Below are 55,968 nucleotides of genomic sequence, written 5' to 3'. Positions count from 1 at the left end.
GCGCGGTCGCAGCCATGCGGGCAGGGCGCGCGCTCGGTACCCAATAAGGCAGGCAAACGCCGAACCAGTTCGCCGCCATTGCTGGAATTGCCCTGCAGGGTGGCAATGATGGTTGAGATGTCGACAGCGCCGTGGTCCGGGTGCCAGCTGTCGTAATCGGTGACCATGGCAACCGAGGCATAACAAAGCTCGGCCTCGCGGGCGAGTTTGGCTTCGGGCATGTTGGTCATGCCAATCACATCACAGCCCCAGCTTTCGCGGTACATTTTGGATTCTGCCAGTGACGAAAACTGGGGCCCCTCCATCACCAGATAGGTGCCACCGCGATGCACATTGATGCCAGCGTCTTTGGCAGCGGCTTCGCAGGCATTGCCCAGACGTGGGCAGGTTGGGTGGGCGACGCTGACATGGGCGACACATCCGGTGCCAAAAAAGCTTTTGTCGCGCGCAAAGGTACGGTCGATGAATTGGTCGACGATGACAAAATCGCCGGGAGCCATTTCCTCGCGGAAGGAGCCGCAGGCCGAGACTGAAATCACATCCGTCACACCCAGACGTTTCAACGCGTCGATGTTGGCGCGATAGGGAACCTCGGTTGGAGAGTGCACATGACCACGACCATGCCGGGGCAAGAACGCCATTTTGATACCGTCTAGCGTGCCGGTCAGGATCTGGTCCGATGGATCGCCCCATGGGGAGTCTACGGTCACCCACTCAGCGTTTTGCAATCCGTCAATCTCATACAGGCCCGAGCCTCCGATCACGCCTATCATTGTGTCTGTCACGTCATTCTCTCCCAGTTCGAATTGGCACGGTGTGGTGTCGTTGGGCTGTGCCGATTTGGCAAGACTTAGTCACGACGAATAATCCCGGTGATGGCTGCCGCGCCCAAAGCGGTGACAATCCAGCCCGCAGTGGTGAAAATCCAGCTAAGCCACCACAAGTGCCGTCCCCAGGGACCGCGTTCGGTTGATGGGGCCCAGGCATCTGTCTGGCCAAGGTTCACCAAAGGGATAACCAGATCTGCGGCATAGGCTGGGGCATTGAAAGTTTCCCAATCTTTTCCCGGAACCATGCTAGACCAATCGCGGGCGGGGTGTAACGAGGTTTCAGCGATCCACATCCATTCCTTTGACACCAGGACTGGTCCCGAATTGGGCGTCATGCTGCCTTCGTCCCAGGCCCATTGGGCCGGAACCATTGCAGCGGCTATCAGAAAGACCAACACCCAGAGACTGCGAAACGGGTGGTGGCCATAGCCAACGGTCAGGCGCAGCAGGAGGTCTCCTACGGCCAAGACTAACCGCTTCAGATCTCGCCAGATTTTCTTGAGCCTCGTTTTGACGCTGCCATCGGGGACAACCACCATGTGCTGGCGCTCAAATTTGCGCACCAGTTGTTCGCGACGGGCCAATACACGACGTGCGTCTGTGTCGTGGCCCAGATCACGAAACACTTGCGCAAGTTGGGCAAAGGGCTGCGGGTGAATGTAGCCATTCCAAACGCTGCCCTGTTCCAGCCAGGCAATGCGTTTGCTGGCTCGGGTCGAGGAGCCGGAGAAGCGTTCGTAGGTGAAACCATCCAGAAACAATTGTCCCTGAGGCGGCCAGCCAGAGACGTCGTCTGCCAAGTCACCCACCTTGGCTGAGCTTAGATCCACAGAGCCAGCTGTGATGGCGACATTGCGCCAGAAAAAGCCTTGCTTGACCTTGAGCCGGTGGCCGTCAAAGGCATCGCGGTCCGGCGCATGGATCTGCGCGCCAGACATGTCGAGCTGCCCACCGATAGTGGCACCGTTAAGCTCAATTGATCCACTGACGCGCGCGTCACGTAAAAAAACATCACCACGTACTGTGGCGCCCTCACCGTTGAAAGCTTCGGGGTCTGGTGCATCAAATTGTGCGCCAGACATGTCGAGCTGCCCGCCGATAGTCGCTCCGCTTAAGTCAATCGATCCGGTGATGCGCGCCTCACGTAGAAAAACATCGCCATGTACTGTGGCGCCTAGGATGTTAAGCTGAGAAATGGCAGATCCGTCGAGGTCTAATCTCTCGAACCGGGTTTGCTCTGCTAGAATGCCCCGTTCTATCCGACTGTACAGCAGCCCCAGAGCGCCTTTGGTTGTGGCAAAACTTAGTTCTAGCGAGCCACAGATGCGTGCACCCCTCAAGAAAATCCCTATCTCGTGCACAGGACAATCAGGACAGCCGCCCAATGCCAAATAGCGAATAACCTCGGCCCGCACTGTTCTAGAGGGCTGCTCATCGTCTGGCTCGGGGCGCTCTCCGTCTCCCAAAACGCATGTGGTGCCTGATTTGCAGGCCTCGATTAGCTTTTGCTCGGCTGGTGTCAGCCAGTCCTGGCCGCCGCGGTCTTGGATGTCTTGCCAGGTTTTGATCATTCATTCCGTTCCCTTAACTGCCGGGCACTCTATCGAAAGTTGTGGGGATGGAAAGCCTGCGCGTTGCAAAAGCCTTGCTAGTTGATCCCGAGCAACGGGCACAAGGGTTTGGATTTAGGGCTGTTTTCTGTTCGGTGAGGACAAATTTGGGGCCTCGGCCATCATCTTGCGAAAGGTGGGGCATTCGGCGTGGCTGGGCGCGGAGCAGTCGGCGACATGGCGGAGGGCACGCACCAGAACCTTGAGCCTGCGGATGTGCTGTTCCACCTCATCCGCCTTGGCGTGCAGGCTTGGGCGGTCGATCTCAAACTGGCCGTTGTCCTGAAAGATTGCGCCGATTTCATCCAGAGAAAACCCGGCGGATTGCCCCATCGAGATCAGGGCCAGCCGTTCCAATACGGTCTCGTCATACTGCCGACGCAAGCCTTTGCGGCTGTCCGGTAGGATCAGTCCCAGTTTCTCGTAATACCGCAGCGCCGAGGGGCTGAAACCCGAGCGCTGCGACACTTCGGCAATATCGAGAGATTTCATGTTGACCTCAAGCTGGCTTCAAGTTGCAGACATGCCTTTGTTTGGTCCTCAGGTCAATGAAAGGTGATGAAATGAGCTTGAGTTTTGAGATCTTGGTGAAGGTCGTTGTGATTGGGATCGGCGCAACAGTGATATTGGATGGGTTTGCATGGCTGCGGGCCAAGCTGACTGGTCAGCCCGTTATGAACTGGGTTATGGTTGGGCGTTGGGTGGGGCATATGGCTAAGGGCACCTTTGTTCTGAGCAAGCCTGCCGAAGCCGCTTCGATACCCGGTGAAAAGGCTCTGGGGTGGGGGTTCCACTATATCGTCGGTGTTGGATTGGCTGCGACTTTGACGCTGTTGGTTGGCGCGACTTGGATTGAACAGCCTCGGCTGGATTGGGCCATCGGATTTGGCGCCACTACCGTGATCTTACCTTGGGTGTTCATGCAACCGGGATTGGGGCTGGGTATCGCTGCCCGATTGGCACCTGCGCCGTGGAAAGCCCGTCGACAGAGCCTGACCACACATGTGGTGTTCGGGCTTGGTCTCTACCTGAGTGCTGTGGCATTGCAGAGTGTGTTTTAGGAAAGCAATACCAGCCTTGGGCGAAAGCCTTGTGTGGTAGCCACTTTTCCGCTAACGGCAGGCAGAGAACACCAATCCCCGATGACAGGTATTTTTCATGAGACGCGCCGCCATGGCCCTGCTGGCCAATCACATTTCCCCGCCGAACCTTAGTATCATGCAGGACGAGGGCTGGTCTGTGGCCCGTGTTCGGACCGAGATCCTGTCTGGTTTGACCGTTGCCCTGGCGCTGGTGCCCGAGGCGGTGGCCTTTGCCTTTGTGGCGGGTGTGAACCCACTGGTTGGCCTCTATGCGGCCTTTATGGTGGGGTTGATCACGGCGCTGTTTGGGGGGCGGCCGGGGATGATTTCCGGTGCCACTGGTGCGCTGGCGGTTGTGATGGTTGCGCTGGTTGCCCAGCATGGCGTGGAATACCTGTTTGCCACTGTTGTGCTGATGGGGATCTTGCAAATTTTTGCGGGTGTGATGCACTGGGGCAAGTTCATTCGACTGGTGCCACATCCGGTGATGCTGGGCTTTGTGAATGGTCTGGCGATTGTGATTTTCCTGGCCCAGATGACCCAGTTTAAAGTGCCTGGGACGGGTGGCGAGGAATGGCTGTCTGGCCTGTCGCTGTTTCTGATGTTGGGGCTGGTTGGCCTGACCATGGTAATTATCTGGGGTACCCCCAAGATTACCTCGCTGATCCCTGCGCCTCTGGCTGGGATTGGTATCGTGGCTGCTGTGGTGATCATTTTTGGTCTGGATGTGCCCCGTGTTGGTGACATGGCGTCAATCCAGGGTGGCTTCCCTGCGTTCCACAATCCCTTTGGCGAGGGTCTGGGCCTGTACGGCACGGCGCTGGCTCCGTTTAATTTTGAGACTCTGCAGATCATCCTGCCCTATGCGTTGATCCTGGCGGCGATTGGTCTGATTGAGAGCTTGCTGACATTGAACTTGGTAGGTGAAATCATCGGCAAGCGTGGCGGAACCAGCCAGGAGTGTATGGCCCAGGGGGCTTCAAATGTTGTCACTGGGTTCTTTGGCGGTATGGGCGGATGTGCGATGATTGGTCAGTCGATGATCAATGTGAATTCAGGTGGCCGTACCCGGATTGCTGGCCTTGCTGCGGCGCTGTTCCTGCTGTTGTTCATCGTGTGGGCGTCGAGCCTGATTGAGCAAATTCCACTGGCTGCGCTGGTGGGTGTGATGTTCATGGTGGTGATCGGCACTTTTGCCTGGAACTCGCTTAAGATTTTGCGGAAGGTTCCGCCGACAGATGCTTTTGTGATTGTTCTGGTGACAGTTGTCACCGTGATGACCGACCTGGCGATTGCGGTTGTGGTTGGCGTGATTGTCTCGGCGCTGGCCTATGCCTGGAACAACGCGCGTCGTATTCACGCCAATGTGCGGGATTCTGAAAGCGACAAAGGGGCGCGGGTTTATGAGATCGAAGGCCCGTTGTTCTTTGGTTCGACCGATGGCTTTACCGAGTTGTTTGATGTTGAAAACGATGCTGACCGAGTGATTGTAGACTTTGCCCGCAGCCGTGTTGTTGACCAATCGGCGTTGCAGGCGATTGAGGCGCTGGCTGGTAAGTATGAGGCCGCTGGTAAAACCCTGACCCTGCGCCACCTGAGCCGGGACTGCCATCAGTTGCTGACCAAGGCTGGACACTTGATGATCGATAGTGATGACGACCCTGAATATCAGGTTGCGGTGGACTATTCGGTCAAGACCGGGATCCTAGGCGGGCACTAAGCCCTAACAAAGCGGAGTGCGCCCGAGGGCGCATACTGGATTGTTTGATTGTAAATTGAGGAGAGGTCGATCTGGTATTCAGGTCGGCCTTTCTGTTTGTAAGTGTTAAGAGGCTTGGGTCTCACCAAAACAGCGATCTGCTGTTTCAGATCTGCCATCACCTGAGCCTTGGCTGCCATCTCGCCCCCCCCCACACCAAGAGAAATAACCGTCTCCCTGCAAGGGCGGGGCCCCTCGGCGATTTCTCTTGGCCCGGCGCAACCGAGCTGGCGCTGCGGATTCAGGTGACGGCGGCTCCGAAACAGCGATCTTTAGATTAGGCTCGTGAGGTCTCCAGCTTGGAGTGCGGGCCTGGCGGCGGCGATGCGATCAGCGGACCAGTGCCACCACTGCAAGTCTAGCAGTTGATCAATCTGGTCTTGTGCGAACCGAAAACTTGCGACTGTGCCGGGATTGCCGGTGACCACGGCATAAGGCGGGACCTTGCCGCGCACCACTGCGCCTGCGCCGATGATGGTACCATCTCCGATGTGCGCGCCGGGTAGGATCAGGGCGCCATAGCCGAACCAGACGTCGTGGCCGATGACTGTATCGCGGGTGTCAGGCTGAAAGCCTGTCATTTGTTTGGGGTCAAACACAGGAAATGGATAACAAGTTAGCCCATTCATGGCGTGGTTGGCGCTGGCGCTGATAAAACGGACGCCATGGGCAATCTGACAGTAGCGGCCGATTTGCAGTGTTTCCTGTGACATTGGAAACAGGTAGGGGGCCAGATGGTTGGCCCAGCCGTCCAGTGGTGGTGGATCAAAGTCTGAAGCATAGGTGTAATCCCCAACCTGAAATTTGGGGTGATCTACAACATTGCGCAGAAAAACGGTGCCAAGGTGGGGCTGGCCATCAGGCAAGACGATAGGGTGGACGCTGTTGGCGTCGAGCATGGAGTAAGGCATGAGGCCTCCTGTACTGGAAAATGTGGGGATTTTCGTATGTTACAGGTGCTGGTCCATCATACCCTCCATTTTGGACAATTTCACTTCGAGTTCTTACCAATTGCCCAAGTCATCGGTACAGTGGACCAATTGGCGGATACCCCCAAGGACCAATTGGCGGATACCCCCAAAGAGTTTCCCTGTAGTATCAGAAAACAGTGGAGCGGAGAAACAAGTTCATGACCGTGTACTTCGATTATCTGTCGTCCTTCGAAGTGATGCTTATGGTCTACAAGGGGCGCAGCACCAACCAGCAGCAACTTAGGTTATTTCAGCAGATTTCTGAAGAGTTTGGAGTGGGGCCATTCACAAACTGTATTTCGGATCTGTCTGAGCTTACCTCAACTGAAATGACCGCAACTGACATGTTCTCTCAAAGTTCGATGGTCAAGACAGCGCTGGAAGCACGTTCGGTGCCGATTAAACAGGCGTTGTTTTCTCCTACAGAAATTTCATATGGAATCTCGAGAATGTACATGGGCTTTGCTGATTTTTCGCCGATGTTGAAAATCCGTATTTTTGACGATTTGCAGGCGGCAGCCGAATGGGTTGGGGTCCCAGGGCAAGCTGAAACTCTATTTGTCGAACGCGATTGGCATGTTGTTCACGACTGATGCGAACAGTCTCTCCGGTATAGCTCGGGGCTGCGGGTGCACTGAAATACTAGCAATCTGGCCTCTATCTTCATTGCCGAAATTATGACACCTTTTCTGCATTGATCTGATCAGGAGTTTCCCATGAATGCATTTCGTTTCGCCGCTGTTCTGTCCCTGTTGGCTGCACCGGTATTGGCTGACGAGGTTTGGACAAGTGACATGGGGCAAATTGTGTATGAGGCAGAGGAGGGGGGTGCTGCCATCTTCTCTTTTACCAACGTTGATGCTTATCCTGCTAAATTGATTATTCCTGGGTTGGCTGGGAACTACTCTGATCGCAGCAGTCACGCGGCATATTGGATCGGTCAGGGCGCAGGTACTTGCACGGCGTTTATGTCACACGGTAGCGAGCCTGCAAGCAGCCAGTGGGGGCGGGCCCACGTGGTGTTTGACAGCCCCGAATTCCCTACTTCGGTGACTGTCATCCTTGGATTTTGTCTGGACGAACCGAATATCGTAATCCGTGGGGAATAGATTGCTCGTTTAGGTCTCGCCTGGTCGGGTCAGACTGAACACCTCGCGAACCACCGAGTAATCGCGATAGCCCAGTCGGGCCAGCGGTTGAAAGGTAGTGACATCGAACGCGCCGTCGATCAGGCAATCGTCACGCATGTGGACGCCAACCACCTCACCAAAGACCACACAGTTGGCCTCGCCGGGAAGGCCGACCACCTTGGTCAGCTCGCACTCCAAAGCCGCTGGCGCACCGGCAACACGGGCGCAGGGGATTAGGCTACATTCTGCTGTGTCTAGACCCGCATAGGCAAATTCGTCCACTTCACGGGGCAGGGCGGCTGAGGAGGCATTCATGGCGTCGCGCATGGCGTATTCGACGATATTGACGCAGAACACACCGGTCTCAACAATGTTGGCAACGCTGTCCTTGGTGCCTTCTTGGTCGGGCTTGGCGCTGGTCGAGGCAAACATCACCTGTGGTGGTTCATAGGCAACGGCATTGAAAAACGAGTAGGGCGCGAGATTGTTGACACCGTCAGCGGAGCGAGAGGAGATCCAGCCGATGGGGCGCGGGGTGACGATGGCGTTAAACGGGTTATGCGGCAATCCGTGGCCATCTTCGGGGCGATAGAACATGCGTGTCTCCAAATGTTTGCCCAAGGCTTAGACCCGTGCTAGGGCGATTGCCAGTCTGAGTTTGGGAGGCCACGCGCCGTGATCGAGCTGAAAGCGGAACAGCCGCAGGACCGCTGGGAAGTGGAAGCGCTGTATGACCTGTGTTTTGCGCCGGGGCGTGAGGCGCTGTCGTCGTACCGTTTGCGCGATGATGTTCCCCCGGTTTTGGGACTAAGCCAGGTGGCGCGGGATGAAATGGGCATTCTTGCGGGCGCAATCCGGTTTTGGCCGGTGCATGTTGGGCCGGTGGATGCGCTTTTGCTGGGGCCGGTTGCGGTTCATCCAACACACCAGGGGGAGGGTTTGGGGGGCGCGCTGATCCGTGATTCCCTTGCCCAAGCAGAAGGTAGCGGCTGGGCCCGCGTGTTGTTGGTAGGGGATGCGCCTTATTACCAGCGGTTTGGGTTTGAGCGCCTGGAGGGTGTGGAAATGCCGCCGCCTACTAACCCGGATCGGGTGTTGGGTCTGTCGTTCCAACAGGGGGCTTGGGATGGGGTTTGCGGCAAGGTGCGTCGCTGGCAGGGTTGAAATCTGGTATGAGATGACCAATCTATTGTGGAATAGAGGAGGCTATTTTGACCGAGATATTGTCGCCCGCGCGAGGGCTAAACCCAGAGCAAACCGAAGCCGAACTTGATGCGCTGGCCGAGCGGTACCGCAATGCTGCGGGCATAGGTGTGCAACTTCTGAACATGGTGGGGGGCAAGGCTGAAAGCCTGTTGGATCACCTACCGGAGCAAGTGCGAACTGGGTTGAGCGGCGCCACCGAGCAAGCTTTGAAACTGGCCATGGAGGCCGCAACCAAATCACGCCGCGCAGTCCCGGACAAGAGTGCCAAGACCAACCGGATGGTCAGCGCAGCGATGGGGGCCGCAGGTGGTGTTGGTGGATTACCCGGGGCACTGGTTGAGCTGCCTGCAACCACCGCCTTTTTGCTGCGCAGCATTCAGGGTGTTGCAGCTGAACATGGGTTCGATCCTGAAGCGGAGAGTGTCACCTTTGACTGTATTCGGGTGTTTTCTGCAGCTGGGCCGCTAGCACATGACGATGGGGCGGATCTGGGCTTTTTGTCGCTGAGACTAAGCTTGTCGGGAGGGGCCTTACAGAAACTGATTGCTCAGGTGGCACCAAAGTTGGGTATCGTTATGGGGCAAAAACTGGCTGCGCAGGCCGTACCTGTGTTGGGCGCGGTTGCGGGGGCTTCAACCAACTACGTGTTTTCTGGATACTATCAAAAAATGGCGCAGGTGCATTTTGGGCTTCGCAGACTGGCCATTGATGCGGATGTTCCACATCAGGATCTGGTGCAGCAACTTCAGGTGCGGCTGCAGCCTGCAGTCTCCAAGGGATGAGGCCCGAAGGGACCACGTTTCATGACCCTGATATGCGGATAAACAGGTGTCATCATTGTTTTACATGTAAATACTGCTGTTCGAGTGTATGTTAGGGGCGGTCATAGGGGCATAACACCATGATTACCCAGCTTCCGATCACCACAAATGCCGCAAACAAACGGGATGTGCGCAGTCAGTTTGCAGCTCTTTGCTATCGTGTTAGCAAAAAGGGGAAGGTCAAAATTCTGCTGGTGACATCGCGTGGATCCGGGCGATGGGTACTACCAAAAGGTTGGCCAATAGATGGCCGCACACCGGCGGATTCGGCGGCACAGGAAGCCTGGGAAGAGGCGGGTGTCCAAGGCGAGGCCTTGAACCAGTGTCTTGGACTGTATTCCTATCAAAAGTGGCTGGGACGGGACGCGCCACTGGCGATTATGGTGATGGTTTACCCGGTTGCTGTCAGCGATTTGGCTGAAGAGTTTCCTGAAAGGGGGCAAAGATCTCGCCAATGGTTTTCATCGCGTAAGGCCGCCGACATGGTGCAAGAACCAGAGTTGGCTCGTATCTTGCAAGAGTTTCACCCAGATGTTCTACGGGTACATAGCGCATAACACTTGATCTTGTATCAGCGAGCGCTTTAATCAGAGGCGCGAAACGAGAGCATGAAATGATACAGTACGCCCTGAAATGTGCCGATGGCCACACCTTTGACAGCTGGTTTCAGTCTGCTGCCGCGTTTGACAAACTGGCGGCTGCCAGTCTGGTCTCTTGCGCTGTTTGTGGTACCGGTGATGTTGAAAAGGCGATCATGACGCCACGCGTTCGACCAGGTCGCAAAGCCGTATCCGGGCGAGGAGAGCCCGAAGCTCCATCACAGGAAGCTAAGACACCATCCGGCGATACTGGGGTGCCAGCTGAGGTGCCGCAACAGCAGTCTGATCAGACTGTTCCGTCAGGCCCTATGACGGGGGCACTCAGCATGCCCAGCACCGAGACCGAGAAGGCCATGGCTGAGTTGCGTCGCAAGGTAGAAGACAATTCGGACTATGTCGGCAAGGATTTTGTCACCGAGGCACGGGCAATGCATGAAGGTGATGCGCCCGGGCGTGCCATCTATGGCGAGGCCCGGTTGGACGAGGCCAAAGAGCTAATCGAAGAAGGGGTGCCGGTTTTGCCGTTGCCTTTTTTGCCCAATCGCAAGACCAACTGAAGACAACGATTACAAGGTAGTTTGGCGGTATGCATGTTGTTGTTACAGGAGCCAGCCGTGGCATCGGCCGCGAAATGGTAACCCAGTTTCGGGTTGCCGGGCATGACGTCACGGCGACGGCACGCGACCACTCGACCGACACCCGGCTGAATGTCTCGGACCCAGGTCAGCAGGCACGATTTGCGGCACAGATGAAGGATCAACCGGTTGATTTGCTGGTGTGCAATGCGGGTGTCTATTTGGACAAGGGCATGGCCCTGGAAGACTACACAGCCGAGGTTTGGGCCACATCACTGGCAACCAATGTGACCGGCGTGTTCATGACGGTACAGGCCCTGTTGCCCAATTTGCGTATGGCTGCAGAGCCAAAGATCGCGATTATCTCATCGCAGATGGCCAGTCATGCGTTGGCGCCTGGCGGCAGCTATGCCTATCGCGCCTCAAAGGCAGCAGCGTTGAATATCGGCCGCAACCTGGCGGTTGATTTGGCTCCGGAAGGAATTGCTGTGGGCATTTATCACCCAGGCTGGGTTCGCACAGATATGGGCGGCGAGCAGGGGGAAATTTCAGTGCAGGAATCGGCGACTGGTTTGTTGAATGAATTTGATGTGTTGAACATTGCCACCACGGGCTGCTTTCACACCTGGGATGGCCGCATCCACGCATTTTGATCGGCACCAATGGTGCGTGCAAGCACACACCCTACACATATCATGGACGTAGAAACAAATATGCCGAGCCCGGGGGCTCGGCGTATCTTGCATTTTGGTCTTCTATCAGTTCCAGCAGCTGACTAGCACTGTCATGCCATTTACCAACCGGTTCATTGCTGTATTGTGCAAAGGACCTGCATCAGTGGTGTGATCGCTGGCACTTACACCCGCTTGGGTCAGAGCCTGCCGGATTGCATCCGCATTGGCGGCAAAACTAACACCTTGCGGCAATTGTTGAGATCCGATCTGTTGCGGCAACAACATGCCCAGAACTGCGCCCGAGCCATCTAGAACCGGACCACCCGCATCACCAGGTTGTGTTGCCAGATCCAAGCGTGCGATCCCGGCATCCCCACTTAGGTCTTTGACATCTGCCAGGGTTCCCCAAGTCAAACTAGGGGCACCTAGAACGCCTTCGTAGGAAAAACCAGAAACAGCGATTTCGGACTGCAGACGCGGCGCGCTGGTGGTGAGCTCGGCTACGGCCATGGGCGCAAGAGGTGTCTCGGGGCGCAGAACAGCCAAACCATTGGCGGTGTCGTTGCTGAGAAGAGTTGCGGCATAGTCGTGATCCAGCGTGATCCGGGCGCAGTTTCCAACCACATCCGAGGTGGTCAATACGGCACCTTCGCCATCCACATAAAAACCAGTGCGCGAGATGCGCGGCTTGCGGATTTGTAGACCGGAGAGCAGATCAACGTTTTGCTGGGCATCACCACCGGCTGCTGGGTCCAGAACACCGTCGATGCGAGTGAAACTTGTGCGCATTTCAGTTAAGACACGTGTGCGACGGTCTTCGTCGCCAGCGGGCCAGATAAGTGTGAAGCCCTTTATCTCACCATTATTCAGGCTTGCCTGGGTGAAGGAGACGATGCCATTGCCGCGACCTTCGATGGTAAAGCTGCTGTTACCACGTTCCCGCGGGCCAACCAGAGGTACAATTTCCAGGGTTTGCAAGATGTCATAAAGACCAAACAGAGTGCGCTTGTCGCCCGGCTGCGAGATCAGCAGCAGTCGTGCGCCTAAATTGCCTTTGCTATCGTAGTGGGCAAACGGGGGCTCAAAGTGGGCAAATGCAACTTCACCAGCGGGGATCTGCATCGAAATGCCTGCATCGGTATTGGTCATCTCGGCCATGCCCACCGAAATCAGCGGTGCATTGTATTCGTCCATCAGTGCCTTGCGCTGCAATGTGGTCAAGATCCCGGTGAGCTCATAGCCGTTGGCGGCTTGCCAGTCGCGCATAGAGCCACGCGTGCCGCGGCCAAAAGACCCATCAATGGCGGCGTTGTAAAAACCGGCGGCTTTCAGGGCGATCTGCAGGGCTTTACGCTCATCTTTGGTTAGCGCGCGCTCGCTACGTTTGGCCTGGGCTGGGGTTTCGTCGGCGGGTGCCGGAGTAGGGGCGACCTCAGTTGTTTCAGCTTGGACTGTTTCGGGCTGAATGGTTGCTGGCAGCGTTGTCACCGGAGTGCTGGCGGCGCCACCTGCAGCTGGCCAGAACGGCTGTCGCAGATTGCGGCCAAATGCGATGAAGCTGTCACGGGGGATCTGACCCTGGCTGCGGTACACCTGAAGAGCACGTTCGGCATCGGCGCGGGTGTAAGGGCCGAGCAGCACGCCGTACCATCCGCCACCCAGTGCAAATCCGTTGACGTCTGGCAATTGCGAGGACAAGCCCAATGCACGCTCCTTGGCCGCGTTCAAAGAAGGATGCGCTGCGACCTGAATCCAAACCGAGTCAGGAGAGACCTGCTGAGCTGTTGCCGTACCTGGCAAAGTTGTAGCCAGCGCCATCAGCGCAAGCATCATCGAAGCAAAGAAGGTTCTCATTGCAGTTCCTTTATCCCTGGGGAGTCAAATTTTGCGCAATTAAACATTTTAGAGCTTCAAAGGGAATGCCTGATACGGGGGGGAATTCGTGTCTTGAAGCTTCATTTTATGCTGGAAACAACTTTTGTCAGAGATTTCGGCGTTTTTTCACTTCTGTGCATGATCACGCCACATGTGTCGTTGACCCTGACCGGGGGCTTGCATAGGAAAGACAGCGCATTTGCAGCCCCAACAGGGAAGAAGACATGACCCAGACCAATGGCGCCCCGCGCTCGTTCCAAGAGATCATCCTGCGGCTTCAGAGCTATTGGGCCGGCAAAGGCTGCGCGATGCTGCAGCCCTATGACATGGAAGTTGGGGCAGGGACATTCCACCCAGCAACCACGCTGCGCTCATTGGGATCAAAGCCCTGGGCCGCTGCCTATGTGCAGCCGTCGCGCCGCCCGACCGATGGGCGCTATGGTGAGAACCCCAACCGGTTGCAGCACTTCTATCAGTACCAGGTGCTGATCAAGCCAAGCCCGCCCAATCTGCAGGAGCTGTATCTGGGCTCACTTGCTGCCATTGGCATCAATATGGACATGCATGACATCCGCTTTGTCGAGGATGACTGGGAAAGCCCAACACTGGGGGCCTGGGGGCTGGGCTGGGAGGTTTGGTGTGATGGGATGGAAGTCAGCCAGTTTACCTACTTCCAACAGGTTGGCGGCCATGACTGCACCCCGGTCTCGGGTGAGCTGACATATGGTCTGGAGCGTCTGGCGATGTATGTGCTGGGGATCGACCATGTGATGGACATGCCATTTAACGACCCCGATGCACCTATCGCGCTAAAGTATGGCGATATTTACAAGCAGGCCGAGGAAGACTACGCGCGCTGGAACTTTGACGTGGCCAACACCGATGTGTTGCTAAAGCAGTTCGAAGAGGCAGAGGCGGAATGTCAAGCAATTCTGGACTTGCCACACGAAGACCCCAAGACGGGCAAGCGCATTCTGATGGTGCATCCGGCCTATGACCAGTGCATCAAAGCCAGCCATTTGTTCAATCTGCTGGATGCGCGCGGCGTGATCTCGGTGACTGAGCGTCAGGCCTATATCGGCCGGGTGCGGGCGCTGGCCAAGCAATGCTCTGACGCTTTTGTACAGACAGAGGCGGGCGGCTGGGCAGCGTGACAGCACTGTTCATGCAATTTCACACTTTCAAGAAACAACTTGAAAGTGGTGTGAATCCTAAAACGGGGAATTGGCGTCCGGTACGTCAAACAATCATGGCGCGAGGCCATTTCGTCTACGATAAGGGGCAAGATTTCTGGGATACAGACCAGAGCTTGCTCAAGGCGGATGGATTTGTGTGTCTTGATATTGCTTTCCTTGGTGAAGCCAATACTGGACCGGATGAATACTGTAGCTGGCCGAAAGACAACTTGTTCTGGCTGACACCACTTGGTGATGATGGCTTCGAATACTCCGTCGAACTGCCTACTTCTTACATGACTTGGTTCTTAGAGGTTATGAAAGAGTGCGAGACCGAGGGTACGTTTTTGATCTCGCATGCGGTGACGAAAGATCAGGAAGAGCATAGTGAGTCTCGTGGAGTGCGACGGTCAATGTCGGCTGGAAATTTTTTAATGCGCTCTTATGAGCAGCGGATTCAAGGTGAGTGAACTTGAAGCGGTACGTAGAAGCTACGATGAGGAACGAAGTATAATGGGTAAGTTTCTGGCCATCCTTCTTGTTGTGTGCGCAGTGGGCGCTGGCGGCGGAATGTACTATCTGCAGGTTTATGGCTACTACGAAGAGGTTGTGCCGAACCCCGGTCACGATGTCGTTCTTGTGCTTCAGGATAGTGAAAAAGGGGTGGCAATCGACTATGCCGATTTTCAGGCCATTGATGCCAGCAGCTCTCCCATCCGCTATCGGGCCTGTTTCACAAGCTCGCTGAGTCGTGAAGAATTAGCACAGACCTACACGGTTTCCGATCATCACCAGCCCCGCATCGCGCCGGGATGGTTCGACTGCTTTGATGCCCAAACTATTGGTGCGGCACTTGAGGCTGGTACCGCCACGGCCTTCCTTTCTATTAAAAACATCTCGTATGGCGTGGACCGCGTTGTTGCGGTGACTGACGAGGGTCAAGGCTTTGTCTGGCATGAGCTGAACAATTGCGGCAAAAAGGCTTATGACGGAACCGTGGTAGGAGAAGCCTGCCCAGAACGACCAGAGGCAGGCCAGTAATTCAGGTCCGCGAACGCAGCGGAGTTATATATGAGCACAGCAATTGTCATCCCTGAATTCATTTCCGTAACCCTTGGGTTTGCGGTGTTCCTGATTGGGGCGCGTCTGAATGCGCGGTTCGAGGTTTTGCGCCGCTTCAACATTCCTGAACCGGTATCGGGCGGCCTGCTGGCCTCGTTGGTGGTGCTGGCGATTTTTATGGCGTCGGGCCGTGTGGTCGAGTTTGAGATGGCGAGCCGAGACTTCTTTTTGGTTCTGTTCTTTGCTGGTATCGGCCTCAACGCCCGTCTGAGTGATTTGATTGCTGGTGGTAAACCGCTGGCGATCCTGCTGGTGCTGACGTTGATGACCATCATTGCGCAAAACGTGATCGGTGCCGCGGGGGCGACCCTGTTTGGCTACCCTGCGCAGGCAGGGGTCTTGTTTGGGTCCGCTTCTCTGATTGGCGGTCATGGGACTGCAATCGCCTGGGCCCCGGATGTGGCCGAGGCAACAGGACTGTCCGGCGCTACAGAATTGGGTGTTGCCGTTGCGACCCTGGGCTTGGTGCTGGCAGCGCTTGTCGGCGGCCCGGTGGCGCGGATACTGATCACACGCAACAATTTGGCACCGTCGCGCCCGGATGACGGCGCGACCATTGGGCTGCCAGACGAAGACATCGCCCCTCCTGCACAGATCGACCACCTCAGCCTGATGCGGGTGTTTTTGTTTCTGAACTTCGCAATTATCTTGGGCTACATCGGTTCTGAATTGATCGAGGCTGCCGGGCTGAAATTGCCGCTATTTGTGCCTTGTCTGATCGCGGGCATCCTGATTGCCAACCTGCGGGAATGGTTGCGTCCCAATGCGCCAGCGGTGGCACGTACCCCGGCTTTGGCGCTGGTATCCGAGTTTTCGCTGGGTGCCTTTCTGGCCATGTCACTGATGGCGTTGCAGCTGTGGACCATCGCTGAGCTTGGCCTGGCGATTGCCGTGATCATGACCGCCCAGACCGCCTTTGCGGTTGCCTTTGTGCTTTACGTGTTGTTCCCGCTGCTGGGCAGTGGCTATCGCGCCGCGGTTCTGGCCGCCGGTTTTGGTGGCTTTGCGCTGGGTGCCACCCCCACGGCCATTGCTAATATGACCGCTGTCACCAAACGCTATGGCCCATCGCCTATTGCCTTTGTGGTGCTGCCCCTTGTATCCGCCTTCTTTGTAGACATCGCCAACGCCATCGTCATCCAGATGATTGTGAATTTCTGAGGACCCCCAGATGCCCGACCTGCTGATTGAACTGTTTTCCGAGGAAATCCCCGCCCGCATGCAGCGCCGCGCGGGTGAGGATCTGAAAAAGCGGGTGACCGATGGTCTGGTCGAGGCTGGTCTGACCTATGCGGGTGCTCACGCGCTGACCACACCACGCCGCCTGACTTTGGCGATTGATGGCCTGCTGGCTGAAAGCCCAACCGTGCGTGAAGAGCGCAAGGGCCCCAAGGTTGGCGCGCCTGATAAGGCGATCGAAGGCTTCCTGCGCGGTGCGGGCCTGAACCGTGACCAGCTTGAGGAACGCGATACCCCCAAGGGTGCGGTCTATTTCGCCACCATTGAAAAGCCCGGTCGCCCGGCGGCTGAGATTATTGCCGAAGTACTGGAAGCCACCATTCGCAACTTCCCATGGCCCAAGTCCATGCGCTGGGGTGCTGGGAGCCTGAAATGGGTGCGCCCGTTGCATTCGATCCTGTGCCTGCTGTCGGATGAAGCCGGTGCTGAAGTTGTGCCGCTGGATATCGACGGCATTAAATCGGGCAACACCACCCAAGGCCACCGTTTCATGGCACCGGGCGAGATCACGATTTCTGGCTTTGATGACTACGCTGCCAAGCTAAAGCGCGCCAATGTTGTGCTGGACCCGGCTGAACGTGCCGATGCGATCTGGCAGGATGCCACCAACCAGGCCTTTGCCAATGGGTTGGAAGTGGTCGAAGACAAGGGCCTGCTGGCTGAGGTTGCTGGTCTGGTCGAATGGCCGGTTGTGCTGTTGGGCGCGATTGATGATGAATTCCTGAGCCTGCCAGCCGAGGTGCTGCAGACCTCGATGAAAGAACACCAGAAGTTCTTCTCGGTCCGCAACCCCAAGACGGGGCGTATTGAAAAGTTCATCACCGTTGCCAACCGTGAGACCGCCGACAATGGCGCGACCATTCTAGCGGGCAACCAAAAGGTGCTGAGCGCCCGTCTGGCCGATGCGAAATTCTTCTGGGAGAACGACCTGCGCGTTGCCAAAGGGGGCATGGAGATCTGGACCGAGGCGCTGTCTAACGTCACCTTCCACAACAAGCTGGGCACGCAGGCGGACCGCATTTCCCGTATCGCCGCGCTGGCGCGAGAAATAGCACCAGTGGTTGGCGCTGATGCTGATCTGGCCGAGCAGGCCGCCAAAGTGGCCAAGGCTGATCTTTCCTCGGAAATGGTCTATGAATTCCCCGAGCTGCAGGGCTTGATGGGCCGCTACTACGCCGAGGCCGCAGGCCTGCCACAGGAAGTGGCTAATGCCTGTGAAAACCACTATTCGCCCCTGGGCCCATCCGACGATGTGCCGAGCGAGCCTGTTTCGGTAGCGGTGGCGCTGGCGGATAAACTGGACACGCTGACCGGATTCTGGGCGATTGATGAAAAGCCGACCGGGTCGAAGGACCCGTTTGCGCTGCGTCGTGCTGCGCTGGGTGTTATTCGGTTGGTGTTGGAGAATGATGTTCAGGCCAGTTTGGCCGGGCGCACCGGAATTTTTGCGGTTCCTTTTACGATGTATGCTATGCAGCTTCACATGAAGGGGTTCGATGATAAAATTTCTGACCTACTCTCCTTCTTCCATGATCGCCTCAAGGTCTTCTTGCGCGATCAGGGTATTCGCCATGATGTGATCGACGCCTGTATCGCCATGGAGGGCAATGATGATCTGGCCCTGCTGGTCAAACGCGCCCGCGCGCTTGAGGATTTCATGAAGTCCGAAGACGGCACCAACCTGCTGCAGGGCTTCAAACGCGCCAACAACATCCTGACCCAGGCCGAGGAAAAGGATGGGGTGGAGTATTCATACGGTGGCGATGTGAAATTTGCCGAAGATGCAACCGAAGTGGCCCTGTTCGAAGCGCTTGCCGCAAACGAGGGGGCGATCTCTTCGGCCATCGAAGCCGAAGATTTCGCGGCTGCCATGGGCAGTATGGCCGCTTTGCGCGCACCGGTTGATGCGTTCTTTGAGGCGGTGCAGGTGAACTCGGACAACGAAGTGGTGCGCCGCAATCGTTTGAACCTGCTGCACCAGATCCGCAAGATCTGTGGTCAGGTCGCGGATCTTACTCGTATCGAGGGGTGAGGGCCGTCCAGGAAACCATATGGGGTATGGTTTCAGGCCCGAACGGGCGGAGCCCCGGACTGACTGCCGTATTTGAGTGGCTTCGTGGGAGGCCGCTTTTTCTTGAATGGGCAGCGCCTGACCTTGAGGTCTTGTAAACCCGTCAGAACTTGATGTCCGAAGCCAACCAATGTGTAGGGTGTGTGCTTCCACGCACCACTGAGCCCTTGCACCATGTCTGCATCGCATTATGCTGCAGGGCAAATGAGAGGTGCTGCAGTGCAGAAAGATATGCCAGAGATCCCGTTTGCCGCGTTGATCACGCCAAAGGCGCCAATCGCCGCCAACAGCCACGGTGGGCGGGCGAAGTGCCTGCAACGTTTGGTACGGCTGGATCTGCCGGTGCCACGTACGGTGGCACTGTCTTTTGACGCGGTGCATGGCATCGCTGAAGGGCGGATACCGGACTTGCAGGCTGTGCTGGGCGAGTTTTCTGAACAGGCGTTGCTCTGTGTGCGCCCCTCGTCAGAGGATCCGGATTGGGGTGGTCCTGGTGCCATTCTGAACGTTGGTATGAATGACGCCCGTTATGTCGATCTATGTGACAGCCTGGGCCAACAGGCGGCGACGGCTCTATATCTGCGATTTGTGCAGTCTTATGCGGTGCATGTCGCCCGTCTGGATCCGGATGTTTTTGACGAGGTTTCAGACGAAGGCCCCGAAGCGCTGAGCCGGATTTTGCAGGCTTATGAGGCGGAGACGGATGAGCACTTTCCGCAGGATCGTGGCGAACAGTTAGCGGCGGTTTTGCGTTCAATGGCCCGCGCTTGGGAGGGCACCTCAGCCCGATTGCTGCGACAGGCCAAAGGCGCGCCAGTAGATGCTGGGCTGGGCCTGGTGGTGCAGGAAATGGTTCCGGGATTGGGCCAGGGGGAATGCGGTTCAGGCGTGTTGCAACTGATCAATTCGCAAACCGGCCAGCCTCAGATTATCGGTCGGTATCTAAGCCAGTCTCAGGGGCGGGATGCGCTTGGCGCTGGGGCGGCGGCGCTCTATTTGGAAAAAGACCCACGCGGGGCATCCCTGGAAGATGTTGCACCAGAGGCCTTTGCAAGTTTGAAACTGCATGCGGCCCTGATGCGAGAGCGCCTGCGCGAGGCGATGCAGGTCGAGTTTGTTATTGAGAACGGTCATGTGCACATACTCGACGGCGTGCGGGTTGCGCGGTCAGCCCGCGCGGCGGTACGTATTGCGGTGGCTTTAGCCGAAGATGGCATCATCCCCCCACAAGAAGCGGTGATGCGGATTGATGCACATTCGTTGAATGAACTGCTACACCGGCAGGTTGACCCAAATGCCGAGCGTGACGTGATAGGCACCGGAATCGCCGCCAGTCCAGGTGCGGCAAGTGGCCGTTTGGTGTTTACCGCCGCCGAAGCCCAGGCCAGTGCGGCGCGGCGCGAGCCCTGCATTCTAGTGCGCAGGGAAACCTCACCCGAGGATATTCGCGGCATGCACGCAGCCGCCGCTGTGTTGACCCAAAAAGGCGGCATGACCAGCCATGCGGCGGTGATCGGTCGTGGTTTGGGGCTGCCTTGCATTGTGGGGGCTTCGTCGCTGAAATTCCTGACCAAGGAAAAGCAACTGATTGCTGCTGAAGGGCAGGTGTTCAACGCAGGCGATGTTGTAACCATCGACGGCAGTTCTGGGCAAATCCTAGCGGGCCAGCCTGCGATGCTCGAGGCGGCTTTGGATGATGCGTTCCAGACCCTGATGGGTTGGGCGGATGACGCACGTGATATCGGGATCCGGGCCAATGCCGATACTCCGGCTGATGCACAGGCTGCGCGCAATTTCGATGCGCAGGGCATTGGCCTATGTCGAACCGAGCATATGTTTTTTGAGCCGGGACGTCTGACGGTGATGCGCGAGATGATTTTTGCCGAAACCTCGTCGGGGCGGGCGGCCGTGCTAGAGCGCCTGTTGCCGATGCAGCGCGGCGATTTTTGCGAATTGTTTCGTATCATGGCGGGCATGCCGGTTTGCATCCGTTTGTTTGACCCACCACTGCACGAGTTTCTTCCCACCACCAAGACTGGGCAGCGTGAACTGTCCGAAGCCTTGGGTATCCCGGTGAGCGATGTCACCCGGCGGGTTGAGGCGATGGGCGAGTACAACCCAATGCTGGGCCTGCGCGGGGTTCGGCTGGGCGTAACTGTGCCCGAGATATACGACATGCAGGCGCGGGCGATTTTTGAAGCAGCTCTTGAAGCCTCGCAAGATGGTGCGCCGGTTGTGCCAGAAATCATGATCCCGCTTGTCTCGGCCAAGCGGGAGGTTGAGCTGGTCAAGGCGCGCATTGATGCAGTGGCCTCGGCGGTGAGATCTGAGCGGGGAGAAGATTTTGACTACAGCCTTGGGGTGATGGTTGAAACTCCGCGCGCAGCATTGCGGGCCAACGATATCGCGCCACATACTGCGTTCCTGAGTTTTGGGACCAATGACCTGACCCAGATGACATATGGATTGTCTCGCGATGATGCGGGGCGGTTCATGTCGGACTATGTCCGCCAGGAAGTCTTTCCCGAAGACCCTTTTCATGTTCTGGACGTTGAGGGCGTTGGAGAGCTTCTTAAGTTGGGCGTCAAGCGTGGTCGCGAAGCCAATCCAAGCGTGACGCTGTCGATTTGTGGCGAGCACGGCGGAAACCCCGAATCAATCGCCTTTTGCCGCGAGGCTGGGTTTGATTATGTGTCTTGTTCGCCGTTCCGGGTCCCCGTGGCTCGGCTGGCTGCCGCTCAATTGGCGATTGCACATAAGATGGGGGAGGGCGCCTGAGCGGGCGTCTATATTTAGTGGTATTTGGGACGGCTAACGTGAGAAACCCCTCATAAACAGTCTCTTAATCCTCTGTCAAAAGTTGCAATTTGGCGCAGAACTGGACCTTTTCGCCGGTTTGGGTTAGACGGTCTGCGCGCAAAATGGACGGTTGGCGCAGCCATTTTGGTACCTGGGGGTATCTGACATGAAATCTCTTCTTTGGACCGCAGCCCTTGCGGTTTCGCTGGCTGCGCCGGGTATGGTTGCGGCAGAGACAAGCCCAACCCGTGTGACTGCATCCAGTCAGGCGGCCGGAGCTGAAGCGCCAAAGCGTGGATTGCGTCGTTTTTTGTTTTTTGGCCGCAAGCGTAATAAAAAGACTGAAACGCCCACTATGAGTTATACGCGCGAGTGGTTGGACCAGCAGCCTGTAGCATCAGGGGATGAGCACTTTGAGTGCTTGGCCCAAGCGCTGTATTTCGAGGCACGGGGAGAGACCGTAAAGGGGCAATTCGCGGTTGCCGAAGTTATTATGAACAGGGTCAAAAGCGCCCAGTTTCCCAACACTGCTTGTGGTGTCATCACGCAGGGCACGGGCCGTCGGCATCAATGCCAGTTCAGCTATACCTGCGATGGGCGAAGCGAAGCGATTTCAGAGCAGCAGGCCTATAATCGTGTTGCCAAGGTTGCGCGCGCTGTTCTGGATGGCCACAGTGAAGAGCTGACTGCGGGTGCCACATATTATCACACCACAGCAGTACGTCCGCGCTGGAGCAGAACCTTTACCAATACCGCGCAAATTGGCGTGCATCTGTTCTATCGCGATGAGCGCTATCGCACGGCTGCTAACGAATAAGCATTAGGGTCCGCTTGGCCGCTTTTGGTGGCTGGTATGGCGTATGTAGGGCTGTTATCAGGCCCGGCATAGACTAGGGTGACATACCACCTTCAGCCACAGCTAGCCAAAGGCAGAATACAATGAGCTCAGACATCCGCCTTGCCTTTGCGCATCCTTCCGAGCGCGCAGCTGCCACCGCTTCGGGTCGTCCTTTGGATCGTATTTCATTGCGAGACCATACTGTCGACGTCGAAATCGGTGCGTTTCAAGCTGAGCGCGGCAACACACAGCGCATCAGCTTTAATGTAGTGGTCGAAATCACACCACTGCCAGCGGATCTTGATGACGATGTGGATCGCATCCTCTCATATGATCGTGTAACCGAAGCAATTGCGCACGAGCTTGCAGCCGAGCGACTGAACCTGCTGGAGACATTGGCCGAGCGGGTTGCTGAACGTATTTTGCTTGAGCTACAGGCGGTGCGTGTCTTTGTTCGAATAGAAAAACTGGACCGTGGACCTGGCGCTTTAGGGGTCGAGATTGTTCGGTCTCAGGATCAGGTGCAGCACGACCCTCAAGAAGAGGAACGTCCACATCCAAGGCTGATGTTCCTCAGCAATGATGCCATCGCCAGCGATTTGCTGACGGGTTGGATTGATCAGATGCAATGTCGTCAGCGGCCTTTGATCCTGTGTGTTGGTGTTCATGATATGGATGTTCCACGCACCGGGCACAAAATGACCGAACGCCGGATCGACCTGTTGGCCATCGAGCAAAATGCCTGGCGGCTGGCGTCGCGTGATGACCGCTGTGTTGTTGTGTCCACTCGAACCGAGCTGGATTGGGCAATGAAAAACGGGCAGATTTGTGTCTGGGCGCCGTCGAAAATCGTTTTGGATGCGGTAGATGGCCCTTCAGCGGCACCGACAGAGCCGGTTGAGCTGGCGGCCTGGTTTGCGGCGACATTTGAAGCTGGCGAATTGCTGGTCATTGGCGCAGACTTGCCATCTCAGGCCGACGTGCCGTTGCGTGCGGTCGCAACCGAGCAAGCCAAACTATGACCTATTACCGTCCACTTGTTCAACATGGCGAGGCCCGTCCAGAAGGGGCGGTCGAACTTGCGGGTGGTGCGTTGTGGTTCACACATGTCGAAGCCCTAAGCCGCGATACGCCGTCCCACATCATTCCGGCTGGATTGGTGCCCGAGGTAATCTTGCGAAGGCTGTCGGGGCATCGACCAACAATTGCGGGGTTAGACCTTAGCCAGCCGCAGCTGATGGGGATACTGAACGTAACCCCGGACAGTTTCTCGGATGGCGGCGAGCATAATGACTTGGATCGGGCGGTTGCGGCTGCCCAGCAGATGATCGCTGATGGTGCCTCGATGATCGACATCGGCGGTGAATCAACGCGACCAGGCGCTGCATTTGTTCCTGAAGAGGAAGAAATCAGTCGCACAAAACCAGTGATCGCAGCGCTGCGGAATGCCAGCAATGTCGCGATTTCCATCGACACACGCAAAGCCCCGGTTGCAGCCGAGGCGCTGGGGGTAGGTGCCAATCTGGTCAATGACGTATCTGGGTTCACTCATGACCTGGCATTGGCCCCACTTGTTGCACAGGCCGGGGCTCCCGTTTGCATCATGCATGCGCAGGGCGATCCCGCGACAATGCAAGACGAGCCCCACTATAATAACGTTTTGCTAGATGTGTATGACTTCCTGGAAAACCAGATCAGCCGTCTGGAAGACATTGGCGTGCAGCGCGATCAGATCGTTTTGGATCCAGGTATCGGTTTTGGGAAAAACCTTGAGCATAACCTGGCCATTCTGCGTGGAATCGCTTTGTTTCATGGGCTTGGCTGCGCGATCTTGCTCGGTGTCTCGCGCAAAAGTTTGATCGGAACCATTGGCAAGGAACCGCAGGCTTCCGCACGGGTTCCTGGTTCAATTGCTGTTGGGCTTGCAGCACTGGCCCAAGGCGTGCAATTCCTAAGGGTACACGATGTGGCTGCAACAGCCCAGGCGGTTCGCCTGTGGCAGGCTGTCCACTAAGGCCCGGTAAGAAAGAAAACTATGCGCAAACTATTCGGCACTGACGGCGTGCGTGGCACCGCCAATATCCACCCCATGACCGCTGAAATGGCACTGCGTATAGGTGCTGCCGTTGGGCGCTACTTCCGCCGCGATGCCTCGGGCGTGCATCGGGTTGTGATTGGCAAGGATACGCGACTGTCTGGCTATATGTTTGAAAGCGCCCTGACGGCTGGGCTGACCTCGACCGGAATGAATGTGCTGTTGATGGGGCCGGTGCCCACACCCGCTGTTGGCCTGATGACGCGCTCTTTGCGCGCAGATCTTGGCGTGATGATCTCGGCCAGCCATAACCCAGCCGAAGATAATGGTATAAAGTTCTTTGGCCCCGATGGGTTCAAGCTTTCGGACAAAGCCGAGCTGGAGCTTGAGCAGCTTATCGAAACAGGCGTTGAGCCAGCCCAGACAGCCAACATTGGCCGCGCCAAGCGGATTGATGATGCGCGCTTTCGTTACGGCGAGAGGGTCAAGAGCTCGCTTCCCAAGGATATTCGCTTTGATGGGCTGAAGGTTGTGATCGACTGTGCCAATGGCGCAGCCTACCGCGCAGCTCCCGAAATTCTCTGGGAACTGGGGGCCGAGGTTATTCCCGTTGGTGTCTCTCCGGATGGGAACAACATCAATGACGGTTGCGGATCAACCAAACCGCAGATCGCCTCGGAAACTGTTGTGGCCCATGGGGCTGATGTTGGTATCTGTCTGGATGGTGACGCTGACCGGGTCATCCTGATCGATGAAACCGGTAAGGTCGCTGACGGCGATCAGCTGATGGGTTTGCTGGCTTCGCGAATGGCTGCATCGGGTGAACTATCGGGCAACGCGCTTGTTGCGACTGTGATGTCCAATCTGGGTCTGGAACGCTACCTGAATGACCAGAATATTGGCCTGGAACGCACTGCTGTGGGCGACCGTTATGTTGTCGAACGGATGCGCAGCGGTGGCTTCAACCTGGGTGGTGAACAGTCGGGGCATATTGTGATGACCGATCATGCCACCACCGGCGACGGCCTGATGGCGGGCTTGCACTTCCTTGCCGAAATGGTCCGGTCCGAAACAAAAGCATCAGAGCTGGCGCAACAGTTTCAACCGGTTCCGCAACTGCTCAAAAATGTGCGCTACAGCAACGGTCAGGCCCCATTGGAGATGGATATCGTCCTGGATGCGATCCATGCCGCCGAGAAGGCCCTGGTGGGTCAGGGGCGCTTGTTGATTCGCAAATCCGGCACCGAGCCCCTTATTCGGGTCATGGCTGAATGTGAGGATGCCGAGCTGCTGAACCGAACGGTAGATTCCGTTGTTGATACTGTTGCAAAGGCAGTGGCCGCCTAGTCAAATCTGCCTTTGCGTCTTTTTGGATAAGCCTGTGCCGAACAGCCGCTTTAGCGCGCCGTACTGGCTTAGCCCCACACCGCACAGAATAAGCCCCAGCGCCCAGATCATGGTGTTGGGCAGCGGTTCGGCCAGAAACAGGGCACCAAGCAGGACGGACCAGACGGGCACCTGGTAGTTCACGAGCGACATGAATACCGGCCCGGCACTTCGGATCACGATCACACGCAACACGTTGGCAGCCGCTGTCGCCACCAGCCCCAAGGTCGCAACTGCAACAAGAGTTTGAACATCCAGGGCGGGTGGCGGCCCTTCAGCGATCAGAGCCATCGGGATGACGCCCAATGATCCAATCAACAGCAGAACAGCAGCCAGTCCAATTGGATCAATTGGGGGTAAACGGCGTGTCAGGATCGAGCTAACAGCGTAACAACACGCAGCACTCAAGCAGGCGATGCGGCCTAGATGCTCCAGATCGGCACCACTAGAATCAAAGGCCTGTCCGCCAATTAGAATGCTGACGCCGATAAAACCGATGACAAACCCGAGCAGCCGACGCAATGTCATTCGCTCTCCGGGTACAAAGACATGTGCCAATGGCAGAACCATCAATGCGATCGCAGCCATCGACACTCCGGCAAAGCCCGAGGTCACATACTGCTGCCCCCAGCTCAGTAGCATAAAGGGGACTGCCGTGCTCAACATTCCCAAGAGGCAAAGTGTAAGCCGCTGTGATGTGGAGGGGGAAGAGGCAAACAGCCTACCACCGCGCAGCTGCCAGATTGCAGTGGTTAGCAAAGCGCCAAAGCCAATGCGGGCCGCCGCTAGCCAGAACGGGGTAATGCCCCGCAGCGCGATTTCGATGATCAGAAATGTACCGCCCCAGGTTAGCCCTAGTGCAGCGATCATCAGCCAATGTCGTCCGGTGATCTCTGTCATCACTGTCCCTCGGAAATCTGAGGCCACTTGATCCCAGGCAAGGCATCGGGTCAATCACCAACCCTTCGTCCGGTGTCGCAGGGTACTTTTTAGGTGGCTGAAATGGCCTGTCGCCGCTTCCGGCTGAGCAGCAGGCCTCCTAGGATCAGCGCAAGCGAGATGAATAGCTGAGGCGGCAAGACTTCGTTGAGCAGCACAACGCCGAACAACACCGACCAGATTGGCACCTGGTAGTTGACCAGCGACATAAAGCTGGGTCCTGCATCGCGGATCACCTGTACCAGCAGCACCTGTGCCAGTGCTGTAGGGAGCAGTCCCAGATAGAGGATTGCAGCCAGTGACAGCGTTGAAGGCATTTCAGGAACGCCCTCGATGGCTAATGCAAAAGGCAGGATCATCACTGTGGCCGAAAGCAGAGCAGCCGCTGAGAGCGACAGCATATCGGTCTTGGGGCACAGGCGGGTGACAATTGCGCCGATGGCATAACACAGCGATGCGCCAAGGCAGGCGATGCGGGCCAGAGCCTCAAAATCGCTGCCAACCGAGCGGAACGCATCTAGCCCGATTAGAACAACAACGCCGGTAAATCCGATCAAAAAGCTGACGCCACGGCGTAGGGTTAGCCGTTCACCTGGCACCAGAAAATGCGCTAGCGGCAATACAAACAATGGCACCACAGCCATGCAGACCCCGGCAAATCCACTGGCGACGTATTTCTGCCCCCAGCTCAGCAGCGCAAACGGCAGTGCGCTGGTAAAGAAACCCATCGCAACCGCCGAAGCCCAGACAAGCTTACCATTCTCGCTGTGCCACTTAGGCAAGCCGATGCCACGAAACTGAACAATGGCAAGCAGCACCAATGCGCCCAGGGCAATTCGACCAGCCGCAACGGTCAACGGGCCAAAGTCGCGCAGCGCTACGCTGACAAACATAAACGAGGCACCCCAGATCAAGCCAAGGAGCAGCAGTTTGACCAGCGAGGCCAGTGATGGATTTGTATCAGTCATGGGCATATCCGTGGCGGATTAGCGCGGGAAGGTAAATGCCTGTTCATGAAGTGGCTGAAAAATTCTTGCTTTGTGCACTACTTTGCTCATATCGTAAGTCATGGCTTACCAAGATTCGCTCAGCGCTCTGGCTGACCCAACGCGACGGCAGATATTTGAACATATCGCTCGTGCGCCTTCGGCGGTGGGATCATTGGCTGACCAACTACCTGTCAGCCGCCCTGCGGTGTCGCAGCATCTAAAGGTGCTGTCAGATGCGGGATTGCTGGTGGTGGAGCAGCAGGGCAATCGGCGCATTTATGCGGTTGATCCAAACGGGTTGAAAGAGCTGCGCAAGTATCTCGATACCCTGTGGGGTGACGTGCTTGGCGCCTTTGCGGATAGCTTAGAAAAGGATGATTGAATGACCCAGCCAATAGTCAAAACTGTGACTGTGCCGGTCTCGCCTGAAAAGGCTTTTGAGCGTTTCACCTCTGATCTCAAATCCTGGTGGCCGTCACATCGGCACTCGGTGTCAGCGGGTTCAGGTGCGGAGCCAAAGGATATTGTGCTGGAGCCGCGAGTGGATGGTGCGATTTATGAGGTCCTGCCGGATGGCAGCCGCGCCGACTGGGGGCAGATCACTGCGTGGTCACCGCCGACTGGTTTTTCAATGACATGGCATCCGGGCAAAGTGGTCAGCGCGGCAACACAGGTTGAGGTGTGTTTTGAAACTGTTGCGGAGGGTACACTGGTCACGCTGACCCATAGCGGTTGGGAAGTGCTGGGTGAACAGGGCGAGCAGATTCACAAAGGCTATGACAGTGGGTGGGATTATGTTCTGCGTGAATGCTTTGGTGGTGCATTCCAATGAAAAAGGGCGCCCCGTGGGACGCCCTTTCGAATAGCTGAACTAAGGTCTGACCTTAGTTCTTTTCTTTGTCGACCATCTTGCCAGCCGAGATCCATGGCATCATGCCACGCAGCTTGGCGCCGGTTTCTTCGATCATGTGCTCGTCGTTGGCACGACGGGATGCTTTGATGGTCGGCTGTCCAACAGCGTTTTCCAGCATGAAGTCACGAACGAATTTGCCAGACTGGATGTCAGACAGTACGTCTTTCATGCGGGCTTTGGTTTCGTCGTAGTTCAGGATGCGTGGACCGGTGACGTACTGGCCGTACTCAGCAGTGTTCGAGATCGAGTAGTCCATGTTGGCGATGCCGCCTTCATAGATCAGGTCAACGATCAGCTTCACTTCGTGCAGACACTCAAAGTACGCCATTTCTGGTGCGTAACCAGCTTCAACCAGAGTTTCGAAACCGCAGCGGATCAGTTCTACCAGACCGCCACACAGAACAGCCTGCTCGCCGAACAGGTCGGTTTCACACTCTTCGCGGAAGTTGGTTTCGATGATGCCGGAGCGACCGCCACCGATTGCGGAACAGTAGGACAGGCCGATTTCCAGCGCTTTGCCGGTTGCATCGTTGTCTACAGCTACCAGGCAAGGCACGCCGCCGCCTTTGGTGTATTCGCCGCGTACGGTGTGACCTGGGCCTTTGGGCGCCATCATGATCACGTCAACGCCTTCTTTTGGCTCGATCAGGCCAAAGTGAACGTTCAGGCCGTGGGCGAACGCAATTGCGGAACCCGGCTTGATGTTGTCGTGGACGTATTTCTTGTAAGTTTCAGCCTGCAGTTCGTCGGGCATGGTGAACATGATTACGTCACACCAGGCAGCAGCTTCTGCAATGCCCATAACCTTCAGGCCTTCGCCTTCGGCTTTCTTGGCCGATGCGGAACCTTCGCGCAGAGCAACGACAAGGTTCTTGGCGCCCGAGTCACGCAGGTTCAGCGCGTGTGCGTGACCTTGCGAACCGTAGCCCAGGATGGCTACTTTTTTGTCTTTGATCAGGTTGATGTCGCAATCGCGATCGTAATAAACGCGCATGTCCACGTCCTCTCCGTTTAATGTCTGCGGCGATCATAGCGATCCATGCCCCAGGCGCGAGATCGTTTTGGGAACTATTGACAGTATTTTCGAACTATTCATTCTCTGTATTTCCATATATCGGTAAATTCATGCTTGATGATCTCGACCGACGCATTCTGCGCAACCTGCAAAGCGACCCAGCCCAATCGATTCCCGATCTTGGTGACCGATTGGGGGTGTCAAACTCGCGTCTGACCCGGCGGCTGGACAAACTGCGTGAAACGGGTGTGCTGCGCGGACAGCAGGCGGTGATCAACTGGCGTGCGCTTGGCTATGCGGTCGAGGTCAGCCTGCGAGTGACGCTGGACAAGACCCAGACCCGTGCGTTTGATGACTTTATCGAGGCCGCGCGCGGCATTCCCGAGGTGATCGAGATCCAGACCTTTTTGGGCCGTGTGGATGTGCGCCTTTCGGTCATTGCCCGCGATATGAGCCACTATCAGCAGATCTATCGCGCTGGCATCCTGACCTTGCCCCATATCGCCGATATCGAGGCTCTGATGCATGTGGCCAGCATCAAGACTGATGAGGGGTTGCCGTTGTGAAATTGGATGAGTTCAAGCAAAGTTGGACCCGCCAATTCGGGGCCATCCCACCTGTTGGCTTTAGACTTAGAGCTGAAATTGAACATCGTTGGTTGCGCGTTTTTTCAATACCCGATGGGCAAAGGTTGCCAGAGACCGAGAGTGATCGTGCAAGAATTGTCGAGTGCTTTAATAGATTGACCGCTGAAATCTTTGCGAAAGAAGCAAAACTTTGGCTTGTGATTTGTCGGCATGAAGAAACAGAGGTTGTGTCTGACATGGTCTGTTTCGCTGGAGAACCTCTCACTTGCTTGCGCGTAAATAGTCGGTGGTCGTGGGGGCCGTATTTCGATGACGAGTTGGTCTCTAGTGTACTGGCCACGCGAATTCTCTGGAAGCAGGGCGATACCGACGAGCTATTGCGTGACGTTGCAGACGATCATGAAAGGTTCATACTTTTCTCAGCTGAAAACGGGGTTGCCATTGCCCCCTATGATGGTGGATTTGACACCTTCCTCGCTGACCGAGCAACTGTGTTGAAATTTTCAGGCCGGTTTCCTGAAAGTGTGTACCTCCTGGAAGAGGGGATCTAATGGAGCTCGATGAGATTGACCAAAACCTGCTGCGCGCGCTTAGCCAGGATGCCACCAAAACAGCTGGAGCGCTTGGCCGTGAATTGGGGCTTAGTCAGCCAGCCACCTGGCGGCGGATCAAACGGTTGCAAGACAGCGGTGTGATCGCTGGGCGGCGGTTGGATCTAGATCGCGAAAAACTGGGCTTTGGCGTCACCGTGTTTCTTGGCATCAAACTGGCCACCAAGGGGCGGGTTAGTCTGGATGACTTTGAGCGCGCCGTCACCGCCATCCCCGAAGTGCAAACGGTAGAGCATGTATTGGGCATGTATGACTATCGCCTGCGGGTCACGGCGCGTGACATTGCCGATTTTGAACGCGTCCTGCGCCGTCGTGTGATGACGCTGCCGGGGGTAGGTGATGTTGAGGCAAACGTGCTACTGAGCGAAGAACGCAGGCCTGGGCCTTTGGGCTAAGATGCCTTTTTCCGTGCTATGTGGTGCGCATTTTCCTCTAGCTGGTCCGAGCTTCGCCAATACTCTTCGACCGTTGGGCCAGAAGGTAATCGTTTTTCGCGAAGAAACTGCCAGACTTCTCGCCAGATCACGCGACGGCCCATCCGAGTATACCAGCGCATGGCGTGGCGAATGTCCGGGTCTTGGTGAAAGAAGATACGATATAGCGCTCTTGGCCGGAGTTGGACGGCCATTTCGATGAGTTTTACCCAAAGAAAAACCCGCCAAGGCGGAATATTTGGTGTCTGTAATACTTGGTGCTTATAATCCCAAAGTCGCTGATCCGGTTGGATAACCTGGCGGTGACGGGCACTTTGGAAAAAGGGTGTCCATTGATGCGGCGTGGCATAGACCGACATGATCTGGTCCGGGTCATATCGTAGAAGCTGCCGAAGAATGCGCCAATAATCCCGGTCGGTTTCTTCTTCGATTCCAACAGCAAACGTACAAAGACCTATTATGCCGTTCTGCCGGAGCAATTGTATGGCTTCTTGGTCCTTCTGCCTGGTGCCACCTTTCTTGATAGATTTCAGAAGATTTTCATCAGTGCTTTCGATGCCCAACAGAAACCTTAAGACTCCAGCCTTTTTGTAGAGCGGGAGGATATCTGCGTCGCGAACAATGTCGTCAGCACGCGTGGATCCAATGATAGTGACATCAACGTCCTCAGCGATCATCGCTTCTAGAAACTCTTTCCAGCGTCGTCGCGATGAGGTTGGATTTTCATCAGCAAGATTGACCAGTTCGATGCCGTGGTTACGGACGAGATCAGCAATTCCAGCGGCAAATTTGACTGGGTCCCGATGGCGCCAACGCGTCCAGAAACCTCGTTGTCCGCAGTATGTACACAGGTGCGGACAGCCTCGGGAAAATTGCATTATGACCGACTTCTTTCCGCCCCAGTAGCTGTAGTCATCAAAGTTGATCAGTTCCCATCCTATTCGATTTGCATCCAGATCGGATATGACAGGGACGGGTTGGGTAGCTATGGCTATGCCATTCTCGCGAAATGCCAAGCCGGGAATGTTTCGGAGTGGCTGGTTTTGCTCCAGCGCATCGACCAGCGCAGTAACAGTTACTTCTCCTTCCCCCTTCACAATAATGTCGATGTCAGAACACTGTTCCAGAATTTCTTGCCAGTGGTAGGTCGGGTAGATGCCACCATAAATAATCACTGTTTCTGGGCGGGTGGCTTTTAATTTATGTGCCAGCTCAACGACCGTCGGGTGGGCCGAGCTAGAGCCAGAATGACCAATCAGAACGGCTGCCGGGTTTTGTTGTGCCACTGCTTCCAGAATTTCGTGGGTGGGCATTGGTCCGATGTCGGCGTTGATCAGGCTTACCTGATTACCTGCATCAATCAGCGGTCCGGCCAGGCAAAGCAATCCGAACGGGGGGAGGTTTTCTTTGGGTACCCGGCTGCCAATGGCTGTATGAGGCGGGTGCAATAGTGTTAGGCGCATTTGACGAATTCTTGTTAGAAATGGTCCGAAGAACGGCATAAATTAATTTGGGCTCTGATGAATATAGTCACAAACCGCATTGGTTCAACCTAGGATTTGTTCTGGTTATTGGATGGGATGTTGCACGTAGGGCTGGGCGCCGTTGTGCAGATGCTGAACGGTTTTGGTCTTGATGGTAATGTCCGAGTTGAGGTTTGAATTGAAACGCGTTGTTTAGGTGTTTTGGGCAGTACAATCTTTTCCTTTTCTTGAAGGACTTTTAGCAAACCCCGAAGAAAGAAGCCTTTGCCAACATGCCCGCAGACCGATAGCCGTTGGCTAACGATATTGGAGGATTAGCTATGGCACTTTTGCAGACTGTCGACCCGGATGGGATGGACGAATTTTCGGTGGTCTTCACAGACCGTTCGCTCAATCACATGTCCAAGACCTTTCAGCAGGTGATGCTGGACATCAACGCCATGCTCAAAGAGGTTTATAAGGCCGATGCCGTGGCAGTGATCCCCGGTGGCGGTACCTACGCAATGGAAGCCGTCGCCCGCCAGTTCGCCCGTGGCGACGACGTGCTGGTGGTTCGTAATGGCTGGTTTTCTTACCGCTGGAGCCAGATTTTTGAAACGGGGGGGCTGACATCCTCGGCCACGGTGATGAAGGCGCGGCAAACCGGTAATATTAGCCCGTCGCCCTTTGCGCCTGCACCCATTGGCGAGGTCATTGCAGCCATCAAAGAACAGAAGCCGAGCGTCGTGTTTGCACCGCATGTGGAAACAGCAGCCGGGGTCATCCTGAACGATACCTACGTCAAAGCCATGGCGAAGGCCGCGCATGAAGTTGGCGCGCTGATGGTGCTAGACTGCATTGCCTCGGGCTGTGCCTGGATCGACATGAAGGGCACTGGCGTCGATGTGCTGATCTCGGCCCCGCAAAAGGGTTGGTCAGCGTCGCCCTGCGCTGGTCTGGTGATGCTGTCCGAACGCGCCGAGGCCCGGATGGCCGAGACCGAGTCCGACAGCTTTGCAATCGACTTGAAAAAATGGCGCACGATCATGCAGGCCTATGAGAACGGTGGCCATGCCTATCACGCCACCATGCCGACCGATGCGCTCAAGGATTTCCGCGATACCATGGCCGAAACCAAGGAATATGGGTTCGACAAGCTGCGTGATGCTCAATGGGCGCTGGGCGATGGCGTGCGGGCTATGCTGCGGGACAAGGGCGTGACCTCGGTCGCTGCCGATGGCTTTGGCGCGCCGGGCGTGGTGGTTAGCTATACCAAGGACACAGAAATCAGCACCGGCAAGAAATTTGCCGCCCTAGGCATGCAAATCGCCGCCGGGGTGCCGCTGCAATGTGACGAGCCTGAGGATTTTCAGACTTTCCGCCTTGGCTTGTTTGGTCTTGATAAGCTCTATGATGTGGACGCCACTATGGCCCGTCTCAAAACGGCGCTAGATCAGGTTCTGTAACGGCCTGCGCGCCGGATCTGGCGTAGCGACATATTGCTGTTAGCGCCAAGCCCCCGGCGTAGACAGCGCGCTATGATCAGACACGAGATAGTCAACCAGGCCCCGCCCCAGAACAGGGTAGGGCCGCCAAACTCCTCGGCCAGCATTCGGGCATCGGACCGCAAGTAAGACCGCGCAATGGTGTCGCTGAAGATATCATAGGGCACAAAAATCATGCTGCTGAGCCCGATCACACGCAACATGAGATCGTTGAAACAGTGGGATAAGTACCTAGAACTGCCCAGCATCAGCAGACCCGCGACAATGCAGAAAGCAAGGGCAAAGAAATCCCGCACGTATAATGCAGCTGCGGCTAGGATCACGGCTGCCAGCAGCCCCATGACAAAACGGTCCCAGTTGGTGCGAACAGCAATCAGGAACAGGGTCACCCCGATCAATAGCGAGCCGCAATAACCAGCACTAAGGGTCAGGAAACGGCTGCCCCCTCGCGATATCACCATTCCGCCTTGTTGCGGGTCGATCGTTAGGCTTTCGACGGAGCCGCCGGTCAGCAGTGTCATTGCGGCGTGGGACAGCTCGTGCAGCAGCACGATCAGGATCTTCAGCGGCACCACCACGGGCGTTGACCAAAACGCAAAGATCAGCGCCGTCAGCAGCATCAATTGCCAATGCCCAGTGCAGAATTTTTTGGTGCGCTTCAGGGTCACTTTGTGCCCAGCCCGGCCCGCATCAGGGTCTTACGTACCGGTGCGATTGAATAAAAAGCGTTCAGCGCCGCGGCGCGCATATCCCGCAAGGGTCGCGCTTCGAGCATTGAGGCCCGGTTTAGCATATCAATGCCTTTAACCCGCAGCTTGATCTCGTTATGGCGGGCTTTGTGATAGGCCTCTAGCATCTGTGCATCACCCAGCCCTTCACGTCGGGCCTCGGCCAGTTCCAGCAGGCTGGCCAGATCGCCCAGCGACATGTTTAGCCCCTGCGCGCCGATGGGGGGCACCACATGGGCCGCCTCGGCCATTAAGGCCAGTCGCTCGCCATTCAATCGCTCGGCGCATTGGCTGATGATCGGCCAGATGGTGCGGCGCGAGGCCAATTTCATCTCACCCAGCAAGCCACAGGCGCGTCGATTCATCGCGGCCTCAAACTCTTCGGCTGGCATCTTTTGCAGCTCTTGCGCCCGTGGGCCACGCTCCATCCACACAATGGCCGAGCTGTGTTTGTCCTGATAGTCGGGCAGGGGTACCATGGTGAACGGCCCACCGGAGCGATGCACTTCGGTCGATACATTGTCATGCGGCATCGGATGGGTGACGGCAAAGGCCAGCGCCTTTTGGCCATAGCGGGTTGTGTTGACCGAAATTCCAGCCGCCTCTCTCATCGGCGAATTGCGACCGTCGCAGGCCACAACCAGTTTTGCCGTAATCCGGCTGCCATCGCTTAGCCCAACGCGGGCCTCGGCGGTGCGGGTGAACAGGCTGGTGGTGGCAATGCCGGGGCGGAAGTCGACATTTGGCAGTTCACTCAGCCGGGCCAGTATTTCGCGTCGCAGCAGCCAGTTGGGTAGGTTCCAGCCAAAGGGCTTGTCCGACAGGTCAGCAGCGTCAAAGTCTTTTACAACCCGCGGTTCCGGCACTTCGCCGCCCGCATCCACAATACGCATGACTTGCAAGGCTGCGGCGTGGTTATCCAGTCGCTCCCACAAGCCGCAGCGTTGCAACAGTTCCTGTGCGGGTTGCAGAAATGCGGTGGTGCGCAGGTCGGATCCTTCGACATCGCGCTCGGTAATTGGCGCTGCCGGGTCAACGCAGATCACGTCAAACCCAGCTGATGCAAAAGCAGCGGCAGCGGTCAAACCCGCAATGCCGCCGCCGGAAATTAGGATGTCGCAGGTGTCGGCCATTGTTCAGCACTCCATTCTTGGCCTGATCTAGGCCCGAGAACAGGGGAATGGCAAGCACCTAGCCGTTGCAGGTGGTGGGATCAGCCGCGTGTAACCAGCATCAGCAGGGCAAAAATCACCGGCACCATGGCAACGGCGGGCAAGTAGAGACCGGGACCCCCCCATGTCACAATAGACATTGCCCAGAGTGCAAGAAATACCGCGATGGCCAGAAACATCTTTACGTCTGGGCTCATCGGCTTCTTTGCAGTGACTTGGGCAGTCGAAAGAGGGGTTGCAACAGTAGCGTCGGTCATCATGGTGTCCTGAAACAGATGAAAAGATGACCGGGATATATGGCTTTTGTCAGCGGTGAAAAGAGCCCGATGCCGCAAAGCAGCATTGCTAGTCAATTTGCCGCAGGAACGCTGCCAAGTTGTTGGTGTGGTGGTGGATGTGGTCTGCATCTAGCGGATCAGGGGCCACATGCACGGTACGCATTCCCATCTCGTGTGGTGCAGCTAGATTGCGGGGGTCATCTTCGAACATCGCGGCCTGAGTGGGCGTTATTCCGGCCTGCGCAAACACCCGATCAAAGGCATTGCGCTCGGGCTTGGGCAGATAATCCGCATGTTCAACGCCATAGATGCCATCAAACAATCCGCTCAGGCCACGTGCTGCCAACACGCGCTCGGCATAGGGTGCACTACCATTGGTGTAGACGATTTTATGTCCGGGCAAAGCGCTGATCCGAGCGGCAAGGTCGGGGTCTTTTTGCATGTGATCCATCGAGATATCATGGACATCAATCATATATGGGACCGGGTCCAGATCATGCTCGCGCATCAAGCCGGCCAGGGTGGTGCCATGTTCACGCCAATACAGGTCGCGCAGCCGGTTTGCCTCGGCCTTATCAACCTTCAGCGCCTCCATCACATATCGGGTCATCTTGACCTCGATCTGATCGAACAAGCGGTCCGAGGGCGGATACAGGGTATTGTCGAGATCGAATACCCAGTGATTGACGTGTGAGAAGCTGTCTTTGACCATGGTGCAGGCTTAGGCTTGATGATGTTGATATGCAAACAAAAGAGTGGCGGGGGTAAATGATTTGTTTCGCAGATGCGCTACAGGCTTGATTGCAGGGCAACGCGCCATGTAGACAAACATAACCCACAACCGAGAGTGATCATGAGCCAAAGTCGCAGTAACCCCAACGATGCCTACAGCCTGATCCTCGAAGCGATTGATGTGGGCGTTTATAAACCCGGAGATCGGCTGGTTGAAAGTGACCTGGCCGAACGCTTTGGTGTATCGCGCACACCCATTCGCGAGGCTTTGCAGCGGCTTGAGACCCAATCTCTGCTGGAGCGGGATGGGCGGTCGCTGATCGTGGCCTCGCTGGATCACAACCAGATGGCCGAGCTGTACGTGGTGCGGCGCGAGCTGGAGGGGTTGGCGGCCAAACTGGCAGCCCGCCATGCCACAGAAGAAGAGATCAGCGTTTTACGCGAAATGGTAACCGCAGATGATGCGCTGGTGAATGATCCGATTGCATTGTCCAAAGCCAACCGCCGGTTCCATGAGCAAATCCACCTGGCCTCGCACAACCGCTATCTGGTTCAGCAGTTGAACCTGGTGCATCGCACTATGGCATTGATGGCCACCACCTCACTTGCCGCGCAGGGGCGGGGAGAGATTGCTCAGAGCGAGCATAAGAAAATCGTCACAGCAATCGAACAGCGTGACGAGGCCGCGGCAGGAGGGGCGCTGAAGGATCATATCTCGATCGCGTTTAAGACCCGCCTAAAACAGGATGCCGGTCAACGCGGAGGGAACTGACACCTACGAGGGCTGGTTGCTGTCGGTTGGCTGTGCATTGATGCCGTGAGTGGTTTTGTCCCAGAAAAACGGGTGCCAGATCAGTTCGTGTAGGGCTTTGATCGCCGCAATTGCACCAAGCGGAAAGTAGAAGATCATGGTTGGCGCCCACAGCGCAAGGCCGCGTCTGTTAGAGGCAAAGGCGGCAGTGACACTCAGAGTGATGCCAATGATCTCGAATAACATCAAAGCCATCGCTGCCGAATAGAGCAGCCCCATCGGCAGCAAAGATGCGCTGGGATGGGGCAGGCCCAGAAGGATCAGCCAAAACGACCATAGAAAGGGCGCAAGCAGGAACTGCCCAACGGTGCCCAGGAAAAAGGCCTGAAACCCCAGAAACTGTCTCCATCCAAGTTGTGACCACAGCAGCCTTGGGTGACGCATATGGACCAGATAAGTCATCATAAATCCTTTGAGCCAGCGCGATCGCTGCCTGATCCAGGGCCAGACTTGGCAGTTGGCTTCTTCGTGGGTGGCCGTGGAAATCATTTCGGTCCGGTATCCTGCGCGGCACAGGCGGACACCTAGGTCTGCATCCTCGGTCACGTTATAGGCATCCCAACCGCCCAATTTCCTTAGGACATCACGCTTTACAAAAAGCGTTGTACCACCCAATGGCACCACCAAGCCCAGCCGTGCCAAACCCGGAAGAACGATCCGAAACCAGCTTGCATATTCCAAGGTGAAACAGCGAGATAACCAGTTCGTTCGGGGATTGTAGTAATCCAGTACCCCCTGCAAACAGGCGACATCGGTGCTGGTCTGTTCAAACGCTCTGGCAACATGTTCTAGTTGGTTTGGGGCGGGTGCATCTTCTGCATCCCAGACACCGATGATGTCGCCATTACAGAAATTAAGAGCAAAATTCATGGCGCGGGGTTTGGTCTGCAAAGCGCCAAGCTGTGGAACTTCGATAATCTGCATCCATCTGGGAAGTGATGCCTGGGTAAGGGCTTCGCGTGTGATTTGGTCGTGTTGTTCAAGGACCAAGATCACTTCAAGCAGCGCCCGTGGGTAGGACAAGCTCTGTAAGCGGCGTAACAGGTCTGTACTGACATTGGCTTCCCGATACAGCGGTACAAGCATTGAAATGCGTGGGAGCGGCTTAAGGCCGTTGGGTAGCTGACGGAGCGGCTGTTCACGCCCGATCCGGCCTCCATTTGCCAGGCTTGTAATAAACCCAACCAACTTTAGACCGATAAAAAGGGATAGAGATATAAAGGCGAGCACACAGAAAAACGTGAAAGACAGGATTGGAGCGTAAAGAGACAGTGCAACGGCCGCCACCAGGCACAAAACTGTCAGCAAGGCGCGATGGGCGCTTTGTAAATGGCGGCTACTGAAATAAAGAGGAGCCAGAACCGAGGCTTCTAAGGCTAGATCTCTTTGGAAATACGACGTCAAAGCAGAAGTGATCTGTTGTTCAGCTGCCAGGATCGGTTTGACCTGCGGGAATTCATCCTGCAACGCTTCTTGCAGTGCGCTGAAATGCTCAGGGTGCGCGATTGCGATTAGCAGTTGTTGACGTGCCATCAAAACAGGAAGCGCACGGTGCCTGAGCCAAAATTGGGCTGACTTTTTCCTTAATAGACTGGGGATGATCTCATGGTTGTCTAAATCGATTTGTTGCAGCCCATGTTGGCGGGACAGCGCATCAAGAACCTGAGTTTCACTGGCCCACCCCTGGCTGATCAAAATATGGCCCAGCGGGGCGTTTTGGTGGCGTTGCAGTACTAGCGCGCGCAACAGATCGGTGTCTTTTAACGCATGCGACTCGACCAGATACCGTCCAAGCCACCTCCGACTGGCCTGTCTGCCTGGTCGGTCAACTGAACGCCGTATCGAATGATCATGCATAACACCCCCGCAGGCCGCTAATCATACCAAGAAGCGTGAGGAGCGGGGGTTAACAGCCGGTTAACCAAGTTAAAGCACCGGCTGTGTTTTACTTTGAGCTTACGCCTCGACCGACTTGTGAGCGTCCATGGCTTCGGCAAAGCGCTCGAACAGATAGAAGCTGTCCTGTGGGCCAGGGCTGGCCTCGGGGTGGTGCTGTACCGAATAAACCGGGCGATCGGCAATGCGGATACCACAGTTGGAGCCGTCGAACAGCGACACATGGGTTTCAACCACACCCTTGGGCAGTGTCTGAGCGTCCACTGCAAAGCCATGGTTCATGGAGGTGATTTCAACCTTTCCAGTGGCGTTTTCTTTGACCGGGTGGTTGGCACCGTGGTGGCCGTGGTTCATCTTGATGGTCTTGGCACCCAGCGCCAGCGCCAGCATCTGGTGGCCCAGACAGATACCAAAGACCGGCAGGTCGGTGGTGCCCAGGATGGTCTTGATCATTGGCACGGCATATTTGCCAGTCGCCGCCGGATCACCTGGGCCGTTGGATAGAAATACACCGTCAGGGTTATGCGCCAGCACTTCTTCGGCTGTTGCTGTCGCAGGCAGAACCGTCACATCGCAGCCAGCCGAGGCCAGGCAGCGCAGGATGTTGCGCTTGGCGCCATAGTCGATGGCAACCACTTTATGCTTTGGGGCTTCCTGACGTGGGTAGCCATCTGGCCAGGCCCAACGCATTTCATCCCAGCGATAGCTTTGTGCACAGGTGACTTCTTTGGCCAGATCCAGACCTTCTAGGCCGGACCAGGCACGGGCTTTGGCAACCAAAGCTTCAACATCAAAGTTGCCATCGGGATCATGGGCAAGCGCTACGTGAGGTACACCTTGCTGACGAATCACGCGGGTCAGGCGGCGGGTGTCGATGCCACCGATGGCGATGCGTCCAGTCCGCTCGAGCCATGATTTTAGCTCTTCGGTAGCGCGCCAGTTACTGGATTGGGTTGGGTCCCATTTGACCACCATGCCAGCGGCGACTGGATCGGCAGTCTCTTCATCTTCGGGCGTGACGCCTGTGTTGCCGATGTGCGGGAAGGTAAAGGTGACGATCTGGCCCGCATAAGATGGGTCGGTCATGATTTCCTGATAACCGGTCATCGCTGTGTTGAAGCAGAGCTCGGCTACGGTCTGTCCTGTGGCACCAAATCCGGCGCCGTAGAACACGGTGCCATCAGCCAGGGCCAGGCATGCGGTGGGCTTGGACGGGGCAGTATCAGCCATTGCGCGAGTCTCCATGTGGGATAAATTCACGGGTGTTTAAGGGCAGGGGAATGGCGGGTCAAGCCCGTTGGAAAGTTGCCTTTGCAAAGTTGGCCCCTACGTCAGGGTAGACTCCTCGGCCTTGTCTACTTGTCAGGGATTGGGTAAGGCTACGGGTTCCAAAGCCATGGGGATGGATTATACAATGGATATGCGTACACGGGTCAACTCGGCCCTGAAGCAAGCAATGAAAGATCGGGCGGCGGATCGTCTGGCCACATTGCGCCTGATCAATGCAGCCATCAAGGACATGGAAATTGCCGCGCGGGGCAATGGCGAAGAGATCGTTATTGCCGATGCAGATGTGCTGGCGATTCTGAGCAAGATGACCAAGCAGCGCAACGAAAGCGTGCGCGCTTATGAAGAAGGTGGACGACTTGACCTTGCCGAACGCGAACGGGAAGAGATTGAGATTATCGAAGAGTTCCTGCCCAAGCAGCTCGCTGATAGTGAGGTTGTAGAAGCAATTCGAACCGCGGTCAGCGAAACAGGCGCCGGATCCATCCGCGACATGGGCAAGGTCATGGGCGCGCTCAAGGCCAAATACACCGGGCAAATGGACTTTGGCAAAGTGGGGCCGTTGGTCAAGGATCAGCTCTGTTCGGGCGGCGATTGCTAAGTATTGAACGCGCCACTGGCGCGTGCCTCCGACGTGAGTATTGGGGGCAAAAAACACTGAAATTGGAAAAGGGGCGGTCGATTGCGGACCGCCCTTTTTGTTTGGCTTGCCTCAGGGCCCGGCAGGGGGATGACTTAGGCTTGCGCCGAGATCGGCAACCCGGGTCAGAAAGTCCTGTCGAACCTCAGCGGCAAAGGGGTTTTCCTGTTCAATGGCAGCAAAGACATTGAGCGGGTCGTTGCGAACCATGGCAGTTGCTTCGAGTAGTAGATCAAAGCTGACTGTGGTCATCCGGGTAGGTAGGGGGTCCATCTGGCTGAGCACCTTGGCAATTAGGTGAGTGAGGCCCTGTGTAACGGCTGCCTCCCGGTCGTGGTCTTCGGGTGTCAGCGTATAGACCTTGAGGCCCAGAACACGCCGCAAAAAAGCACTAACCATTCGATCCGCCCGCCCTCTGATGTTACAGATCGCAATCTTGCGCCCCGCAAGCGAAGGACCCGCACTTTGCGGTCCAAACAGAGGGTGAGATCCGACTAAGTTGATATTGTCCGGCAAATTACGAAGCATGGCCTGCGCCGGTGCCATCTTAACCGAGCCGACGTCCATGACCACACACCCTGGCTTTAGGTGAGGGCGAATGGCCTGGCAGGTTTTCACCATGCTAGAGACCGGCACTGCAAGTATCACCAGATCACATCCAGCAGCTTCGGTTAGGTTACCAAAGCGATGCGGTGTTGTTTCCGGCCTGCTGACACCTGGGTCGTGCACTGTGATGCTAAAATGCGGTGACAGGTGTTGGGCAATCAGTTGGCCAAACTGGCCAAAGCCAAACAGGCCAATAGTGTGGATCGAAGAGGGTGGCATTGGTGCGCTCCGCTGAGCCGCGTAACCGTGCCAATTCCTGTGTTCTGACCGCCGGTACGCGGCGGTTGAACAATGAATAGATGAAGAAACCGCCGTTATGAAAAGGGCGGGTAATAGCTGTTTAGAAGAGGGGGCATCTGGTTATTCATGAAGGACGGTTAGCACTATGTCGGTGTGCAAGTCAAAGCTGAGAGACTGAGGTCAATCAGAACTGGGGTTTTGTGGCGTCAGTGATGATTTGATCTCGTCATAAAGAGCGATGCGCTCGTCCTCTGACAGGAATGCTCCAATTTCAACCTCGCGCCCATTGCCCTGCAGGGTGACGTAGTTCGGTACGGGTCCATCGTCCTTGTGCAGATGCACCGTTACCCAATAGCGATTGCAGTCCCAAGTCTGGATTTCCTGGCGAGGCGCTTGATGGATCAGGTGGATGTCCTGGGTATCCAGTGTCAGAACCTCTAGGACTTGCTGGTCCTGACGGTTTCGGTCCAGGGCCCATTTGAGTCCGAATAGGCTGAACAACAGGAAGGGCAGCAATCCCCACAGGATTACACTACCAAGTACGGGTACCAAAGGAACAGAGATCAGGACAGCGGCCATGGCAAGGATGCCTACGTACCCCCGCAACGGAAGGGACTGGTGTGGCCATATGTGCAGTTCCTTGGTGGTGTTAGATGCAGATGATATCCAGTCATAAGGCATACTGAATACACTAGGTCCGGGCGCCGCGCTGTCGAGCCAAAGGTATAGGCATGATGCTGCAGCCAAACTGCAACCTAGGTTCTCACAAAGGAAAAGGGCCCCGGAGCTTTTGCTCCGAGGCCCTTTGAATGTTGCAGTCGCTAGCTTAGTGCGACGGAGCTTTGTCCCAGTCTTCCTGTTTTGGCAGGATTTCAAAGGTGTGCTCTGGTGGAGGTGTCGGCAGCGTCCACTCCAGCGTGTCAGCATATTCATTCCAGTAGTTGTTCTGGGTGATGCGTGCACCGCGCAGCAGGGCGTAGATCACGATACCAAAGAACAGCAGGAACGAAGCAAACGAGAGGAACGCACCATACGATGAGATTTTGTTCCAGTAGGCAAATGCCTCGGGGTAGTCGATGTAACGACGTGGCATGCCCTGACGACCCAGGAAGTGCTGCGGGAAGAAGGTCACGTTTGCACCGATGAAGAACATCCAGAAGTGCAGGTGAGCCAGCTTTTCCGAGTACTGACGGCCAGTCATCTTGCCGAAGTAATAGTAAACCCCAGCAAAGATAGCGAAGACCGCACCCAAGGACATCACGTAGTGGAAGTGCGCCACAACGTAGTACGTGTCGTGATACATCCGGTCCACAGCCGCCTGCGACAGAACCACACCAGTTACACCACCAACGGTGAACAGGAACAGGAAGCCAAAGGCAAACATCATAGGTGCTTTGAATTCAATCGAACCGCCCCACATGGTGGCAATCCACGAGAACACTTTAACACCAGTTGGAACCGCAATGACCATGGTGGCCAGCATGAAGTAGGCCTGTTGGTTCAGCGACATGCCGACGGTGTACATGTGGTGCGCCCAAACGACGAAGCCCAGAACACCAATCGCGATGATCGCCCAAACCATTGGCAGGTAGCCAAAAACCGGCTTGCGCGAGAATGTTGCGATAACGTGAGAGATGATACCAAAGCCAGGTAGGATCACGATGTAAACTTCGGGGTGACCAAAGAACCACAGGATGTGCTGATACAGGATCGGATCACCGCCACCGGCAGCATCAAAGAAAGTGAAACCAAAGTTACGGTCCATCAGCAGCATGGTGATGGCGCCAGCCAGAACAGGCAGCGACAGCAGGATCAACCAAGCAGTGACAAAGATCGACCAGCTAAACAGTGGCACCTTGAACAGGGTCATGCCAGGGGCACGCATGTTCAGGAAGGTGGTGATCATGTTGATCGCACCTAGGATCGACGAGGCACCGGAAACGTGCACCGCGAAGATCGCTAGATCCATCGAGTAACCACCTTCGTTGGTCGACAGTGGTGGGTACAGAACCCAGCCTACGCCTGAACCAAGCTGATCGTTACCACCTGGTGCCATAACCGATGCAACCGCCAGCGACGTACCAGCAACATAGAGCCAGAAAGACAGGTTGTTCAAACGAGGGAAGGCCATGTCCGGTGCGCCAATTTGCAGCGGCATGAAGTAGTTACCAAAGCCACCAAACAGCGCCGGGATAACCACAAAAAACATCATAAGGATGCCGTGGGCCGTTACAAGCACGTTCCAAAGGTGACCGTTCGGGGTACACTCAGTAGAGGCATCTGCAAACACACGCGCGCCTTCGGCACACATGTACTGAACGCCGGGATCCATCAGCTCAAGCCGCATGTAAACGGTGAAGATGACAGAGATCAGACCGACAAGCGCCGAAACGATCAGGTATAGAATACCGATATCTTTATGGTTCGTACTCATGAACCAGCGGGTGAAAAACCCCCGCTCGTCCTCGTGATCGTGACCATGAATGGCTGCGTCTGCCATTTGGTGCCTCCTGTTATAAAGCGAAAGGCCCCCGAGAGCGGACTCTGGGCACCTTGATTCATAGGGTTTTTAGAGTGGCGGGGCTGTACCTTCAATGGCGGAGTTTGATCTGGATCAAGATAAATTGACGCGCCCCCCTTGCTAAGGTTGAAAAACGGATGACTTTCACTACAGCAAAGTCGCTATTATCGGTCGAACACGCGATCGCAGAGCATGAGTTCGGAAATGAAGACCTAGTTCGTCATCGACCTTGACGGCGGTAGACCTGAGCTTCAAAAGTGCTGGACACATTCCAGTAACGTGCGGGGAAACATTATGTCTTATGATCCAGAGAATATTTTTGCCAAAATTCTGCGCAACGAGATCCCCGCAACCCGAGTATACGAAGACGCTGATACAGTAGCATTTATGGATATTATGCCACGGGCCGATGGGCATGCGTTGGTTATTCCGAAAACACCGTGCCGCAATGTGCTTGATGCGACTGCCGACCAATTGGCGGCGGTAATGAAAACGGCTCAGCTGTTGTCAAATGCTGCAATGGTCGCCTTCGATGCTGATGGGGTAACCCTACAGCAGTTCAACGAAGAAGCTGGTGGGCAAGAGGTCTTTCATCTTCATGTTCATGTGCTTCCAAGGCATGCCGGTGTGTCGTTGGGGGCGCCAGGCCAAATGGGCGATCAGGACGTGATTTCCAAAAATGCCGAAAAAATCCGAAAAGCTATTTCTGATTTCTAAACGTCGTAAATTAATAAGCGTAATTAACGACTTTTTTGATAGTTGACCTGATGTGATTTTTTAGTGCATTGAGCGAGTGGAAAACAGCTCAGGGTTTAATTGCGTGAGTCTTTCTAGTATCGCGCTGCTATTTTATTCCCAGAGGGTTTTTGAGATGAGTCGTTGGTTTTGCTAAATCGGCAACCCGCGAAGCGATGGGGTAATTACAGGTGTCAGATCGGAATTTGATATTGGGGGCAACGGTGGATTCAAATACGGGAACTGTTGGGGTTTGATGTGACAAGTCAGCAACCCAAGCAAACCGTGGCATATAATCATGTCATTGCTGCGGTCTACGAGACGGTGATCCGGGCGGAGCTTAGCGATCAGTTTTTGCGTTCATCAACCAATTCCCAAGGTGGTATTGATAAAGTTCGACCTATTGAAAATAGGCGGCGTGCGCAATTTACCTCTGAGTTGCAGCACCATTTCACCCGGGCGGCGGAAATTCTAGAGCAGCAATGGATTCGGGCTGGTAGCCCAACACCTGCGCAGTTCTTTGAGGATAATAGTCGATTTTGGATCCTGCTTGGCGCTTCGGGCAAGGTGGATCGTGCCAGTCGCGTTGCCCAAGAACAACTGCAAGATGCCGAAGATGGCGTTGCCGAAGCGTTGTGGCTGGGTGCAAAAGAGCAATCCCGCCTAGAGCAGCATTTAGCCTGCATGCAGCAACCTTGGTTTAGAGTATCGATACCGAAGATTTATGCGACCTCTAGTGGCACCCGTAAACTGATGTGCCGCACCGTCCAATGTGGGCAGGGTTTACAAGCGACATATAAGCTGATGCTGGAACCCTTGGATTTTCAGTGGACAGTCGGCGCCCAAGAGATGCTGTCAAAGACATTTGATCTGCACAAACAAGAGATCCAGTTGCTGAAAGCCTATTTGGGCGGATGCAGTTTATCAGAGTTAGCAGAACGAGTCCGCGGCGGTGAAGCAAGTATTCAGGCGCAACTGCAAGGAATTCTTGACAAGACCGGGGCACCTAGCCTCGAAGAGATGGTGCGCTTGTTTTGTTTTCTCATAGCTGAAGTTGTTTCAGATGAGCAAATTGCGAACGGGACCACCATGCCAGCTGCAGGCCAGTTGCTCTTGAATGATGGTCAGCAAGTACATTTCCATAAGATGGGTGCGGAAACTGGGCAGCCGATAATTTTTTTGCACGGACTGTTGGATGGCATTGCAGGCATACAGCGGCTGCAATCGCAGTTCAGAAAACGGGGCTTCCGGGTTTATGCGCCATTGCGTAGCGGCTACGGGAAAACTGGGCCGGTGGCACCGTCAGAGCGTAGCTTTGACACCTTCATAAACCAGCTGGAGGCGTTAATAGAGCAGGAAAACCTGCGGCGTCCTATTCTGTTAGGCCACCGCGGAGGAGCCGCCTTTACGCATGTGGCAGCGCGCAGGTTGCGCGACAGAGTGTCAGGCGCCGTGATCGTTTCAGGTATGGCTCCCGTGCAGAACCTTAGTCAGTTGTCGGCGATGCGGGGGCATCAGCGCATGATGGCGGTCACTGCAACTTATTGTCCTAACTTTATGCCGCTGGTGGCAAAACGTTGGGAGCACTATGTTGTGAAAAACGGGCCAATGGCCTTACTTAAGCAGCGGCCGGACCAGGGATGCAAAGAAAGCGATTTGATTGAGGACCCTGAGCTGCATGGCCTCTTGCGAGCAAGCAATCGCTTTATCCTTGAGCAGAAAAGCGCGGGGCTTATGGCCGACTATTATTGGATCGTGAATGATTGGCAACGCCACATTGATGGCAATTCAGCCCCGGTGATCTATCTGCACGGGGATCAAGATCAGGTCACGTCTGCCCAGCGTTTGCAGCAAACGATGGCGAGTCGAAATAGAGTGCAGGTCCGGTTATGCCGCGGTGCAGGGTCAATGCTGCTGTACACACGGCCAGAACTGGTTTTGGCTGCGCTTGAAGAGCTTGCGGATGGCTAGTTTCTTGCAGAGCCAACGGCACTGTCTGACCCAAAAACCGTTGTAAAACTGCGTTGCAGGGCAATGTCGACGTCATCCATGCTGACCGGCAGGCCCAGATCAGTCAGGCTGGTAACGCCGTGTTCGGTGATTCCGCAGGGCACAATGCCGTCGAAGTGCTCTAGGTCGGGCTCAAGATTGATCGAGATACCGTGAAAGCTGATCCATTTACGTAGCCGAATGCCGATGGCGGCAATCTTGTCTTCGGCCTTGGTTCCGGTAGCTGTCAGCGGTTTGTCATCCCGTTCAACCCAGACCCCAACCCGGCCTTCGCGGATATGGCCGGTGATGTTGAACTGATTCAGCGTTTCGATCACCCACTCCTCCAACTGTTTCACAAACTTGCGGACATCGTGGCCACGTTTACCCACATCCAGCATGACATAGACTACCCGCTGACCTGGCCCGTGATAGGTATACTGGCCACCGCGTTTGCTATCGTAAACTGGGAACCGGCCGGGATCGGTCAAATCCTCGCGCTTTGCTGATGTGCCCGCAGTATACAGGGGAGGGTGCTCGACCAACCAGATGCATTCATCCGCCTCTCCGGCCGCAATTGCGGCCGCGCGCGCCTCCATGAACTCCACAGCGGCGTCATAATCGGTCAGCCCGTCACTGGCAATCCACTCAACCATGTCTCAGACCTCAACCTTGCCGCTGGCAACCTTTTGAAGGATCTCCGCGTATTGCGCCGCCCCTTGTGCGCCGCTGACCAGATATTGCTTGTCGAAAATCATCGCAGGTACCCCGGTTACACCCTGTTTGGTCCAAAACCCCTGCTTCTTGCGCACTTCGTCCGCATAGCGACCGGAGTTCAGAACGTCACGTGCCTCATCAACATCCAGTCCGGCCTCTTTCGACGCAGCAATAAGCACATCGGTGTCGGAAACGTCCTTGCCTTTGCTGAAGTACATCACAAACAAGATCTGCTTCAACTGCGTCTGCAGTTCCTTTTCAAACGCCCAGTCCAACAACTGATGCGCCTGGAATGTGTTCACCATCCGCATCTCGTCAGTGAAGTTAAACGCAAACCCGAGCGAGGCTCCTAAATCTGTCAGCCTTTGCCGGGCGTCAACGGATTGCTCTTTGCTGATTCCATATTTCGCCATCAGATGCTCGCGCAGGTTTTCACCCTCGGGCGCCATGTCCGGGTTCAGCTCAAAGGGATGCCAGCGCAAGGCTGCCTTCATGCCTGTTTGCTTCAAGGCGTCAGATAACTGGCGAAACCCAACAACACACCAGGGGCAAACAACATCCGATATGATGTCGACCTGTACGACGCGCGAGGCAGCAGTGTCTGTCATGGTTCTTTATCCTTTAGTGGCAGGTCAGGGGACCTGCTGAGTTGTTTGAGACATAAGGGATTTCCCGCGCGGATCAACCAGAATGAAAAAGGCAGCGTTTTTGCTCTTCACAAGCTCTCACCCCTCGTCTATATCGCGCCCTACCAAGCCTAGACAGTGCGGTCGTGGCGGAATTGGTAGACGCGCAGCGTTGAGGTCGCTGTGGGGTAACACCCGTGGAAGTTCGAGTCTTCTCGACCGCACCATTTTTTCACAGAGTTTATATGTAATCAATGCGTTGTCTTGGCGGGCGGGGTTCTTTCCCCGAATATTCCCCAATTTTTTGGGAATAGAATAGAACAAAGCGGCACAGTATTTTCGCTAAGGGAAACCCTGGGCTCGCGCCTATTTCGAGCGGTGAATGGGCCTTGTGACATCCAAAACCGAACTACTTTGGGAACGTGATTATTGATCGCTTCCAGTGTTCCGATCAACGCCTTCTAAGTTCAGGCGAAGTCAGTATGCATGTTCTATAGGTGTGCCTGTAACTTCGACAAGGTAATGAATGCAGCAGGTCAATACCTGATGTGATCAGCCGACTTCACAAACACCTTCGAAATTTCCCTACCTGTCGATACACTTGATCAAACTGACGATTCCTAGTGGTTCACGATTCATGATTAGAAATTTCTTATCCAAATGGCTAGTTATGTTCGGGCACAGCTCGCCAAAATGCGTGTGCGGCACCATGCTCGCTCGAAGGCACAACATGATTGCTCCTGACAAACCACGAACGAAAAATCATGATGGGCGCGTTCTGATCGAATTGATGCGAGGCGACGACGGCAGTTCAATTTGGGCGGAGCGCAGACTAGATCCCGGCCAAAACGACTGAGAGTTTCCAAGTATCTGAATGCCTGGTTCGTTGCAAAAGACTATCTAGTATCAATGTTTGTACGCTGCTCAAATGGGTGTTCCGCGAATTGACTTCAGTAAATGGTAGGTCTCAGAAGGACTTATTAGAAGACCGGGGCTTCATACGCAGAGCTCGCTTGTTGGTAACGTTCTCCGTTATTCTAGCAGTACTTTCCTGCGAGAAGCGGTATTCGTCAACAGTCACAAGGTAGGCTGATAGCACTTCCGCGATCACTGTGTGTTGTGCTGGATCCCTCACGAAGGGGCGGACCGGACTTTCGCTGCATTAAGCATCAGCGGCAGAAATGCGGACGAAGCTGACGTTGCAGAGTGCTCAACCAATGACCGCTTTTCCAATGGGTTCGCTACTCGGATGTCTCGGAAGATAGATCGGAAGGGTCGGCCCAGTCCGGGTTTTGGCGACAAGTTCAACAGTGTTGCCGTCGGGGTCGAAGGTGAAAACGCCCCGCCAGCCAACCCATTCAAAATTCCCGACTTTGTAGTCGCGCCCAAGCTCCTCATACCAGGCAATAACCGCCTCCAGTTCATCCCATGGCAGGCTGAGGGCAATGTGGTGAAGCGATGAGGCTGGACCAGTTTGCGGCGGTTTTGCGCTGCCGCGTGTCCGGCCGGTCGCCTCAGCGTCATGGTGAAATAGGGCGAGTACCGCAGTATGCCCTGCAAAACCTTCGGCAATACGGAGGAACACAGACGGCCGTTTCAGCCAGCGCGGTCAGGCCGTAAGCCGGTGCGAGCGCGGGTGAAAGCTCAGGTGCGAAGAACCGAAGAGTGGACCCAAACAGGTAGACCAGCCCTGCCGCATCAATTTCGGCGCCTAAGATCTTCGGCATGAAACCAAAGCGCCCGATCATGACGCCGGTCATCAGGCTGTTTAGGCCGAAGAACACCAGCCCCAAGTCGTAGCCATGCCCGTGCATGTTTATAAACAGTGCTGCTATTGCATCGGCCTGACCGGGAGCGAACGCCGAGATGTCTTGCCCGCCGGTGATGAGCAGGACAGCGGCCTGCAGGTTTATCAGGTTGGCGCCGATGAGCACCGACTGCACAAGCCGGAAAACCATCGCGGCCAGGGCCAGTGTTGGCGCGACGGGCCTGAACAGCACGAAGAGCAGCACCGCGAGCCCGGCATCGGCCAGCCCCATGATCAGATCTGCGGCAAGCGAAGCCCGAAAGCTGCCCGTGGCAGCAAGGATAGAAACGGCCGCGCCCTCCGCGTTCGACAGGTTGATCAGGGGAGCACGCAGCACAAGTTCAGAGCTGGTGCCGAGGACGATGGTGACAAGTTAGAACAGTCCGGCGAAACGCGTCGTGGACGGCTCGGATCGGGAAAGGTGGTGCCTCACGAAATGTTCCCTTTGATTGAGTTCTGTTGGTCGCGCTCGAAACGGGTGACTGGTTCGCGTTACGCCGGTGTGAGAGGAGTGGAGAGGCCATCGGCCTCGCGAGCGTCAGCTTTCAGAGCCAAACGCTTGCGGCCTTGTCCGCCAGTTTGCCCGACAGAAATCGGAGTCTGTCTCCGAAAATCATATCCAGCGAGAATGCGATCGGCAGTGCAATCAGGATGCTTTGCCCCCAGGCTTGCAGCCACGACCACGAGATTCCGAACTCCAGGAGGCTAAACACCCCCGACAGAGCCATGGACATGAAAGACGACATGACCAATGAGCCTGAGAACCGCTGTAGCCGCGCATGACGTATCATATCAAGCGGCCTCTCTCAGGGCCAAGGTCTTGGCCGCGGCGGTCAGGTCTGCCAACACGTTCTGTTCATTGATGCGCCCGGTTTCGGCATCAAAGACATCGTAAAAGCTGGGAACGGAAACAGCCGCCTTCAGGTCCACCCCGAAAAACTGGGCCGAGCCTTTTGCGGAAGCCAGCACGCTTGCTGCGCCCCCGGGCCCAGGTGAGGTCGAAAGGTAGACCGTTGGCTTGTCCTGAAACACTTTCTGATCAATCCGGCTCGCCCAGTCGAAGAGGTTCTTGTAGGCAGCGGTATAGGATCCATTGTGTTCCGCGAAGGATACGATCACCCCGTCGGCTGCGCCGATCTTCTCGAAAAACGTCTTGGCCGTCGGGTGTTGACCGATCTCTTTCTCCAGATCTTCGCTAAAGATCGGCAGATCGTAGTCACTCAGGTCGAGTACCTCGACCTCAGCGCCGGGGACCAGCGTCGCGGTAAACCGCGCGAGCGCTTTGTTGATGGAGTTCTTGGTGTTGCTTGCACCGAATGTCAGGATTTTCATGGGTTTCTCCAATTTCCGTTTCATAGGTTTTCAAAGTTTTCCTGCCCTTGGACCGCACCGGCATTGGTCGGGGATCAAGGCAGGCCAATTCTTGATTTTTTGACCGAAGTGGTCGTCTGGCGTTTCAGGCCAGAGCGACTCACGGACGGTGGCTCAGTCGATGGCGCCCAATTCGCCAGCCGCATGGGCGGCAATCACCGCGGCCAGTTGGTCGACGTCACGCATCGCGAAAGGGCCCTTTTGCACAAAGGGCTCGCGCAGGGGGGCACCGGACAGGAGCACAGCTTGCCCCCCTTCACCGCTCAGCAACCGGATTTCGTCGGCGCCGTGGGTGGCCAGCGCTGCGTCAGTGCTGAGCCGATGGCGGACGCCGTCGATCTCGGCCTCGATCTCACCGCGGATGACGTGCAGCCAGGCGGCGTCTCCGGGATCGGGGCGATGGATGAAGCTGCCGCTTGCCTGCAGAGAAATATCGAGGATGGTGAAGGGCAAAGCGGGCGGGGTGGCGCCGACGACGCCATTGCTTTTGCCGGTCATCACCCTTACCCGATGGCCCGAATTTTCGATCACAGGCATCTCTGCGGCGGGCACATGTCGTGCGCTGGGCTCGTCGAGCTTTTGGGCTGTCGGCAAGTTGACAAAGATCTGCAACGCATGAGTGCGTGAACCCGGGGTGGGCGCCTCGTCGTGCACTGCGCCGCGGGCGGCATTCAGCCAATAAAGATCGCCCGGGGCCAGTTCGATGTCGTTGCCCAGAGAATCCCTGTTGCGAAAACTGCCGGTGCTGTCCTCGAAGAGCACGCTCACCGCCGATATGCCAGCGTGGGCATGGGCTCCGAAGGTCGGTTCTGTCATGGTGAAGTGATCGACCATGATCAGCGGGTCCATCAGCCCGTCGAGCTGACGGTGGACGAAGCTGAGTGCTTCGAAGCCGTCGCCTCGAGTCATACTCTCGCCTTGTTGGGACCTGATGATCGCGGCTTGGGACATGTGGGTTTGATCTGCGTATTGAACGGTCATATTCGTCTCCTGTGTTGAATATGAACCTACACTCGGGACGATAACCGGAAAATCCGTTGATTTCAGAACTCTTCGTTCTATATTTGGGACGGAATCAAAAGAAGAAGACCAGACCTTGGACCTCAATCAAGCCTACTATCTAGTGCATGTCGTTGATAAGCACGGGTTCTCGGCGGCAGCGCGAACGCTGGGTATTCCCAAATCGCGGATCAGCCGGCAGGTGAAGGCCCTGGAAGAAACCCTTGGCACACGGCTCTTGAACCGGGATTCAAGACGCATGTCCCTGACGGAGGCGGGCGAGGCCTACTATCGTCATGCCAAGATGGCGCTGGAATGCATGGCGGCCGCAGAAACGGCGGTGCGTAGAGATAAGGACGCGCTAGAGGGCACCGTCACACTGTCCTGTTCAGTCGGGGTTGCGCAGTTCGCGCTTGGCCGGATTCTACCGCGTTTCCTGGCTGAGAACCCTCGCGTCATTCTGCAAATACAGGCGTCCAACGACTTCTCCGATCTGATCAGCGATGGCATCGATCTCGCCATCCGGGGGCATTCCAAGTTGCTCCCCGACTCGGGACTGATCCACCGGCGGCTTACCGAAGTTCCCTGGCACCTGTTCGGCTCACCCAGCATTGCGAAACAAATCGGTCAATCGGGCTCACCTGCTGATCTCGACGGTTTGCCCGGGCTAACGCTTGGCTGGCGGCCCGGCGGCAACAGCTGGTCGTTACAGGGGCCGGACGGGGCCAACGCCTCGGTTCCCTTTGCAACGCGCATGCGCAGCGATGACATGGTCATGTTGAAACTGGCGGCAGCGGCCGGGCTCGGTGTGGTGGCCCTGCCAGTTTACACCTGTACCGAGGACGTCGCCGCAGGGCGGCTGAGCCGTCTCTTGCCGGAATGGAATGCCGGTTTGCCGGAGATCAGCCTGTTGATGCACGGGCGGAGGGGTAACCCACCACAGGTCGACGCCCTTGCCGCGTTTCTACGCCGCGAACTGCCGGATGTCATGAACGGTGTAAGCGGCTTTTAGAGTGTTTTCGATCCAACCAACTGGGCGAATTCCTCGTTGGCTCTAGAAAATGCTACGCGATGCACGAACAGCAGGTGAGAAAACGCCGCACCGCGCGATCAGCGGTTCAATTGATTGCAGGTTTGGGCCGGCTCTGCAGCGCTTCAAATTTCGCTTTCCCGGAAGCGGACTTTTGCTGCGTTACAGAATATCGGGAGAGAGGGCTCAAAGCTGCCTTGCGGCGATGCGGCAACACGTGTGCGGCGAAAACACGTGTTTTTCCAATAGCCTAGGTGACGGTTCTCAGCCCGAAACGGACATCCTACCAACCGACTTGTTGCAAGGGCCGCTTTTGGAACGTCGACTGAGAACGGTCCAGCCTTGCTAATGTGTCGAGGCCAGTATCCCAACACGAGCTGCGGCCTAAGTCCAAGGCTGCAAGGTTATCCTAACCGTCAAAACAGAAGCTGATTCGGCAAACAAAGCGACCTTATGTTCGGTTGTTGTTTGCAAAGGTTACACATGCTATAGGTTGAGTAATTTCTTAGCTTTAAACAAGTGCGAAGGATCTCTAATGGACCGGGTGCTAATAATATTGGTTTGTCTGATTATCGGCGCAATAGGGGGCTATATTTACTTCAATAAGAATACACATCCAGTTCCACCTCAAGTGCAAATCGAGGCGCCACAATACAAAGAGATTCTTAGAACTGCGGATGTTTCGTCTGGCAATACAATCATTGCTATGAAGGAGCGCGCCAGCGGCAACAACGCAGTTGCAATGCTTCAATCGACTTCGAAGACTCTGATTGGCGTAGATTTCACAAATTTTGACTGGGAAAAGCTCGAAGGTATTGGGACCGTTTTGAACGAGGACCATCTACTTGGTTCCAGAGAAGTCACAATTAAGGGGGTCATCCCACCGCTTGAAATCCTAGAGCACTTCAATGTGAGTGGGTCTACTACCGAGAAAGTTCTGAGCCGTATCGTCGGTTTCAAGGAAGAAGAGAACCTTTTCCCCCTTGCTAGGCAAAAGCAGAGTGAGATGGTGTCCTGCATCCAAGATAGAATTTTGTATCAAGCTGGCGTTCTTGAAAACGCCGAGGAAACCGTTGTTTCTATCCTGTCAGCTGCAATGCCTCGGAAAGAGAATGGGGCACAACTGATCAACTTCGATCTCAAGTTCGAAAACGAAGAAGACTTCTTGGAGCAAATTAGGGCTCAAAGTCAAGCCGAGCAGAACGTATGTAATCAAACCACTTACATCTATGAAGGGTAGCTGGTCAGTTTCAGGCTTTCTGAGAAATGGAGCCTTCGGGGCAGTTCAGGCGCACGATAAAATCCGACGCATATTTGGTTGCCTCGGTTTTAGTTTTGAAGGACATTCTTCATGAAATTCATTCAAGCCATCGTGGTGGGAGCCGTCATCTTTTTGGGGGCGGCAGCATCGTACGCGGATCAGGTGCTATATCAATACCGAACTTGGTTGATTGTGTGCGTCGGCAGAGTTTTTGGGTCCAAAGGCAGCCTAAACTAAGAGAAAGTTTGGCTCATCTGGTTGGTTTGATT

The 55,968-nt window shown here is 55.8% G+C and carries 56 protein-coding genes and 1 tRNA gene (1 of these 57 only partly in view); 32 read left to right on the top strand and 25 right to left on the bottom strand.

From position 1 onward, the window contains the following. The 3 genes from AC2T28_RS16990 to AC2T28_RS16980 all read right to left on the bottom strand — a co-directional run. Window positions 1–773 carry the 5' portion of an S-methyl-5'-thioadenosine phosphorylase gene (locus tag AC2T28_RS16990; protein WP_486750005.1) on the bottom strand. 91 nt of this gene lie to the left of the window's left edge, so 773 of the gene's 864 nt are visible here — the first part of the coding sequence; it begins with the start codon at window positions 771–773; its stop codon lies off the left edge, out of view. A 77-nt stretch (window positions 774–850) separates the two neighbouring features. Then, on the bottom strand, window positions 851–2,401 hold the full coding sequence (locus tag AC2T28_RS16985) for a pentapeptide repeat-containing protein (RefSeq protein WP_486749832.1): 1,551 nt from the start codon (window positions 2,399–2,401) through the stop codon (window positions 851–853). A gap of 114 nt (window positions 2,402–2,515) precedes the next feature. Next, window positions 2,516–2,932: a helix-turn-helix domain-containing protein gene (locus tag AC2T28_RS16980; RefSeq protein WP_486749831.1), complete on the bottom strand. Its 417-nt coding sequence runs from the start codon at window positions 2,930–2,932 to the stop codon at window positions 2,516–2,518. 71 nt (window positions 2,933–3,003) lie between these two features. On the opposite strand from AC2T28_RS16980, the gene AC2T28_RS16975 reads away from it, so the two are divergent. Together AC2T28_RS16975 and AC2T28_RS16970 are read left to right on the top strand one after the other, a co-directional pair. Then, complete coding sequence (locus AC2T28_RS16975) at window positions 3,004–3,501, top strand: DUF2938 family protein (RefSeq protein ID WP_486749830.1); 498 nt, start codon at window positions 3,004–3,006, stop codon at window positions 3,499–3,501. A 97-nt stretch (window positions 3,502–3,598) separates the two neighbouring features. Further along, window positions 3,599–5,242: a SulP family inorganic anion transporter gene (locus tag AC2T28_RS16970; RefSeq protein WP_486749829.1), complete on the top strand. Its 1,644-nt coding sequence runs from the start codon at window positions 3,599–3,601 to the stop codon at window positions 5,240–5,242. Window positions 5,243–5,553: 311 nt separating this feature from the next. On the opposite strand, the gene AC2T28_RS16965 is transcribed toward AC2T28_RS16970, so the two are convergent. Next, complete coding sequence (locus tag AC2T28_RS16965; RefSeq protein ID WP_486749828.1) at window positions 5,554–6,192, bottom strand: CatB-related O-acetyltransferase; 639 nt, start codon at window positions 6,190–6,192, stop codon at window positions 5,554–5,556. 218 nt (window positions 6,193–6,410) lie between these two features. On the opposite strand from AC2T28_RS16965, the gene AC2T28_RS16960 reads away from it, so the two are divergent. Then, window positions 6,411–6,845, top strand: coding sequence for a hypothetical protein (locus AC2T28_RS16960; protein WP_486749827.1), 435 nt, complete (start codon window positions 6,411–6,413; stop codon window positions 6,843–6,845). Between the two features lie 123 nt (window positions 6,846–6,968). Continuing rightward, the gene (locus tag AC2T28_RS16955; protein ID WP_486749826.1) at window positions 6,969–7,361 is read left to right on the top strand and encodes a hypothetical protein; all 393 of its coding nucleotides are present in this window, start codon (window positions 6,969–6,971) and stop codon (window positions 7,359–7,361) included. A 9-nt stretch (window positions 7,362–7,370) separates the two neighbouring features. On the opposite strand, the gene AC2T28_RS16950 is transcribed toward AC2T28_RS16955, so the two are convergent. Next, the gene (locus tag AC2T28_RS16950; protein ID WP_486749825.1) at window positions 7,371–7,979 is read right to left on the bottom strand and encodes a flavin reductase family protein; all 609 of its coding nucleotides are present in this window, start codon (window positions 7,977–7,979) and stop codon (window positions 7,371–7,373) included. A 78-nt stretch (window positions 7,980–8,057) separates the two neighbouring features. Between AC2T28_RS16950 and AC2T28_RS16945 the strand changes: the two genes are divergently transcribed. From AC2T28_RS16945 to AC2T28_RS16925, 5 genes are all read left to right on the top strand, one after another. Continuing rightward, window positions 8,058–8,546 (top strand): GNAT family N-acetyltransferase, encoded by a 489-nt coding sequence (locus AC2T28_RS16945; RefSeq protein WP_486749824.1) that lies wholly within the window; start codon window positions 8,058–8,060, stop codon window positions 8,544–8,546. Between the two features lie 47 nt (window positions 8,547–8,593). Beyond that, on the top strand, window positions 8,594–9,370 hold the full coding sequence (locus AC2T28_RS16940) for an EcsC family protein (protein ID WP_486749823.1): 777 nt from the start codon (window positions 8,594–8,596) through the stop codon (window positions 9,368–9,370). A 119-nt stretch (window positions 9,371–9,489) separates the two neighbouring features. Next, the gene (locus AC2T28_RS16935; RefSeq protein ID WP_486749822.1) at window positions 9,490–9,966 is read left to right on the top strand and encodes an NUDIX hydrolase; all 477 of its coding nucleotides are present in this window, start codon (window positions 9,490–9,492) and stop codon (window positions 9,964–9,966) included. Between the two features lie 56 nt (window positions 9,967–10,022). Next, window positions 10,023–10,565, top strand: coding sequence for a DUF1178 family protein (locus tag AC2T28_RS16930; RefSeq protein WP_486749821.1), 543 nt, complete (start codon window positions 10,023–10,025; stop codon window positions 10,563–10,565). A gap of 29 nt (window positions 10,566–10,594) precedes the next feature. Beyond that, a complete protein-coding gene (locus AC2T28_RS16925) occupies window positions 10,595–11,236 on the top strand; it encodes an SDR family NAD(P)-dependent oxidoreductase (protein WP_486749820.1) in 642 nt (213 codons plus the stop codon). A 105-nt stretch (window positions 11,237–11,341) separates the two neighbouring features. On the opposite strand, the gene AC2T28_RS16920 is transcribed toward AC2T28_RS16925, so the two are convergent. Then, window positions 11,342–13,111: a trypsin-like peptidase domain-containing protein gene (locus AC2T28_RS16920; protein WP_486749819.1), complete on the bottom strand. Its 1,770-nt coding sequence runs from the start codon at window positions 13,109–13,111 to the stop codon at window positions 11,342–11,344. Window positions 13,112–13,356: 245 nt separating this feature from the next. Here AC2T28_RS16920 and AC2T28_RS16915 point away from each other — a divergent pair, with 245 nt between their 5' ends. The 10 genes from AC2T28_RS16915 (at window position 13,357) to glmM (ending at window position 25,758) form a co-directional block, all read left to right on the top strand. Continuing rightward, a complete protein-coding gene (locus tag AC2T28_RS16915; protein ID WP_486749818.1) occupies window positions 13,357–14,286 on the top strand; it encodes a glycine--tRNA ligase subunit alpha in 930 nt (309 codons plus the stop codon). Beyond that, complete coding sequence (locus AC2T28_RS16910) at window positions 14,283–14,777, top strand: hypothetical protein (RefSeq protein ID WP_486749817.1); 495 nt, start codon at window positions 14,283–14,285, stop codon at window positions 14,775–14,777. Before AC2T28_RS16915 ends, AC2T28_RS16910 begins: the two co-directional genes overlap by 4 nt. Before the next feature lie 43 nt (window positions 14,778–14,820). Then, the gene (locus AC2T28_RS16905) at window positions 14,821–15,348 is read left to right on the top strand and encodes a DUF6446 family protein (protein WP_486749816.1); all 528 of its coding nucleotides are present in this window, start codon (window positions 14,821–14,823) and stop codon (window positions 15,346–15,348) included. 30 nt (window positions 15,349–15,378) lie between these two features. Then, window positions 15,379–16,590: a sodium/glutamate symporter gene (gltS, locus tag AC2T28_RS16900; RefSeq protein WP_486749815.1), complete on the top strand. Its 1,212-nt coding sequence runs from the start codon at window positions 15,379–15,381 to the stop codon at window positions 16,588–16,590. A 10-nt stretch (window positions 16,591–16,600) separates the two neighbouring features. Further along, window positions 16,601–18,700, top strand: a complete 2,100-nt coding sequence (glyS, locus tag AC2T28_RS16895; protein WP_486749814.1) for a glycine--tRNA ligase subunit beta — start codon at window positions 16,601–16,603, stop codon at window positions 18,698–18,700. 243 nt (window positions 18,701–18,943) lie between these two features. Next, entirely contained in the window at window positions 18,944–21,517 is a 2,574-nt protein-coding gene (locus AC2T28_RS16890) for a putative PEP-binding protein (RefSeq protein WP_486749813.1), read from the top strand. Between the two features lie 187 nt (window positions 21,518–21,704). Further along, window positions 21,705–22,355, top strand: coding sequence for a cell wall hydrolase (locus AC2T28_RS16885; RefSeq protein WP_486749812.1), 651 nt, complete (start codon window positions 21,705–21,707; stop codon window positions 22,353–22,355). Window positions 22,356–22,477: 122 nt separating this feature from the next. Then, complete coding sequence (locus AC2T28_RS16880; RefSeq protein ID WP_486749811.1) at window positions 22,478–23,398, top strand: dihydroneopterin aldolase; 921 nt, start codon at window positions 22,478–22,480, stop codon at window positions 23,396–23,398. Continuing rightward, a complete protein-coding gene (gene folP, locus AC2T28_RS16875) occupies window positions 23,395–24,390 on the top strand; it encodes a dihydropteroate synthase (RefSeq protein WP_486749810.1) in 996 nt (331 codons plus the stop codon). The genes AC2T28_RS16880 and folP overlap by 4 nt, the downstream gene beginning before the upstream one ends. Window positions 24,391–24,411: 21 nt before the next feature. Then, window positions 24,412–25,758, top strand: a complete 1,347-nt coding sequence (gene glmM, locus AC2T28_RS16870) for a phosphoglucosamine mutase (protein WP_486749809.1) — start codon at window positions 24,412–24,414, stop codon at window positions 25,756–25,758. Here the strand turns inward: glmM and AC2T28_RS16865 are convergent, their stop codons facing one another. Beyond that, window positions 25,759–26,697 (bottom strand): DMT family transporter, encoded by a 939-nt coding sequence (locus AC2T28_RS16865; protein ID WP_486749808.1) that lies wholly within the window; start codon window positions 26,695–26,697, stop codon window positions 25,759–25,761. Window positions 26,698–26,786: 89 nt separating this feature from the next. Beyond that, window positions 26,787–27,704 carry a DMT family transporter gene (locus tag AC2T28_RS16860; protein WP_486749807.1) on the bottom strand — a complete coding sequence of 306 codons (918 nt, stop codon included), beginning with the start codon at window positions 27,702–27,704 and terminating at the stop codon, window positions 26,787–26,789. A gap of 100 nt (window positions 27,705–27,804) precedes the next feature. Here AC2T28_RS16860 and AC2T28_RS16855 point away from each other — a divergent pair, with 100 nt between their 5' ends. Both AC2T28_RS16855 and AC2T28_RS16850 read left to right on the top strand, forming a co-directional pair. Beyond that, entirely contained in the window at window positions 27,805–28,107 is a 303-nt protein-coding gene (locus tag AC2T28_RS16855; protein ID WP_486749806.1) for an ArsR/SmtB family transcription factor, read from the top strand. Then, window positions 28,108–28,557 carry an SRPBCC domain-containing protein gene (locus tag AC2T28_RS16850; RefSeq protein ID WP_486749805.1) on the top strand — a complete coding sequence of 150 codons (450 nt, stop codon included), beginning with the start codon at window positions 28,108–28,110 and terminating at the stop codon, window positions 28,555–28,557. It begins immediately after the preceding gene. Between the two features lie 52 nt (window positions 28,558–28,609). On the opposite strand, the gene ilvC is transcribed toward AC2T28_RS16850, so the two are convergent. Then, window positions 28,610–29,632, bottom strand: a complete 1,023-nt coding sequence (ilvC, locus tag AC2T28_RS16845; protein WP_167684135.1) for a ketol-acid reductoisomerase — start codon at window positions 29,630–29,632, stop codon at window positions 28,610–28,612. Between the two features lie 131 nt (window positions 29,633–29,763). Between ilvC and AC2T28_RS16840 the strand changes: the two genes are divergently transcribed. Genes AC2T28_RS16840 through AC2T28_RS16830 form a run of 3 tightly spaced genes read left to right on the top strand, consistent with a single transcriptional unit; the run spans window position 29,764 to window position 31,246 of the window. Continuing rightward, a complete protein-coding gene (locus AC2T28_RS16840) occupies window positions 29,764–30,219 on the top strand; it encodes an Lrp/AsnC family transcriptional regulator (RefSeq protein WP_486749804.1) in 456 nt (151 codons plus the stop codon). Continuing rightward, window positions 30,216–30,791, top strand: coding sequence for a DUF3885 domain-containing protein (locus tag AC2T28_RS16835; protein WP_486749803.1), 576 nt, complete (start codon window positions 30,216–30,218; stop codon window positions 30,789–30,791). The genes AC2T28_RS16840 and AC2T28_RS16835 overlap by 4 nt, the downstream gene beginning before the upstream one ends. Next, window positions 30,791–31,246, top strand: coding sequence for an Lrp/AsnC family transcriptional regulator (locus AC2T28_RS16830; RefSeq protein ID WP_486749802.1), 456 nt, complete (start codon window positions 30,791–30,793; stop codon window positions 31,244–31,246). The genes AC2T28_RS16835 and AC2T28_RS16830 overlap by 1 nt, the downstream gene beginning before the upstream one ends. Here the strand turns inward: AC2T28_RS16830 and bchE are convergent. Next, window positions 31,243–32,787 carry a magnesium-protoporphyrin IX monomethyl ester anaerobic oxidative cyclase gene (bchE, locus tag AC2T28_RS16825; RefSeq protein WP_486749801.1) on the bottom strand — a complete coding sequence of 515 codons (1,545 nt, stop codon included), beginning with the start codon at window positions 32,785–32,787 and terminating at the stop codon, window positions 31,243–31,245. The two genes, AC2T28_RS16830 and bchE, sit on opposite strands and share 4 nt — an antisense overlap. 302 nt (window positions 32,788–33,089) lie before the next feature. Here bchE and AC2T28_RS16820 point away from each other — a divergent pair, with 302 nt between their 5' ends. Then, window positions 33,090–34,214 carry an aminotransferase class V-fold PLP-dependent enzyme gene (locus tag AC2T28_RS16820; RefSeq protein WP_486749800.1) on the top strand — a complete coding sequence of 375 codons (1,125 nt, stop codon included), beginning with the start codon at window positions 33,090–33,092 and terminating at the stop codon, window positions 34,212–34,214. On the opposite strand, the gene AC2T28_RS16815 is transcribed toward AC2T28_RS16820, so the two are convergent. The 4 genes from AC2T28_RS16815 to AC2T28_RS16800 all read right to left on the bottom strand — a co-directional run bounded on the left by AC2T28_RS16815 (window position 34,202) and on the right by AC2T28_RS16800 (window position 37,143). Next, window positions 34,202–34,921: a M50 family metallopeptidase gene (locus AC2T28_RS16815; protein WP_486749799.1), complete on the bottom strand. Its 720-nt coding sequence runs from the start codon at window positions 34,919–34,921 to the stop codon at window positions 34,202–34,204. The two genes, AC2T28_RS16820 and AC2T28_RS16815, sit on opposite strands and share 13 nt — an antisense overlap. Further along, window positions 34,918–36,114, bottom strand: a complete 1,197-nt coding sequence (locus AC2T28_RS16810; protein ID WP_486749798.1) for a UbiH/UbiF family hydroxylase — start codon at window positions 36,112–36,114, stop codon at window positions 34,918–34,920. Before AC2T28_RS16810 ends, AC2T28_RS16815 begins: the two co-directional genes overlap by 4 nt. A gap of 80 nt (window positions 36,115–36,194) precedes the next feature. Further along, complete coding sequence (locus AC2T28_RS16805; RefSeq protein ID WP_486749797.1) at window positions 36,195–36,410, bottom strand: hypothetical protein; 216 nt, start codon at window positions 36,408–36,410, stop codon at window positions 36,195–36,197. 88 nt (window positions 36,411–36,498) lie between these two features. Next, window positions 36,499–37,143, bottom strand: coding sequence for a pyrimidine 5'-nucleotidase (locus tag AC2T28_RS16800; RefSeq protein ID WP_486749796.1), 645 nt, complete (start codon window positions 37,141–37,143; stop codon window positions 36,499–36,501). A 141-nt stretch (window positions 37,144–37,284) separates the two neighbouring features. On the opposite strand from AC2T28_RS16800, the gene AC2T28_RS16795 reads away from it, so the two are divergent. Continuing rightward, a complete protein-coding gene (locus AC2T28_RS16795) occupies window positions 37,285–37,935 on the top strand; it encodes a GntR family transcriptional regulator (protein ID WP_486749795.1) in 651 nt (216 codons plus the stop codon). A 3-nt stretch (window positions 37,936–37,938) separates the two neighbouring features. Here the strand turns inward: AC2T28_RS16795 and AC2T28_RS16790 are convergent, their stop codons facing one another. Both AC2T28_RS16790 and carA read right to left on the bottom strand, forming a co-directional pair. Further along, window positions 37,939–39,831 (bottom strand): glycosyltransferase, encoded by a 1,893-nt coding sequence (locus AC2T28_RS16790; protein ID WP_486749794.1) that lies wholly within the window; start codon window positions 39,829–39,831, stop codon window positions 37,939–37,941. A gap of 99 nt (window positions 39,832–39,930) precedes the next feature. Next, entirely contained in the window at window positions 39,931–41,100 is a 1,170-nt protein-coding gene (gene carA, locus AC2T28_RS16785) for a glutamine-hydrolyzing carbamoyl-phosphate synthase small subunit (RefSeq protein ID WP_486749793.1), read from the bottom strand. A gap of 184 nt (window positions 41,101–41,284) precedes the next feature. Between carA and AC2T28_RS16780 the strand changes: the two genes are divergently transcribed. Then, window positions 41,285–41,758 carry a GatB/YqeY domain-containing protein gene (locus AC2T28_RS16780; protein WP_486749792.1) on the top strand — a complete coding sequence of 158 codons (474 nt, stop codon included), beginning with the start codon at window positions 41,285–41,287 and terminating at the stop codon, window positions 41,756–41,758. 111 nt (window positions 41,759–41,869) lie between these two features. Here AC2T28_RS16780 and AC2T28_RS16775 read toward each other — a convergent pair whose 3' ends face one another. The 3 genes from AC2T28_RS16775 to ctaD form a co-directional block, all read right to left on the bottom strand. Next, window positions 41,870–42,622, bottom strand: a complete 753-nt coding sequence (locus tag AC2T28_RS16775) for a prephenate dehydrogenase/arogenate dehydrogenase family protein (RefSeq protein WP_486749791.1) — start codon at window positions 42,620–42,622, stop codon at window positions 41,870–41,872. A gap of 201 nt (window positions 42,623–42,823) precedes the next feature. Continuing rightward, on the bottom strand, window positions 42,824–43,324 hold the full coding sequence (locus AC2T28_RS16770) for a DUF2244 domain-containing protein (protein WP_486749790.1): 501 nt from the start codon (window positions 43,322–43,324) through the stop codon (window positions 42,824–42,826). Between the two features lie 145 nt (window positions 43,325–43,469). After that, window positions 43,470–45,143 (bottom strand): cytochrome c oxidase subunit I, encoded by a 1,674-nt coding sequence (gene ctaD, locus AC2T28_RS16765; RefSeq protein WP_486749789.1) that lies wholly within the window; start codon window positions 45,141–45,143, stop codon window positions 43,470–43,472. A 315-nt stretch (window positions 45,144–45,458) separates the two neighbouring features. Here ctaD and AC2T28_RS16760 point away from each other — a divergent pair, with 315 nt between their 5' ends. Together AC2T28_RS16760 and AC2T28_RS16755 are read left to right on the top strand one after the other, a co-directional pair. Next, a complete protein-coding gene (locus tag AC2T28_RS16760; protein ID WP_486749788.1) occupies window positions 45,459–45,881 on the top strand; it encodes an HIT family protein in 423 nt (140 codons plus the stop codon). Between the two features lie 276 nt (window positions 45,882–46,157). Then, window positions 46,158–47,870 carry an alpha/beta fold hydrolase gene (locus AC2T28_RS16755; RefSeq protein WP_486749787.1) on the top strand — a complete coding sequence of 571 codons (1,713 nt, stop codon included), beginning with the start codon at window positions 46,158–46,160 and terminating at the stop codon, window positions 47,868–47,870. On the opposite strand, the gene lipB is transcribed toward AC2T28_RS16755, so the two are convergent. Further along, window positions 47,867–48,544, bottom strand: a complete 678-nt coding sequence (lipB, locus tag AC2T28_RS16750; protein ID WP_486749786.1) for a lipoyl(octanoyl) transferase LipB — start codon at window positions 48,542–48,544, stop codon at window positions 47,867–47,869. The two genes, AC2T28_RS16755 and lipB, sit on opposite strands and share 4 nt — an antisense overlap. A 3-nt stretch (window positions 48,545–48,547) precedes the next feature. Further along, window positions 48,548–49,213 carry a DsbA family oxidoreductase gene (locus AC2T28_RS16745; RefSeq protein WP_486749785.1) on the bottom strand — a complete coding sequence of 222 codons (666 nt, stop codon included), beginning with the start codon at window positions 49,211–49,213 and terminating at the stop codon, window positions 48,548–48,550. Between the two features lie 158 nt (window positions 49,214–49,371). On the opposite strand from AC2T28_RS16745, the gene AC2T28_RS16740 reads away from it, so the two are divergent. Continuing rightward, window positions 49,372–49,458: transfer RNA gene (locus AC2T28_RS16740), tRNA-Leu, on the top strand. 1,293 nt (window positions 49,459–50,751) lie between these two features. Here the strand turns inward: AC2T28_RS16740 and AC2T28_RS16735 are convergent. The 4 genes from AC2T28_RS16735 to AC2T28_RS16720 all read right to left on the bottom strand — a co-directional run bounded on the left by AC2T28_RS16735 (window position 50,752) and on the right by AC2T28_RS16720 (window position 53,390). Beyond that, window positions 50,752–51,375, bottom strand: a complete 624-nt coding sequence (locus AC2T28_RS16735) for a DUF4386 domain-containing protein (protein WP_486749784.1) — start codon at window positions 51,373–51,375, stop codon at window positions 50,752–50,754. A 208-nt stretch (window positions 51,376–51,583) separates the two neighbouring features. Then, entirely contained in the window at window positions 51,584–51,829 is a 246-nt protein-coding gene (locus AC2T28_RS16730) for a DUF2798 domain-containing protein (RefSeq protein ID WP_486749783.1), read from the bottom strand. A 1-nt stretch (window position 51,830) separates the two neighbouring features. Next, window positions 51,831–52,370 (bottom strand): NADPH-dependent FMN reductase, encoded by a 540-nt coding sequence (locus tag AC2T28_RS16725; RefSeq protein WP_486749782.1) that lies wholly within the window; start codon window positions 52,368–52,370, stop codon window positions 51,831–51,833. A gap of 153 nt (window positions 52,371–52,523) precedes the next feature. Next, window positions 52,524–53,390, bottom strand: coding sequence for a pirin family protein (locus AC2T28_RS16720; RefSeq protein ID WP_486749781.1), 867 nt, complete (start codon window positions 53,388–53,390; stop codon window positions 52,524–52,526). Window positions 53,391–53,505: 115 nt separating this feature from the next. Here AC2T28_RS16720 and AC2T28_RS16715 point away from each other — a divergent pair, with 115 nt between their 5' ends. Next, window positions 53,506–54,420 carry a LysR substrate-binding domain-containing protein gene (locus tag AC2T28_RS16715; protein ID WP_486749780.1) on the top strand — a complete coding sequence of 305 codons (915 nt, stop codon included), beginning with the start codon at window positions 53,506–53,508 and terminating at the stop codon, window positions 54,418–54,420. Window positions 54,421–54,973: 553 nt separating this feature from the next. Next, complete coding sequence (locus AC2T28_RS16710; protein ID WP_486749779.1) at window positions 54,974–55,678, top strand: hypothetical protein; 705 nt, start codon at window positions 54,974–54,976, stop codon at window positions 55,676–55,678. Window positions 55,679–55,968 lie beyond the last annotated feature (290 nt).

Source organism: Parasedimentitalea nitratireducens (assembly GCF_057444295.1).
The sequence above is the reverse complement of the archived record's forward strand: the minus strand, read 5'-3'. Positions and strand labels throughout refer to the sequence as shown.

What these genes read in the sequence shown, in the direction of transcription:
- AC2T28_RS16975 (WP_486749830.1), top strand. Translation starts at nt 3,004, where the DNA reads ATGAGCTTGAGTTTTGAGATCTTGGTGAAGGTCGTTGTGATTGGGATC.
- AC2T28_RS16730 (WP_486749783.1), bottom strand. Translation starts at nt 51,829, where the DNA reads ATGATACGTCATGCGCGGCTACAGCGGTTCTCAGGCTCATTGGTCATG.
- AC2T28_RS16925 (WP_486749820.1), top strand. Translation starts at nt 10,595, where the DNA reads ATGCATGTTGTTGTTACAGGAGCCAGCCGTGGCATCGGCCGCGAAATG.
- AC2T28_RS16955 (WP_486749826.1), top strand. Translation starts at nt 6,969, where the DNA reads ATGAATGCATTTCGTTTCGCCGCTGTTCTGTCCCTGTTGGCTGCACCG.
- AC2T28_RS16805 (WP_486749797.1), bottom strand. Translation starts at nt 36,410, where the DNA reads ATGACCGACGCTACTGTTGCAACCCCTCTTTCGACTGCCCAAGTCACT.
- AC2T28_RS16800 (WP_486749796.1), bottom strand. Translation starts at nt 37,143, where the DNA reads ATGGTCAAAGACAGCTTCTCACACGTCAATCACTGGGTATTCGATCTC.
- glmM (WP_486749809.1), top strand. Translation starts at nt 24,412, where the DNA reads ATGCGCAAACTATTCGGCACTGACGGCGTGCGTGGCACCGCCAATATC.
- AC2T28_RS16795 (WP_486749795.1), top strand. Translation starts at nt 37,285, where the DNA reads ATGAGCCAAAGTCGCAGTAACCCCAACGATGCCTACAGCCTGATCCTC.
- ilvC (WP_167684135.1), bottom strand. Translation starts at nt 29,632, where the DNA reads ATGCGCGTTTATTACGATCGCGATTGCGACATCAACCTGATCAAAGAC.
- AC2T28_RS16820 (WP_486749800.1), top strand. Translation starts at nt 33,090, where the DNA reads ATGGCACTTTTGCAGACTGTCGACCCGGATGGGATGGACGAATTTTCG.
- gltS (WP_486749815.1), top strand. Translation starts at nt 15,379, where the DNA reads ATGAGCACAGCAATTGTCATCCCTGAATTCATTTCCGTAACCCTTGGG.
- AC2T28_RS16960 (WP_486749827.1), top strand. Translation starts at nt 6,411, where the DNA reads ATGACCGTGTACTTCGATTATCTGTCGTCCTTCGAAGTGATGCTTATG.
- AC2T28_RS16725 (WP_486749782.1), bottom strand. Translation starts at nt 52,370, where the DNA reads ATGAAAATCCTGACATTCGGTGCAAGCAACACCAAGAACTCCATCAAC.
- AC2T28_RS16850 (WP_486749805.1), top strand. Translation starts at nt 28,108, where the DNA reads ATGACCCAGCCAATAGTCAAAACTGTGACTGTGCCGGTCTCGCCTGAA.
- bchE (WP_486749801.1), bottom strand. Translation starts at nt 32,787, where the DNA reads ATGCCGTTCTTCGGACCATTTCTAACAAGAATTCGTCAAATGCGCCTA.
- AC2T28_RS16710 (WP_486749779.1), top strand. Translation starts at nt 54,974, where the DNA reads ATGGACCGGGTGCTAATAATATTGGTTTGTCTGATTATCGGCGCAATA.
- AC2T28_RS16780 (WP_486749792.1), top strand. Translation starts at nt 41,285, where the DNA reads ATGGATATGCGTACACGGGTCAACTCGGCCCTGAAGCAAGCAATGAAA.
- AC2T28_RS16770 (WP_486749790.1), bottom strand. Translation starts at nt 43,324, where the DNA reads ATGCCTTATGACTGGATATCATCTGCATCTAACACCACCAAGGAACTG.
- glyS (WP_486749814.1), top strand. Translation starts at nt 16,601, where the DNA reads ATGCCCGACCTGCTGATTGAACTGTTTTCCGAGGAAATCCCCGCCCGC.
- AC2T28_RS16790 (WP_486749794.1), bottom strand. Translation starts at nt 39,831, where the DNA reads ATGCATGATCATTCGATACGGCGTTCAGTTGACCGACCAGGCAGACAG.
- AC2T28_RS16810 (WP_486749798.1), bottom strand. Translation starts at nt 36,114, where the DNA reads ATGGCCGACACCTGCGACATCCTAATTTCCGGCGGCGGCATTGCGGGT.
- AC2T28_RS16890 (WP_486749813.1), top strand. Translation starts at nt 18,944, where the DNA reads ATGAGAGGTGCTGCAGTGCAGAAAGATATGCCAGAGATCCCGTTTGCC.
- AC2T28_RS16885 (WP_486749812.1), top strand. Translation starts at nt 21,705, where the DNA reads ATGAAATCTCTTCTTTGGACCGCAGCCCTTGCGGTTTCGCTGGCTGCG.
- AC2T28_RS16775 (WP_486749791.1), bottom strand. Translation starts at nt 42,622, where the DNA reads ATGCCACCCTCTTCGATCCACACTATTGGCCTGTTTGGCTTTGGCCAG.
- AC2T28_RS16985 (WP_486749832.1), bottom strand. Translation starts at nt 2,401, where the DNA reads ATGATCAAAACCTGGCAAGACATCCAAGACCGCGGCGGCCAGGACTGG.
- AC2T28_RS16950 (WP_486749825.1), bottom strand. Translation starts at nt 7,979, where the DNA reads ATGTTCTATCGCCCCGAAGATGGCCACGGATTGCCGCATAACCCGTTT.
- AC2T28_RS16935 (WP_486749822.1), top strand. Translation starts at nt 9,490, where the DNA reads ATGATTACCCAGCTTCCGATCACCACAAATGCCGCAAACAAACGGGAT.
- AC2T28_RS16720 (WP_486749781.1), bottom strand. Translation starts at nt 53,390, where the DNA reads ATGACCGTTCAATACGCAGATCAAACCCACATGTCCCAAGCCGCGATC.
- AC2T28_RS16880 (WP_486749811.1), top strand. Translation starts at nt 22,478, where the DNA reads ATGAGCTCAGACATCCGCCTTGCCTTTGCGCATCCTTCCGAGCGCGCA.
- AC2T28_RS16965 (WP_486749828.1), bottom strand. Translation starts at nt 6,192, where the DNA reads ATGCCTTACTCCATGCTCGACGCCAACAGCGTCCACCCTATCGTCTTG.
- AC2T28_RS16930 (WP_486749821.1), top strand. Translation starts at nt 10,023, where the DNA reads ATGATACAGTACGCCCTGAAATGTGCCGATGGCCACACCTTTGACAGC.
- folP (WP_486749810.1), top strand. Translation starts at nt 23,395, where the DNA reads ATGACCTATTACCGTCCACTTGTTCAACATGGCGAGGCCCGTCCAGAA.
- AC2T28_RS16865 (WP_486749808.1), bottom strand. Translation starts at nt 26,697, where the DNA reads ATGACAGAGATCACCGGACGACATTGGCTGATGATCGCTGCACTAGGG.
- AC2T28_RS16970 (WP_486749829.1), top strand. Translation starts at nt 3,599, where the DNA reads ATGAGACGCGCCGCCATGGCCCTGCTGGCCAATCACATTTCCCCGCCG.
- AC2T28_RS16840 (WP_486749804.1), top strand. Translation starts at nt 29,764, where the DNA reads ATGCTTGATGATCTCGACCGACGCATTCTGCGCAACCTGCAAAGCGAC.
- AC2T28_RS16855 (WP_486749806.1), top strand. Translation starts at nt 27,805, where the DNA reads ATGGCTTACCAAGATTCGCTCAGCGCTCTGGCTGACCCAACGCGACGG.
- AC2T28_RS16980 (WP_486749831.1), bottom strand. Translation starts at nt 2,932, where the DNA reads ATGAAATCTCTCGATATTGCCGAAGTGTCGCAGCGCTCGGGTTTCAGC.
- carA (WP_486749793.1), bottom strand. Translation starts at nt 41,100, where the DNA reads ATGGCTGATACTGCCCCGTCCAAGCCCACCGCATGCCTGGCCCTGGCT.
- AC2T28_RS16915 (WP_486749818.1), top strand. Translation starts at nt 13,357, where the DNA reads ATGACCCAGACCAATGGCGCCCCGCGCTCGTTCCAAGAGATCATCCTG.
- AC2T28_RS16830 (WP_486749802.1), top strand. Translation starts at nt 30,791, where the DNA reads ATGGAGCTCGATGAGATTGACCAAAACCTGCTGCGCGCGCTTAGCCAG.
- lipB (WP_486749786.1), bottom strand. Translation starts at nt 48,544, where the DNA reads ATGGTTGAGTGGATTGCCAGTGACGGGCTGACCGATTATGACGCCGCT.
- AC2T28_RS16860 (WP_486749807.1), bottom strand. Translation starts at nt 27,704, where the DNA reads ATGACTGATACAAATCCATCACTGGCCTCGCTGGTCAAACTGCTGCTC.
- ctaD (WP_486749789.1), bottom strand. Translation starts at nt 45,143, where the DNA reads ATGGCAGACGCAGCCATTCATGGTCACGATCACGAGGACGAGCGGGGG.
- AC2T28_RS16760 (WP_486749788.1), top strand. Translation starts at nt 45,459, where the DNA reads ATGTCTTATGATCCAGAGAATATTTTTGCCAAAATTCTGCGCAACGAG.
- AC2T28_RS16905 (WP_486749816.1), top strand. Translation starts at nt 14,821, where the DNA reads ATGGGTAAGTTTCTGGCCATCCTTCTTGTTGTGTGCGCAGTGGGCGCT.
- AC2T28_RS16920 (WP_486749819.1), bottom strand. Translation starts at nt 13,111, where the DNA reads ATGAGAACCTTCTTTGCTTCGATGATGCTTGCGCTGATGGCGCTGGCT.
- AC2T28_RS16745 (WP_486749785.1), bottom strand. Translation starts at nt 49,213, where the DNA reads ATGACAGACACTGCTGCCTCGCGCGTCGTACAGGTCGACATCATATCG.